Genomic DNA, 55,935 nt, shown 5'->3' with positions numbered 1-55,935 from the left:
GGGCGTTGGCCGGGTAAACAGTGCATCGACCCGTTCAAGGCGGATTTCGACATGTTGCAGACCCAGCCCGTGTCACGCTCGGTGCGGCTCAACGGCTTTTCCACCTGCCTGCGGCTGGAGGCCGTCTACTGGGGTATCCTGGAGCGCATCGCCGCGGCCAACCGCTGCTCGGTCAGTGCGGTCCTGTCCTACGTGGACCGTGAGGTGCACCTGCGACAAGGCGGGGTGCGCAACTTCAGCGGGCTGATCCGGGTGATCTGCGTTGCCTGGCTGCTGGACCCGCCAAGTGTGCGCTGATCGCCTGGCGGGCTGCGCAGTGCTTGTTAACCATATATAATCCCGCTTTTTGCTGCCCCGGCAGCCAGCGTTGTGGTTGACGAGAGACACCCATGCCCCTTTATGACTATCAATGTGCATCCTGCGAGCACCGCATGGAAGTGCTGCAGAAGATCAGCGCCGCGCCTCTGACCGATTGCCCGGCCTGCCAGGCGCCGGCGCTGAAGAAGCTGCTGTCGGTGCCAGGCTTCCGCCTGAGCGGTAACGGTTGGTACGAAACCGACTTCAAGACCGGGGCGAAAAAGAATCTGGCAGGCGGCGACAAGGCCGACTGAGTTGAATGCTGTGACCGGGTCTTGCAGTATTAGCCCTCTCCGGGCGGCCAAGGCCTCCACCGAATACACGAATCACGAGAAGCGAAACCACCATCATGATGCGCAGCCATTATTGCGGCCAACTGAACGAGAGCCTGGACGGCCAGGAAGTCACCCTTTGCGGCTGGGTCCATCGTCGCCGCGACCACGGCGGGGTGATCTTCCTCGACATCCGTGACCGCGAAGGCATGGCCCAGGTCGTGTTCGACCCGGATCGCGCCGAAACCTTCGCCGCTGCCGACCGCGTGCGCAGCGAATACGTCGTGCAGATCACCGGCAAGGTCCGCAAGCGCCCTGAAGGTGCGGTGAATGCCAACATGGCTTCCGGCGCCATCGAGATCCTCGGCTACCAGCTGAACGTGCTCAACGAAGCGGAAACCCCACCGTTCCCGCTGAACGAATACTCCGACGTCGGCGAAGAAACCCGCCTGCGCTACCGTTTCATCGACCTGCGTCGCCCGGAAATGGCCGACAAGCTGCGCCTGCGTTCGCGCATCACCAGCAGCATCCGTCGCTTCCTCGACGAGAACGGTTTCCTCGACGTCGAGACGCCGATCCTGACCCGTGCCACCCCGGAAGGCGCGCGTGACTACCTGGTGCCTAGCCGTACTCATGCCGGTAGCTTCTTTGCCCTGCCGCAGTCGCCGCAGCTGTTCAAGCAGTTGCTGATGGTTGCCGGCTTCGATCGCTACTACCAGATCGCCAAGTGCTTCCGTGACGAAGACCTGCGTGCCGACCGCCAGCCGGAATTCACCCAGATCGACATCGAGACCAGCTTCCTCGATGAAAGCGAGATCATGGGCCTGACCGAAAGCATGATCCGCAAGCTGTTCAAGGAAGTGCTGGACCTGGAATTCGGCGAATTCCCGCACATGACCTTCGAAGAAGCCATGCGCCGCTACGGCTCCGACAAACCGGACCTGCGTATCCCGCTGGAACTGGTCGACGTTGCCGACCAGCTCAAGGATGTCGACTTCAAGGTGTTCGCCGGCCCGGCCAACGATCCGAAGTGCCGCGTTACCGCCCTGCGTCTGCCTGGCGGCGCCAGCATGCCGCGCAGCAAGATCGACGAGTACACCAAGTTCGTCGGTATCTACGGTGCCAAGGGCCTGGCCTACATCAAGGTCAACGAGCGCGCCAAGGGTGTCGAGGGCCTGCAGTCGCCGATCGTCAAGAACATCCCCGAGGCCAACCTCAACACCATCCTCGACCGCGTTGGCGCCGTTGACGGCGACATCGTGTTCTTCGGTGCCGACAAGTTCAAGGTGGTCAGCGAAGCCCTGGGCGCGCTGCGTATCCGCCTGGGCCACGACTTCGAGCTGCTGACTTGCGAGTGGGCACCGATGTGGGTGGTCGACTTCCCGATGTTCGAAGAGAACGAGGACGGCAGCTTCACCGCGCTGCACCACCCGTTCACCGCGCCGAAGTGCACCCCGGAAGAGCTCGAGGCCAACCCGGCCGTGGCCCTGTCCCGTGCCTACGACATGGTCCTGAACGGTACCGAGCTGGGTGGCGGTTCGATCCGTATCCACCGTAAAGAGATGCAACAGGCTGTGTTCCGCCTGCTGGGCATCGAAGCGGCAGAACAGGAAGAGAAGTTCGGCTTCCTGCTCGACGCCCTGAAGTTCGGTGCACCGCCTCACGGTGGCCTGGCCTTCGGCCTGGACCGCCTGGTCATGCTGATGACCGGTGCCCAGTCGATTCGTGAAGTGATCGCCTTCCCGAAAACCCAGAGCGCCGCGTGCGTCATGACCCAGGCCCCTGGCCTGGTCGATGCCAAGGCCCTGCGCGAGCTGCACATCCGACTGCGCGAACAGACCAAGGTCGAGTAAGCAGTCCCCGGGCGCATCCACATGGATGCGCCTTTGCGTTCCGGCGCAGGCAATTTCCCGTCCCGCCCCCTACAGGGGCGGGGCTGTTTGTGATTCAAAGGATTCGGAGTCGTTATGGCTGGTCATTCCAAGTGGGCGAACATCAAGCACCGCAAAGAGCGCCAGGATGCCAAGAGAGGCAAGATCTTCACCAAGTGGATCCGCGAACTGACAGTCGCTGCCAAGCAGGGTGGTGCTGACCCGGCATCCAACCCGCGCCTGCGTTTGGCGCTGGACAAGGCCTTGGGTGCCAACATGAGCCGCGACATCATCGATCGTGCCGTGGCCCGTGGTGCCGGCACCAACGAAAGCGATAACGTCGAAGAGCTCAGCTACGAAGGTTACGGTCCGGGTGGCGTGGCGATCATGGTCGAGGCCATGACAGACAACCGCAACCGTACTGCCGCCGCCGTGCGTCATGCCTTCACCAAGTGTGGTGGCAACCTGGGCACCGACGGTTCGGTGGCCTACCTGTTCGAGCGCAAGGGGCAGATCAGCTTTGCTCCGGGCGTGGAAGAAGACGCGCTGATGGAAGCGGCGATGGAAGCCGATGCCGACGACGTGGTGGCCAACGACGACGGCTCGTTCGACGTGTTCACCTCGTTCAACAGCTTCTACGCCGTGCGCAATGCCCTGGAAGAGGCGGGCTTCAAGGCCGCTGACGCTGAAATCGTCATGCAGCCGACCACCAGCGCCGAACTCGACCAGGACGGTGCCGAGAAAGTACTCAAGCTGATCGACATGCTCGAAGACCTGGATGACGTGCAGAACGTCTACTCCAATGCCCAGATTTCCGATGAGATCATGGAAAACCTCGGCTAAGGTGTCCTGGCGATCCATGCCAGTTCTTCAAGTTTGTCAGCGCCTGTACCGGCCCTTTCGCGGGTAAACCCGCTCCCACAGGTACTGCACCACATTCAGAGTCGGTGCAGTACCTGTGGGAGCGGGTTTACCCGCGAAAGGGCCGGTACAGTTTGCAGAGATGCATCAATTTTTCGACAGGCACTATGACTCTGATTCTTGGTATCGACCCCGGCTCGCGCATCACCGGCTATGGCGTGGTACGCCAGACCGCCCGTGGTTGCGAGTACGTGGCGTCGGGCTGCATTCGCACCGGCAGCGGCGAGCTGCACGAGCGATTGCAGATCGTTTTTCGTGGCGTGGGTGAAATCATCGCCCAGCACGGCCCGGTAACCATGGGCATCGAACGGGTGTTCATGGCCCGTAACGCCGACTCGGCGCTCAAGCTCGGCCAGGCCCGTGGCGCGGCCATCGTCGCCGCCGCCGAAGCTGGCCTGGAAATCGCCGAGTACAGCGCCACCCAGGTCAAGCAGGCGGTAGCCGGTACCGGTGGGGCGAACAAGGAGCAGGTGATGATGATGGTCATGCACCTGCTGAAACTGACGCAGAAGCCGCAGATCGACGCTTCCGACGCCCTGGCTATCGCCCTGTGCCACGCCCACACCCGTTCCAGCCTGGTGCCGCATGGCCTGGTCACGGCACGGCGGCGCGGCGGGCGCTTGCGTCTGTAGGCGCTTCATGCGCTGATACACATTTTGTTCGGGTGATGCGTTCACCCGCTGCATTTGCTGATAGGGTTGAGCGGTCTTTGACCGGCTCCCCGAGAGGAAGGATCGGAACGTGATTGGACGTTTGCGCGGCACCCTGGCGGAAAAACAGCCGCCGCACCTGATTATCGACGTCAACGGCGTAGGTTACGAACTGGAAGTTCCCATGACCACGCTGTACCGTCTGCCCAAGGTGGGCGAACCCGTAACCGTGCACACCCACCTGGTGGTGCGCGAGGATGCTCACCTGCTCTACGGTTTTGCCGAAAAGCGTGAGCGTGAGCTGTTCCGCGAGCTCATCCGCCTGAACGGCGTAGGGCCGAAGCTGGCCTTGGCGCTCATGTCCGGGCTGGAAGTGGACGAGCTGGTGCGCTGCGTGCAGGCCCAGGATACTTCGGCCCTGGTGCGCGTGCCCGGCGTCGGCAAGAAGACCGCCGAACGCCTGCTGGTCGAGCTCAAGGACCGCTTCAAGGCTTGGGAAACCTCCCCGGCCATGTTTACCCTGGTCTCCGACGGGCCGCTGCCGGTTGCCAGCGCATCCACAGCCGAAGCCGATGCCGTCAGCGCCCTGGTTTCGCTGGGCTACAAGCCGCAGGAAGCCAGCAAGGCAATCGCCGCGATCAAGGACAAGGCCGGCCTGAGCAGTGAGGAACTGATTCGTCGCAGCCTGAAAGGGATGATTACCAAGTGATCGAAGCCGACCGCCTGATCGCCGCCAGTGGCCGCGACCGTGAAGAAGTCCAGGACCGTGCGATTCGCCCGCTACGGCTGGACGAGTACATCGGCCAGCCGGTGGTACGCGAGCAGATGGCGCTGTTCATCCAGGCCGCCCGTGGCCGCAGCGAGTCGCTCGACCACACGCTGATCTTCGGCCCGCCCGGCTTGGGCAAGACCACCCTGGCCAACATCATCGCCCAGGAAATGGGCGTGTCGGTCAAGAGCACTTCGGGGCCCATTCTCGAGCGCCCGGGCGACCTCGCGGCCATGCTGACCAACCTCGAACCGCACGACGTGCTGTTCATCGACGAGATCCACCGGTTGTCACCGGTCGTCGAAGAGGTGCTGTACCCGGCGATGGAGGACTTCCAGCTCGACATCATGATCGGCGAAGGGCCTGCGGCCCGCTCGATCAAGCTGGACCTGCCGCCGTTCACCCTGGTCGGTGCCACCACCCGTGCCGGCATGCTCACCAACCCGCTGCGGGACCGCTTCGGTATCGTCCAGCGCCTGGAGTTCTACAGCGACAAGGACCTGGCCACCATCGTCAGCCGTTCGGCCGGCATCCTTGGCCTGGCCATCGAAGACCAAGGTGCCTACGAGATCGCCCGCCGGGCCCGTGGCACGCCACGTATCGCCAACCGCCTGCTGCGTCGCGTGCGCGACTACGCCGAAGTGCGCGGCAAGGGCCAGATCACCAAGGCCGTGGCCGACATGGCGCTCAACCTGCTGGACGTCGACGAGCGCGGTTTTGACCACTCCGACCGCCGCTTGCTGCTGACCATGATCGAGAAGTTCGACGGTGGCCCGGTCGGCGTGGACAACCTGGCGGCAGCCATCAGTGAAGAGCGCCACACCATCGAGGACGTGCTCGAGCCGTACCTGATCCAGCAAGGCTACATCATGCGCACGCCGCGCGGCCGCGTGGTCACCCGACATGCCTACCTGCACTTCGGCCTGAAGGTGCCCGGGCGCCTGGGGGAGGGTGGGGATTTTTCCGAAACGGGCGATGAGTGACAGATCGAAAACGGCTTTTCGTGGTCCTACCGCTGGCATGCCGAGGGTGCGCTGGCAATAAGACATTAATGAAGAAAAAACAGTTGCCACAGCGGATTGGCAAGCTGAGGAGTAAGCACTAGAGTATGCGCGCGCAAAATGGCCTGGAACCGTTCGCACACCGTTGTCGAGTCTATTACGAAGATACCGATGCCGGTGGCGTGGTGTATTACGTCAATTACCTGAAATTCATGGAGCGCGCGCGTACCGAGCGGCTGCGGCACCTGGGCTTTTCCCAGGCGCAGCTGGCCAAAGACAACCTGCTGTTCGTGGTCCACTCCAGCGAAGCGCGCTATCACGCGCCGGCGCGGCTGGACGACGAGCTGCGGGTGACCGCGCAAGTACTTGAACTCAATCGCGCCAGCCTGCGCTTCGTGCAGCAGGTCTGGCGGGAAAAGGATGAAACGCTGCTCTGCGAAGGGCAGTTCCTGGTGGCCGCCGTGCGCGCCGACACTTTCAAACCCCGAGCCATACCCCCGGAGCTGCGTGACGCCTTTGCGGCGGACGGCTCGGGTACTCAATCGAATGCAGGAGAATAAGCGTGGAAGCTAACGTCGTCGACCATACCTCCATGTGGAGTCTGGTCAGCAATGCCAGTGTGCTGGTACAGCTGGTAATGCTGACCCTGGTGGCCGCCTCGGTCACCTCATGGGTCATGATCTTCCAGCGCAGCACCATGCTGCGCGCCGGTCGTCGTGCGCTGGATGCCTTCGAGGAGCGCTTCTGGTCGGGCATCGACCTGTCCAAGCTGTACCGTCAGGCAGGCAGCAACCCAGACCCGGATTCCGGTGTCGAGCAGGTCTTCCGTGCCGGCTTCAAGGAATTCTCGCGCCTGCGCCAGCAGCCTGGCGTTGACCCGGACGCGGTCATGGAGGGCGTTGCCCGTGCCATGCGCGTAGCCATCTCGCGCGAGGAAGAAAAACTCGAGCAGAGCCTGCCGTTCCTGGCCACCGTCGGTTCGACCAGCCCGTACATCGGCCTGTTCGGTACCGTATGGGGCATCATGAACTCCTTCCGCGGCCTGGCCAGCGCCCAGCAGGCCACCCTGGCCACGGTCGCCCCGGGTATTGCCGAAGCGCTGATCGCCACCGCCATCGGCCTGTTCGCGGCAATTCCGGCGGTCATCGCCTACAACCGCTTCTCGGCGCGCAGCGAAGTGCTGATCGGCCGTTACTACACCTTCGCCGACGAGTTCCAGGCGATCCTGCACCGCAAAGTGCACACCAGCGAAGAGTAATCAGGTAGAAGCCCATGGCCCGAGTTCGCCACAAACGCAAGCCCGTCGCCGAGATGAACGTGGTGCCCTACATCGACGTGATGCTGGTACTGCTGGTCATCTTCATGGTGACGGCGCCCATGCTCAACCAGGGCGTCAAGGTAGACCTGCCCAAGGTTTCCAGTGAAGCCTTGCCGCAGGACAACAACGTCCAGATCCTCACCATCTCCATCAAGGCCGACAAGACCTACTACTGGAACCTCGGCAGCGAAGTCGATACCGACAAGCAGATGGACAAGGCCATGACCTTGCCAGCCATGACCGACGCGGTGACCAAGATCATTGCCGCCGGCCGTGACCAGGGCAAGCAGACCCAGGTGTTCATTCGTGGCGACAAGGCTGTCGACTATGGCGCGGTCATGGGTGCCATGGGCGGGTTGCAGAAGGCCGGTGTCGGTAACGTTGGCCTGATTACCGAGGCGCCCTGATGCAACAGCGAGAGCCATCCGCCTCGGAAAGCTACTTCTGGCCCAGTATCTGGGCCATCGGCCTGCATGTGCTGGTGTTCGCCCTGCTGTTCGTCAGTTTTGCCATGACGCCTGAGCTGCCGCCATCCAAGCCGATCGTCCAGGCTACCCTGTACCAGCTCAAGTCCAAGAGCCAGGCGACCACCCAGACCAATCAGAAGATTGCCGGGGAAGCGAAGAAAACCGCTTCGCGCCAGACCGAAGTCGAGCAGCTGGAACAGAAGAAGGTCGAGCAGGAGGCCGTGAAGGCCGCGGAACAAAAGAAAGCCGACGCTGCTCAAAAGGCCGAGGAGGCCCGCGAGGCCGCCGAAGCCAAGAAAGCCGAGGCAGCTGCCGAGGCCGCCAAGGCCGCCGAGGCCAAGAAAGCCGCCGAAGCCAAGAAGGCCGAAGAGGCGAAGAAGGCTGCCGAGAAGCAGCAGGCCGACATCGCCAAGAAGAAGGCCGAGGAAGAAAAGAAAAAAGCCGAAGAAGAGGCCAAGAAAGAGGCCGCTGAAGAGGCGAAGAAACAAGCCGCCGAGGACGCCAAGAAAAAGGCGGCCGAAGAGGCCAAGAAGAAAGCAGCCGAGGACGCCAAGAAGAAAGCGGTAGCCGAGGAAGCGAAGAAGAAGGCAGCTGAAGAGGCCAAGAAAAAGGCCGCTGCAGATGCCCAGAAGAAAAAGGCACAGGAAGCGGCCCGCAAGGCGGCGGAAGACAAGAAAGCCCAGGCCCTGGCCGAGCTGTTGTCCGACACCACCGAACGGCAGCAGGCGCTGGCCGACGAGCAGGGTGACCAGGTGGCCGGCGACTTCGACGACCTGATCCGCATGCGCGCGGCCGAGGGCTGGGCTCGTCCGCCTTCCGCGCGCAAGGGCATGACGGTGGTCCTGCAGATCAACATGTTGCCGGACGGTACCATCACCAGCGTCAGCGTGGCCCGGTCCAGTGGTGACGGCCCGTACGACAGCTCGGCGGTGGCAGCAGTGAAGAACATCGGTCGTCTGACCGAGATGCAGGGTATGAAGCCGAGCGATTTCAACCAATATCGTTCGTTCAAGATGACATTTACACCTGAGGATCTAGCGTTGTGATTAAACGTCTGAGAGGACTGCTGGTCATGCTGTGCTGCGTGGCAGGCATGGCCGTGGCAGAGGAAAAGAACATCCTGGTCACCAGCGGCAGCGACCGGGCCACGCCCATCGCGGTAGTGCCGTTCGGTCTGCAAGGCGGCAGCGTGCTGCCGGAAGACATGGCCGACATCATCGGCAACGACCTGCGCAACTCCGGCTACTACTCGCCGATTCCGCGGCAGAACATGATCAGCCAGCCGTCGCAGGCCAGCGAAGTGATCTTCCGTGACTGGAAAGCGCTGGGTGCGCAGTACGTGATGGTTGGCAGCATCGTGCCGTCGGGCGGTCGCCTGCAGGTGCAGTACGCGCTGTTCAACGTCGCCACCGAGCAGCAAGTGCTGACCGGTAGCGTGGCGGGCAGCGTCGACCAGCTGCGTGACATGGCGCACTACATTGCCGACCAGTCGTTCGAGAAGCTCACCGGCATCAAGGGTGCTTTCTCCACCCGCATGCTGTACGTGACGGCCGAGCGCTTCTCCACCAACAACACCCGCTATACCCTGCAGCGTTCGGACTATGACGGTGCACGCGCGGTCACCCTGCTGCAATCGCGCGAGCCGATCCTGTCGCCACGCTTTGCACCGGATGGCAAGCGCATCGCCTATGTCTCGTTCGAGCAGAAGCGTCCGCGCATCTTCGTCCAGCACATCGATACCGGTCGCCGCGAGCAGGTCACCAATTTCGAAGGCCTGAACGGTGCGCCAGCCTGGTCGCCGGATGGCACGCGCCTGGCGTTCGTGCTGTCGAAGGACGGCAACCCGGACATCTACGTGATGAACGTGGCTTCGCGCCAGATCAGCCGTGTCACCGCTGGCCCGGGCATCAACACCGAGCCGTTCTGGGGCAAGGATGGCAACACCCTGTACTTCACCTCCGACCGTGGCGGCAAGCCGCAGATCTACAAGCAGTCGGTCGGTGGCGGTGGTGCCGAGCGTGTAACTTTCGTGGGTAACTACAACGCCAACCCGAAACTGTCGGCGGACGAAAAGACCCTGGTGATGATCCATCGCCAGCAGGGCTTCACCAACTTCAAAGTTGCGGCCCAGGATTTGCAACGCGGAAGTGTAAAGATTCTCTCTGAAACGAGTCTTGATGAGTCTCCCACTGTTGCGCCAAACGGCACCATGCTAATCTACGCCACCCGCCAGCAGGGCCGGGGAGTCTTGATGCTCGTGTCGCTTAATGGCCGCGTGAGGCTCCCACTTCCTACCGCTCAAGGCGAAGTCAGAGAACCGTCCTGGTCCCCTTACCTGAACTGATTGCGGCGTAATACTTTTGCTTAACACACTGGGGTTTCATTAGGAGTTTCACGATGGAAATGCTGAAGTTTGGTAAATTTGCTGCGCTGGCTCTGGCCATGGCCGTAGCTGTAGGTTGCTCCTCGAAGGGCGGTGACAACGCAGGCGAAGGCGCTGCTGTAGATCCGAACGCTGGCTACGGTGCCAACACTGGCGCTGTTGACGGCTCCCTGAGCGAAGAAGCTGCCCTGCGCGCAATCACCACCTTCTACTTCGAATACGACAGCTCGGACCTGAAGCCAGAAGCCATGCGCGCCCTGGACGTTCACGCCAAGGACCTGAAAGCCAACGGCAACCGCGTTGTCCTGGAAGGCAACACCGACGAGCGCGGCACCCGCGAGTACAACATGGCTCTGGGTGAGCGTCGTGCCAAGGCCGTTCAGCGTTACCTGGTTCTGCAGGGCGTTTCCCCTGCTCAGCTGGAACTGGTCTCCTACGGTGAAGAGCGTCCGGTTGCCACTGGCAACGACGAGCAGTCCTGGGCTCAGAACCGTCGCGTAGAACTGCGTAAGTAAGTTCTTATGCGTATGTGCCGCCGTGTAGTAACCGTCCTCGCACTCAGCCTGCCGCTCGCGGCCTGGGCTGAGGTCCCTGTAGTTGATGACAACGCAGGCAGCTATCCGCCTGCGGGTTATGGCACGAGCGGCGCCTATGCCGGGTCAGGGGCTTCGGCCCCTGCCTCTGCACAGGGCCAGCTGTTCATGCAGCTGCAACAGATGCAGGATCAGCTTTCCCGCCAGCAAGGCATCATCGAAGAGCTGCAGAACGATGTGTCGCGCATGAAGCAGGAAAACCTGGAGCGTTACCAGGACCTGGACCGTCGCATCAACAGTGGCGCCGCGCCTGCCGCGACCCCTGACAATTCCTCCGGTGGTGGTGCATCCAATGCCGCCCCCGATGCAGCAGCAGGTGCTGCTGCGCAACAACCGGCCGCCAGTAGCGAGCCCGGTGATCCGGCGAAAGAAAAGCTCTACTACGATGCCGCTTTCGACCTGATCAAGCAGAAAGACTTCGACAAGGCCAGCCAGGCGTTCAACGCCTTCCTGCGCAAGTACCCCAACAGCCAGTACGCCGGCAATGCCCAGTACTGGCTGGGTGAAGTGAACCTGGCCAAGGGCGACCTGCCGGCTGCCAGCCAGGCCTTCGCCCAGGTCAGCCAGAAGTATCCGAAGCACAGCAAGGTGCCGGATTCGCTGTACAAGCTGGCCGACGTCGAGCGCCGCATGGGCCACACCGACAAGGTCAAGGGTATCCTGCAGCAGGTCATCACCCAGTACCCCGGCACCTCCGCCGCGCAACTGGCCCAGCGTGACCTGCAGAAGCTCTAAGCAGTACCGCTTGAAAGAAACCCGCGCTTGTCGCGGGTTTTTTCGTTAGAATCAATGCCCTTTTTTCGTAAACACGCTGCTGCGGATAACGCTATGTCGAGTCCGCGACAGTGCCTGACGGAGGCGGGCAGCCTGTTTAGCTGTCACGCCCGTGGCGAGCATGCAAGACACATTACGCATCACCGAAGTCTTTTACTCTTTGCAGGGTGAAACGCGAACGGCTGGGTTGCCCACGGTATTCGTGCGCCTCACCGGTTGCCCCCTGCGCTGCCAGTACTGTGACAGTGCCTATGCCTTCAGTGGCGGCACCGTTCGCACCCTCGATTCGATCCTTGAGCAGGTCGCCGGCTTCAAGCCGCGCTACGTTTGCGTCACCGGCGGCGAGCCATTGGCCCAGCCCAACGCCTTGCCGCTGTTGCAGCGCCTGTGTGACGCCGGTTACGAAGTGTCGCTGGAAACCAGCGGCGCGCTGGATATTGCCGGCACCGACACCCGCGTCAGCCGCGTGGTCGACCTGAAGACCCCAGGCTCCGAAGAGTCGCACCGTAACCGCTACGAGAACATCGAGCAGCTGACCCGCAACGACCAGGTCAAGTTCGTCATCTGTTCCCGTGAGGACTATGACTGGGCGGTCTCCAAGCTGATCCAGTACAACCTGGCCGAGCGTGCCGGTGAGGTGTTGTTCTCGCCCAGCCACCACCAGGTGAACGCCAGCGAGCTGGCGGACTGGATCGTCGCCGACAACCTGCCCGTACGCTTCCAGCTGCAGCTGCACAAGCTGCTGTGGAACGACGAACCCGGACGTTGATTGAGGAGCAAGTACACATGACCGACAAACGCGCAGTAATCCTGCTGTCCGGCGGCCTGGACTCGGCCACCGTGGTCGCCATGGCCAAGGCCGAAGGCTACAGCTGCTACACCATGAGTTTCGACTACGGCCAGCGCCACCGCGCCGAACTGAACGCCGCCGCCCGCGTTGCCCGTGACCTGGGTGTGGTCGAGCACAAGGTGATTGGCCTGAACCTGGACGGCATCGGTGGCTCGGCATTGACCGACAGCAGCATCGACGTACCGGAAACCCCGGGTGAAGGAATCCCGGTCACCTACGTGCCGGCGCGCAACACTGTGTTCCTGTCCCTGGCCCTGGGCTGGGCAGAGGTGCTGGAAGCCCGTGACATCTTCATTGGTGTGAATGCCGTGGATTACTCCGGCTACCCCGATTGCCGCCCCGAGTTCGTCGAAGCCTTCGAGCGCATGGCCAACCTGGCGACCAAGGCCGGCGTCCAAGGGCAGGGCTTCCGTATCCAGGCGCCCCTGCAGAACCTGAGCAAGGCGCAGATCGTGCAGGCCGGCATGGCTCGCGGTGTGGATTACAGCCTGACCGTTTCCTGCTACCAGGCTGATGATGACGGCCGTGCCTGCGGCAAATGCGACAGCTGCCGCCTGCGTGCCGACGGCTTCAAGGCAGCTGGTGTCGAAGACCCGACGCGGTACTTTTGAAAAAAGTTTGATGGGGTGTTGATTTCCCGTTAGAAATCAGTATTATACGCGCCATCCAACGGGTCGTTAGCTCAGTTGGTAGAGCAGTTGGCTTTTAACCAATTGGTCGTAGGTTCGAATCCTACACGACCCACCATATGCAGTACGTCAAAGCCCGCTACCGGCAACGGTGGCGGGCTTTTTCGTTTTCCGTTGGCCGAGTTTTATTGCTCGGTTTGCGCGATCGCTTGTAGGAGCGGCCTTGCGTCGCGATCGGGCTGCGTAGCAGCCCCAGCAATTTGTGCGTTTTTGCTGAAACCCTGGGGCTGCTGCGCAGCCCGATCGCGACGCAAGGCCGCTCCTACAGGGGGCTGTGCAGACTCCAGATGTCTTACTCAGCCCACTCCGGATCCCCGGTAAACACCACCGTCAGCCAGCGGTCCGGCCCTTCACCACCCACGTCATCACCGATCTCGTTGCGCCACGCATCCCATTCATCGATGGTTTTCGCGGCCATGGCCTTCGGCACGATGAAATACAGTTCGATCTCCCGCGAGCGCCCGACCTTGGCTACATAGGCGCGGTACGACTGCAACCCATGGCGTGCGACGAAGGCCTTGGCGACTTCATCCACGTGCAGCTTGAGGTCGCCAGGGTTCACCAGGAAAATTTCCGACAGGGCCTGGCGCACCACCGACATCGGCAACGGCACGATCACCAGGCAGACCAGCGCCAGCACCGCCGGGTCGATATACGGCGACACCCACTCCAGCGATGTGCCTTGCACCGCATAGCCAAAGCAGAAGGCGATCAGCAGCGCGGCGGTGATGCTGGCCGACATCACCCAGCCCTTGACGTCCATGCGCACGAAGTCCGAGCCCAGCTTGCGGTTGGCGCGGGCCTCGACAACAGCGATGGTCACGCAGGCGATCACGGTCAGCACCGCGTAGACCATGGCGATGCCGAACTCCAGGTGGCGCCCGCCTTGCAGCAGGCTGCTGACGGCGTTGATCAGCGCATAGATGGCCACGCCGCTGAGCAGGATGCCGTTGAGCGCCAGCACCATCGGCTCCAGGTGCCAGAAGCCCATGGTGAAGCGCTCACGCAACTTGCGTGACATCTGCACGCTGGTGGTGTGCGCGGTAATCAGCCTGACCACCACCAGCGACAGCCCGCTCATGCTGGCATCGACCAGCGAATAGACGCCGTCGAATACGATGGAGAACGAGCCGGAGGCCAGGCCGAAGGCGATGCCGATGACGGCGATGAACAGGGTGACGGCGATCGAGGTGCGTAACAGGCCCTGTTCGCTGGTGATGTCGAAGAAGGAAGATCTGGTTGGGGTTTGCATGATTGTGCTCGGTAAATAGCCCTGCTGCTATGTTGTATGTGCTGGCCTCTTCGCGGGTAAACCCGCTCCCACAGGGTTATGCTCTGACCTTGAAGGCAGCGCCGGGCCTTGTGGGAGCGGGTTTACCCGCGAAGAGGCCCTGACAGGTTAGACGCGGAACTGCTCCATCAGCGCCTGCTGCTGGTTGGCCAGCCGGTTCAGGGCCTGGCTGATCCGCGCCGACTCATCAGCCTGGCCTGCCAGCGATTCGGTCACATCGCGAATGCCGGCCACATTGCGGTTCACCTCTTCGGCTACGGCGCTCTGCTCTTCAGCCGCCGAGGCAATCTGCAGGTTCATGTCGCTGATCACTGCCACTGCCTCGCCAATACGTTGTAGCGCCGGCAGCGCCTGTTCCATCCGTGCGGCGCTGTCCTGGGCCTGACGCTGGCCTTGCTGCATCGCGCCCACCACATCCTGGGTGCCTTGCTGCAAGCCTTCGATGACCTGGCGAATTTCCTCCACCGACAACTGGGTACGCTGGGCCAGACCACGCACTTCATCTGCCACCACGGCAAAACCACGCCCGGCTTCGCCTGCACGGGCGGCTTCTATGGCGGCGTTGAGCGCCAGCAGGTTGGTTTGCTCGGCAATGGTGCGGATCACTTCCAGCACCGATCCGATCTGCCCGCTGCGGCCTTCCAGCGCGCGCGCCTCGTCCATGGCGGTGTTCATGCCAGCGGCCAGGCGGTCGATGCCCTGCCGGGTGCTGTCGATCAGCTGCAGGCCCTCGCGGCTGGCTTGGTCGGCAGCGCGTGCGGCCTGGGCCGCCTGCGAGGCGTTATGGGCGACATCCAGGGCGGTGGCGCTCATTTCATTGGCGGCGGTGGCCACCTGTTCGATTTCGCGGTGCTGTTGCTGCATGCCGCTGCTGGTCTGGCTGGCGATTGCTGCCGACTGGTCAGCGGTTCCGCGGGCTTCCTGCAGTGAGCCTTTGACCTGGGCTATGACTGGCTGCAGCTTGTCGAGAAAGCGGTTGAACCAACCGGTAAGCTGGCCCAGTTCGTCCTGGCGGGCATACTCCAGGCGGCGGGTAAGGTCGCCTTCGCCGCTGGCGATGTCTTCCAGGCGCGCGGCCACGGCCAGGATTGGCCGGGTCACCCCGCGTGCAGTCAGCCACACCAGCAGCAAACCGACTACCGCAGCGCCCAGGCCAACCAGCAAGCTGGTGAAGTTGGCGCTGTGGTTGTGCGCATCCAGGCGCTGGTTGAGGGCGACGGCAGGCGCCTGCAGCACGCTTTCCGGCAGTTCCAGCAATACCTGCCAGGGGGCGGCATCAGGGATTGGCGTGAACGGGTGGGCAACACGCAGCAGGCCGTCGGCTACCACCTTGTCCATGGGCTCGCCGAGCTTGCTGTCGTCGCGGCTGTTGCCGGCCAGCAGGCCGGCCGCGCTGGCGATACTGACCTGGCCCTGGCCGTCGAACAGCTCCCGGCGGCCGTCCACGCTCAACTGCTGCAGGTTGGCCAGGCCGATGTCCAGACCGACCACGCCGACCACCTTGCCGTGTTCCAGCAGTGGCAGGGCGATGCTGGTCATCAGTACCTGGCGGCCATTCACCTCGTCGAGATATGGCTCGAGCATGCAGGTTCTGGCGGTGTCCTGCGGGCAGGTCAGCCAGCGGTTCTTCGCCACGCCGTTGCTGCCGATGCTGGCATCACCGAGCATCGATTCCGGCATGGCTTCAAGCTCCAGGGTGCCGGGGCGGGGTTGTGACCAGTACAGCGAGAAGCGCCCGCTCTCATTGCTGCCCATTGCATCCTGGCCGAGGTACTGGCTGTCCGGGTCCAGGGCGTTGGGCTGGAACACCAGGTACAGACCGATCACATCCGGGTTGCCCGCCAGGCTGGCGCGGGCCTGGCGCGTCAGTTCGGCGCGCAGGTCGTTGCCGCCACGGGCCTTGAGCACCTGCACCAGGCGGGCAAAGCCATTGCCGTACTGGTAGGCGTCCATGAAATAGCGCTGGATGCGCAGAGCCTGGGTTTCAGCATGGGCCTGCAGGCGCAGGCGTGCGCTGCTGTCGAGCATTTCGGTATTGGCCTGGTTGACCAATGCCGCGCTGCGCCGCGCCTGGGCCAGCGATGTGGTTACCAGCAGGGCGACAATGGCCAGCAGGCACAGGCCGGCGAGCAGGGTTATCTTCCACTGGATGGAGAGGCGACGCAGCGGCATGAGGGCTTTCCTTTTCGATCAAATGCAACGCCCGCGATCAGGCGCGGGCGTTGTCGGCAGCATGGTTCATTCAGCGATGTAGTTGGGCGGCGAGTCCCTGAAGGCTTTGGTCAGCCAGGCCAGGTACAGCAGGCCGAGCAGTGCCCAGACGCCACCGAACAGCAGCGAGTGTGCGTTCAGGTCCAGCCACAGCGAGACGATGATGCAGAAGCCGATGGTGGGTGCCACCAGGTATGTCAGCTGGTTGGCCAGGCCCTGGCGCCTGCCTTCACGCAGATAGCAGTGGTTGATCACCGACAGGTTGACGAAGCTGAACGCGACCAGTGCACCGAAGTTGATGATCGAGGTGGCGGTAACCAGGTCGAAGAAGATCGCCGACAGCGAAATCAGCCCCACCACCGCAATATTCAGCACTGGCGTCTTGTAACGCGAGTGCAGGCGGGCGAACAGGCTGGCCGGGATCACATTGTCGCGGCCCATCACGTACAGCAGGCGCGACACGCTGGTCTGCGAGGCCAGGCCCGAGGCGATGGTGTTGATCACGGTGCAGGCGATGAAGATCGACTGGAACAGCTTGCCGCCGACGTACAGGGCGATTTCCGGCAGTGCTGCTTCCTGGTCGTGGAAACGGGACATGGTCGGGAAGTAGGCCTGGATGAAGTACGACACGGTGATGAACACCAGGCCGCCAATCAGGGCGGTGAGGAAGATCGCGCGAGGGATGGTCTTGCCCGGGTCGCGGGTTTCTTCGGACAGGCAGGTCACCGCGTCGAAGCCGAGGAACGAGAAGCACAGGATGGTCGCACCGGCGGCCAGGGCGCTGAGCTGGGTCTGATTGTCGGCGAACGGCAGCAGGCTCCAGGCGGTACCTAGCCCTTCACCCTGGTCCAGGCCGCGCACGCACAGGTAGATGAACACGGCGATGATCGCCACCTGCACGGCCACGAACAGCAGGTTGAAGTGCGCCACCAGGTTCACGCTGCGCATGTTGATCAGGCTGATCAGGGTGACGAAGCCGGCCACCCACATCCACTCCGGTACTTCCGGGAACATGGCCGAAAGGTACAGCTTGGCCAGCAAGGCGTTGACCATTGGCAGCAGCAGGTAGTCCAGCAACGACGACCAGCCGACCAGGAAGCCGACGTGCGGGTTGATCGCGCGCTGGGTGTAGGTGTAGGCCGAGCCCGCCTGCGGGAAGCGCCTTACCAAGGTGCCGTAGCTCACGGCGGTGAACAGGATCCCGGCCAGTGCCAGGATGTAGGCGCTGGGTACGTGGCCGGCAGTAATCCCGGAAACGATACCGAAGGTGTCGAACACGGTCATCGGGGTCAGGTAGGCCAGACCAATGATGATCACGTGCCAGAGACGCAGGGTTTTACGGAGTTGGCCGTTGCCGGAAGCGCTGTGGTCAGGCTGCATGCTGGCATGGCTCCTGCGGCTGGGCGTAAACGGCGGGCACGGTGTACTGCGCATGCGGCAAGGGCGAGCGGGTGGGCTCCATGTTGTTCACCTTTATTGTTGGAGCAGCGGGGCGCGGGGGAGCGCGCAAAGTGGTGAAAATAAAAAACGATGGGTAGCTTGGTGTCAAGTTAAACATGACAAGATGTTGCTGGATTGAAATATTTATCGATTAAAGTGGGGTTTTGTTCGGTTTTTGCGCGTTTTTTTGCGGTTATGATCAATTTTGGTGTTCGCAAAAATTAACGAATGCCGGTCTCCCTTGGCAGGTCTGTCAGGCGTTTCCCAAAAACCGGATTTATCGAGCCTGGCCAGCGCCAGGGCTGGGCGGCAGTGGTACTCTTGGCGTCCTGTGTGGCCCTTGGCCGCCTACGAAGCCCATATGGACAGCAATCGGTTCTATTCATGAAGAAATCAGTTGGCATCCTTTCCGGCTTGGCTATCGCCATCGCCGTCGCAACCACCGCTGGCGCCTGGTACACCGGCAAGCAGCTGCCTGCGGAGCTGGACAACGCGCTGGTCCGCAGCAACGCGGAACTCAAGAAGGCCCTGGTGAGTACCGGTGGCAGCATGAGCATCGAACGGGTATCGCTGGAGCAGCATTTCTTCAGCAGTACCGCCCAGTACCGGCTCAAGGCCCGCGATATCAACCTGGGCGAAGGCGAAGTGGTGAATTTCGACGTTGGCGTGACCGACCAGATCGAGCACGGCCCGTTCCCCTGGTCGCGAGTAAAGGCACTGAAGCTGATGCCGGTGCTGGCAGTCAGCAACAGCACGCTGCAGAAGGACGACGCCACCGCGCCGTGGTTCGCCGCAGCGGGCGAGCAGGCCCCGGTCAGCGCACAGACCAGTCTGGGCTACGACGGCAATGTGGTCAGCCAGGTGCAGCTGGCCCCGGTCAAGCTCGACGAAGCGGATGGCAACAGCCTCGACTTCTCGGGCATGCAACTGCAAGTCAGTGGTGACCAGGAAGGCAAGGCCTCGAGCTTCCACGGCCAGGCCGATCGGTTCGTGATGAAACTGGTACGCGATGACCAGCCGCCTGCCACCTTCGAGCTCAATGGGCTGAAGGTCGGCGGCCAACTGGCGGCCACCGCGCACGAGGCCATCTACGTTGGCAACGTCGACCTGGCACTGGCCGAAACCAAGGTCACCCTGGGGCCGAAACAGCAGGTGCTGGTGGTCAAGGGGCTGGAGCAGAACGCCCTGCAAACCCTTGAGGGCCCGGATACCGTGGGTGGCCGCGTGGAGTACAAGGTCGGGGATATCACCTGGGATGGCCGTGCGGTGGGCAAGGCGCAGATGGCGGTGAGCATCACGTCGGTCAACGCGCCGGCGCTACAGGCGTTGTCGACGTGGTACCAGGCGCACCTGCCGGAATTCGAGGCCGCAGCTGCCGCTGGCCAGCCGGTGCCGGAAATCCAGATGGACGATGAGGAGAAGGCCAGGTTCCAGGGCGAGCTGCAGAAACTGCTGGCTGCCAAGCCCCGGGTGGCGGTGGAAAACCTGTCGTTCAGGACTGCCAATGGTGAAAGCCGCTTCGACCTGTCGATGGGCTTCGCCGCCCCGGCCAGCTTCGACCTGCCGCCTGACCAGTTGAGCAAGCAACTGATCACCGAGGTGAAGAGCAAGCTGTCGTTGTCCAAGCCGATGATCGGTGACCTGGCAACCTTGCAGGCACTGCTGGATGGCCAGACCGACGCCCAGGCCATTGCCATGCAATCGAGCCAGGCCGGGGAAATGGTCGGCATGATGGCGCTGCAGAGCGGCATGGCCACGGTGCAGGGCAATGATGTGGTGAGCAGCCTGCACTATGCCGACGGCATGGTCGACTTCAACGGCAAGAAGATGACCGTGGAAGAGTTCGCGATGCTCATGGCCTCGCACCTGGCGGCCCTGTCGCCGCAGGGCTGATTGAAAGCCTGTACCGGCCTCTTCGCGGGTAAACCCGCTCCCACAGGAGTTTGGCAGACGCTGTAGGAGCGGGTTCACCCGCGAAAGGGCCAGTGCAGGCAACACAAAAACCACTTTAGAATTCGCTGGATTGTCTGTAGCCTTCGGCCTCCGATAATAATCCGCGCCCGCAGAGGGCCGTGGCGGCCTTTGTGCCGTCCGGCACCCTTAGCCGATCTGTCAGGGCCGGGTGATACACTCGATTTGACGCGCGCACGCGCCTGCAGGTCCAGCGATCATGACCCAGATTTCCGAACGCCTGTTGGTTCAGGCCCACCTCGACGCCAAGCAGCCAAACCCGCTGACAGCCGAGCAGGAGGCCGAATACCGTGCGGCCATCGCTGCCGAGCTCAAGGCCCAGAACGCCGTGCTGGTCGCCCACTATTACTGCGACCCGGTCATCCAGGCGCTGGCCGAAGAAACCGGCGGCTGCGTGTCCGACTCGCTGGAAATGGCCCGCTTCGGCAAGAACCACCCGGCCGAAACCGTGATCGTTGCCGGCGTGCGCTTCATGGGCGAGACGGCGAAAATCCTCACTCCTGAAAAACGCGTGCTGATGCCTACCCTGGAGGCCACCTGCTCGCTCGACCTGGGCTGCCCGGTAGAAGAGTTCTCAGCCTTCTGCGACCAGCACCCCGAGCGCACCGTGGTGGTCTACGCCAACACTTCTGCAGCCGTGAAGGCCCGTGCCGACTGGGTGGTGACCTCGAGCTGCGCGCTGGAAATCGTCGAAAGCCTGATGGACAACGGCGAAACCATCATCTGGGGCCCGGACCAGCACCTGGGGCGCTACATCCAGAAGCAAACCGGTGCCGACATGCTGCTGTGGGACGGTGCCTGCATCGTTCACGAAGAGTTCAAGTCGCGCCAGTTGGCCGACATGAAGGCGCTGTACCCGGATGCGGCGATTCTGGTGCACCCCGAGTCGCCTGAAGCGGTGATCGAGCTGGCCGATGCGGTGGGCTCCACCAGCCAGCTGATCAAGGCTGCCCAGACCCTGCCGAACAAGACCTTCATCGTCGCCACCGACCGCGGCATCTTCTACAAGATGCAGCAGCTGTGCCCGGACAAGGAGTTCGTCGAAGCCCCCACCGCCGGTAACGGCGCGGCGTGCCGCAGCTGCGCGCACTGCCCGTGGATGGCGATGAACACCCTGGAGCGTGTGCTGGATTGCCTGCGTAATGGCACGAACGAGATCTTTGTCGACCCGGCGCTGGTGCCGAAGGCGATCAAGCCGTTGAACCGGATGCTGGACTTTACCCAGGCAGCGCGCCTGAAGTTGTCCGGTAACGCCTGAGATTACTGGGGCCGCTCTGCGGCCCATTCGCAGCACAAGGCTGCTCCTACAAGAGATCACATTCCCTTGTAGGAGCTGCCTTGTGCTGCGAATGGAGCGCGAAGCGCTCCCTCAATATTCAGCGCCCCATCATTTCCTGAACCATGCGCTTCTGCTCCATGATCTCGCGCTGGCGCTGATCAATCTGTGCTGCCAGCGGGAAGTTCCCGCCCGACCGGCGCTTGGCGTAATCCAGCTGCTGGATGGCCTGGTCGAAATCGCCCACCAGGGTGAAGTACTCGGCCCGCGCCCGGTGCAAGCCAATGGTATTGCCCGAAAGGCCCCGCACTTCGGCCATGTCGTACCACACGTCCGGGTCATCCGGCCGGCTCTTCACCAGTTCGTTCAGCACCTTTTCCGCCTCGGCGGGCTTGTTCAGTTTCACCAGCAGATCGGCACGCACCTGCTTCAGCGGGTAGTTGCCCGGGTACAGCCCCTGCATGCGTTCAGCACGCTGCTGCGCATCCGCCAGGCGGTTGTTGGTGATGTCCAGGTCGATCTGCGCCAGGTTGTAGGTAATGTCGTTGGGGGCCTTGGCCAGCAGCGGCTTGAGCAGTTCACGCGCCTCGTTCAGCTGGCCGCCCTTGATCTGCGCCAGGGCCAGGCCGTAACGCGCGGCGTCCAGCTTGGGGTCTTCGTCCAGCTGGGCGCGGAAGCGTTTGGCCGCCAGCCCCGGGGTGCCTTCGTAGGTAAGCGCCACCCGGGCACGGATCAGCTGGTAGCGCATGCTGTCCTCGACGCCGCCCTTGGGGGCCTGCTCGGCACGGTTGCGGGTGTCGGCGATACGCGACTCGGTTACCGGGTGGGTCAGCAGGAATTCCGGCGGCTTGGCGTCGTAGCGGTACTGCCGGGCCAGGCGCTCGAACATGGTCGGCATGTTGCGCGGGTCGTAGCCGGCCTTTTCCAGGTTCTGGATGCCGATGCGGTCGGCTTCCTGTTCGTTCTGCCGCGAGAAGCGCCGCTGTTCCTGGATCGCCGCCGCCTGGGTGCCGGCGATCACACCGATACCGGCATCACCGCCGCCACCGGCCGCCAGCACGATACCGGCCAGCAGCGCCGCCATCATCGGCAGTTGCATGCGCTGCTGGGCCTCGACGCCGCGGGCGAAGTGGCGTTGCGACAAGTGCGCCAGTTCGTGGGCCAGTACCGAGGCGTACTCGCCTTCGGTCTGGGCGTTGAGGAACAGCCCGCCGTTGACCCCGACGATGCCGCCGGGGGCGGCAAAGGCGTTGAGCTCGCGGCTATCGATGAGGATGAATTCCAGGCGGCGGTCCTGCAGCTGGCTGGTTTCGGCCAGGCGGTACACACTGGTCTCGACGTAGTCCTTCAGCTGCGGGTCGTTGAGCTGGTTGACCTGGCCGCGCAGCAGGCTCAGCCAGGCACGGCCAAGCTGGTGCTCCTGTTGCGGCGAGACGATCGCGGAACTGGCATCACCCAGTGATGGCAGGTCGTCAGCATGGCCGGGAAGGGCCAACAGGCAGGCCAGCGTCAGCAGGGTAGGGCGCAGTAGATTCATGCATGAAGCTCGCGTCGGTCAAAGATACCTACTGTAGCGGGCTCACACGTTGGCGACCAGTGGCGCTATCCTAGCCGGCCAAATCCAGATACAGCCTGGTAATGCCTTTGGAGAGTTCCGCAATGAGTGAAACCCTGACCTGTGACGCCGAACTGGACGCCAGCGGGCTGAATTGCCCTTTGCCGCTGCTGAAGGCCAAGATGGAGCTCAACCGCCTGGCCAGCGGCGCGGTGCTCAAGGTAATCGCCACCGACGCCGGCTCCCAGCGCGACTTCCGCACTTTCGCCCAGTTGGCCGGTCATACCCTGCTGCGGGAAACGGCCGAGGCCGGTACCTACACTTACTGGCTGCGCAAGGCCTGAGTCTTTCCAAGGATCGTCAATGTTCAAAGTGCTTCGCGACTGGATGCAGCGCTACTTCTCCGATGAGGAAGCGGTGGTGCTGGCGGTCCTGTTGTTCCTGGCTTTTACTGCGGTACTCACCCTGGGTGGCATGCTTGCGCCGGTGCTGGCGGGCATGGTGCTGGCGTTTCTGATGCAGGGGCTGGTCAATGCCCTGGAGCGCTTGCGGGTACCCACCCGGTTGGCGGTGATGCTGGTGTTCGCCCTGTTCATGGGCGCGCTGGCGGTGTTCATGCTGGTGCTGGTGCCACTGCTTTGGCACCAGTTGATCACCCTGTTCAACGAGCTGCCGGGCATGCTCGGCAAGTGGCAGTCGCTGCTGTTGCTGTTGCCCGAGCGCTATCCGCACCTGGTGTCGGACGAGCAGGTGCTGCATGCCATCGAGTCGGTGCGCGGAGAAATCGGCAAATTCGGCCAGTGGGCACTGACCTTCTCGTTATCGAGCCTGCCGCTGCTGGTCAACGCCATGATCTATCTGGTGCTGGTGCCGATCCTGGTGTTTTTCTTTCTCAAGGACCGCGAACTGATCGGCCGTTGGGTCAGCGGCTACCTGCCACGTCAGCGCAGCCTGCTGAACCGGGTGGGCAGCGAGATGAACCGGCAGATCGCAAACTACATCCGCGGCAAGGGCATCGAGATCCTGATCTGCGGCATTGCCACCTACATCGCCTTCATCAGCCTGGGGCTCAACTACGCCGCGTTGCTGGCGCTGCTGGTGGGGCTGTCGGTGGTGGTGCCTTACGTGGGCGCGGTTGTGGTGACCGTGCCGGTGACGTTGATCGCACTGTTCCAGTGGGGCTGGGGTGACCAGTTCATCTACCTGATGACGGTGTACGCGATCATCCAGGCGCTGGACGGCAACGTGCTGGTGCCGCTGCTGTTCTCCGAGGCGGTGAGCCTGCACCCGGTGGCGATCATTTGCGCGGTGTTGCTGTTTGGCGGGTTGTGGGGGTTCTGGGGGATCTTCTTTGCCATCCCGCTGGCGACCTTGATCAAGGCCGTGCTGGATGCCTGGCCGCGGCAGGAGCCTAGTGTGTCACCGATGCTGTAATTTTGGGGCTGCTTTGCAGCCCATCGCGACACAAGGCCGCTCCTACAGGGATACGCGATTTCCTGTAGGAGCGGCCTTGTGTCGCGAAAGGGGCGCAAAGCGCCCCCAACGATCTCAAGCCTTGTTCAGGGCCTGGGCAGCAGCCAGTACTGCATCCACATGCCCTGGCACCTTCACCCCGCGCCATTCGTGGCGCAGCACACCGTCCTTGTCGATCAGGAAGGTGCTGCGGTCAACGCCCATATATTCCTTGCCATACAGCTTCTTCAGCTTGATCACATCGAACAGCTGGCACAGGGCTTCGTCCTTGTCGCTGATCAGCTCGAACGGGAAGCCTTGCTTGGCCTTGAAGTTCTCGTGCGACTTGATGCCATCGCGCGACACGCCGAACACCACGGTGTTGGCTGCGGCAAAGGCATCGTGCTGGTCACGGAAACCCTGGCCCTCGGTGGTGCAGCCCGGGGTGCTGTCCTTCGGGTAGAAGTACACCACCACCTGTCGGCCCTTGAGCTCGGCCAGGCTGACGGTTTGCCCGCTGGTGGCCTGGGCCTGGAAGTCGGCAACGGGTTGGTCGAGTGCTACGGCCATGGTCGGTTTCCTTACATTGGGTTCTGTGGACGCCATGGCTCGATCAGCGCATCGAGGTTCAGGGCATCGGCAAAGTCCAGGAACTGGTCACGCAGCCAACTGATCTGGGTGCCGGCCGGCAGAATCACGGTGAACTGGGCGTTGAGCATGCTGCTGCCGGTCTGCGGTGCCAGGTAGGTATCGCAGGTCATGGCTTCCAGCTCGACGCGGTGGTCGAGGAAGAACTGGCACAGCTCGTTGATGATGTCCGGCCGGTAGGCGGCGCTGACGTAGGCGACGTAGGGCAGGGCCTGCGGGCGCACTTCCTGGTCGGCGCTGCGCACCACGTCCAGGGTCAGGCCGTGCTTCTTGCCCAGGCCCGGCAGCATGGCTTCGAGGCGTGCCAGGGCGTCCCAGCTGCCACCAACCTGCAGTACCAGGGCGCTGGTCTCGCCGTGGCGGCTCAGGCGCGAGGTGACCACCGCGCAGCGGTTCTCGAACGCAGCGCGGCTGAGGACGTTGGCCAGTTCCATGGGGTTCGGGCCCAGGGCACTGATGACAAGGAATTGTTCGCGGACGGTGGGGGTGGACATGCAGCATTCCTAAAGCGATGAGCGGTCGGCACAGGACGGGCGAAAGCCTCCTGTCGGCAGGGCCCGGGGCTCGCATGCGAGGTCGTGGACGCTGGCGGGGAGCAAGGTCGACGGCCCGGCGGGCCGCGCTGCACCGATCAAAGCATCAAGGGTAGCGAAATAAGGCGCCGAGGGGAATGCTCCGCCCGCCTGCTTCGCTTGTGCAAGGCCGATGCCCCCAGTACCATTACCGCTCTCTTTTTCCGGCAGGAGCAGTTACATGATTGCGGGCAGTATGGTGGCATTGGTCACACCCATGGATGCACAAGGGCGTGTGGACTGGGGCAGCCTCGACAAACTTGTAGACTTCCACCTGGAAAACGGCACCCACGCGATTGTCGCTGTCGGCACAACCGGTGAGTCCGCCACGCTGGATGTCGAAGAACACATCCTGGTCATCAAGCACGTGGTCGAGCGCGTCAAGCGCAGCAACAAACCGATCCCGGTCATCGCCGGCACCGGTGCCAACGCCACTGCCGAAGCCGTGCACCTGACCCAGAACGCCAAGAATGCCGGCGCCGACGCCTGCCTGCTGGTGGTACCGTACTACAACAAGCCGACGCAAGAAGGCCTGTACCAGCACTTCAAGCACATCGCCGAAGCCGTCGACATCCCGCAGATTCTCTACAACGTACCCGGCCGCACCTCCTGCGACATGCAGGCCGATACCGTGATCCGCCTGTCGAAGGTCAAGAACATCATCGGCATCAAGGAAGCCACCGGCGACCTGGCCCGTGCCAAGGCCATCCTGGATGGCGTCGACAAGGACTTCCTCGTCCTGTCCGGCGATGACCCGACCGCCGTCGAGCTGATCCTGATGGGCGGCAAAGGCAACATCTCCGTCACCGCCAACGTCGCCCCGCGCGAAATGGCCGACCTGTGCGAGGCCGCCCTTGCGGGCAATGCCGAGAAGGCCCGCGCAATCAACGAAAAACTCATGCCGCTGCACAAGGACCTGTTCTGCGAAGCCAACCCGATCCCGGTGAAATGGGCGCTCGTCGAGATGGGCCTGATGCAAAAAGGCATTCGCCTGCCGCTGACCTGGCTGAGCGAAGGCTGCCACGAAAAAGTCCGTACTGCCTTGCGCCAGTCCGGCGTACTGGTTTAAGAGGAAGTACACCGCATGAAGCGACTGGCTGGTCTTTCCGCCCTTGCCCTGATCATTTCCAGCACCAGTGGGTGTGGCTGGCTGTGGGGCGAGGATGGCTATTTCCGCGACCGCGGCAGCGATTACCTGCAGGCGCGCCCGACTGCGCCGATGCAGCTGCCGCCGGACGCCAGCAACGTCAAGCGCCTTGACCCGCTGCTGCCGATCCCGCGCAACGTCGCCGACGACAGCGCCACCGGTGAGTTCGAGGTGCCGCGCCCGCAACCGATGACCGGTGGCGCCGCCCAGATTACCGACTACAGCCTGCAGCGCAGCGGCAGCAGCCGTTGGGTGCTGGCCCAGCATTCGCCGGCCGAGGTATGGCCGGTGGCTCGCCAGTTCTTCGAGGACAATGGCTTCCGCATCGCCGAAGAGCGCCCGCAGACCGGTGAATTCAACACCACCTGGCAGCGTTTCGACGAACTGTCGGCTTCGCTCGGCCAGCGCCTGGCCAGCACTGCCAGCAGCGCTGACAGCGAAGTGCGCGTGCGTGTACGCATGGAACCTGGCGTGCAGCGCAACACCTCCGAGGTGTATGTGGTCAGCGTCGAGCGGCCGGCTGGCAGCACTGCCGAGCCCGATTTCCCGTCCACCTCCAGCAACACCGGTGCCGATGCCCTGCTGGTCGACGAAATGCTTGCCAGCATGAACCGCAGCGCCGAGAAGGGCGGTTCGGTATCGCTGCTGGCCGCGCGCGATTTCGACGCGCCAAGCCGCGTCAGCCTGAGCGAAGACGGCAGCGGCAACCCGGTGCTGTACCTGGGCGCCGACCTGGACCGCGCCTGGTCCAGCGTGGGTCGTGCCCTGGAGCAGGGTGGCGAGTGGCGTGTCGAGGACATCAACCGCAGCCTTGGCCTGTACTACATAAACCTGTCTGAAAAGCCTGAAGACAAGCAGAACCAGCCTGGCTTCTTCGGCCGCATGTTCGGCAGCGAACCGACCAAGGAAGAGCGTGAAGCCCGTGCCGAGCGCTACCAGGTTCGCCTGAGCAAGGTGGGTGAGAGCGTGCAGGTCACGGTCGAGAAGAACATCAACACCGTGGCCCCGGCCGATGTCGCCCGCCGCGTGCTGAGCGCCATTCAGGACCACCTGGGCTAAGTGCGCTTCGCGGTACTCGGAAGCGGCAGCCAGGGAAACGGCACGCTGATCGCCAGTGGTGACACGTTCATCCTGGTCGATTGCGGGTTCTCCCTGCGCGAGACCGAGCGGCGCCTGGCGCTGCTCGGCGTGTCGGCAGCCCAGCTCAGTGCGGTACTGGTCACCCACGAACATGCCGACCACGTGCATGGGGTCGGCTTGCTGTCACGGCGCTACAATGTACCGGTCTACCTCAGCCAGGGGACCTTGCGCGGCATGCGCAAGCCGGTGGAGGTGGCCGGTTTTCTCGCTTGTGGCCAAAGCCTGCGTATCGGCAGCCTGGAAGTGACCGCGGCGCGGGTCGAGCACGACGCCTACGAGCCGCTGCAGTATGTGGTCAGTGACGGCCAGCGGCGCTTCGGCATGCTGACCGACCTGGGCTCATACGACGCGCTGCTGCTGGAGCGTTACCAGCGCCTCGATGCGCTGCTGATCGAGGCCAACCACTGCCGCGACCTGCTGGCACGCGGTCACTACCCGGCCTTCCTGAAGCAGCGGGTGGGTGGCATGCAAGGACATTTGAACAATCACCAGGCCGCGCGCCTGGTGCACGAGTTGGGCTGGAGCAACCTGCAACACCTGGTGCTGGCCCACCTCAGCAGCAAGAACAACCTGCCACACTTGGCTCGCCAGTGCTTCGTCGACACCCTTGGGTGCGACCCGGACTGGCTCCAGGTGGCGAATCAGGAACACGGGCTCGACTGGCGCGAAATCGCCTAGCCCAACACCTCAAGCAAGCGGAGCCCAATCATGGAAAAACGCGACGAACTCTACCGCGGCAAGGCCAAATCGGTTTACAAGACCGACGACGCCGACCGCTTGATCCTGCTGTTCCGTAACGACACTTCGGCGTTCGACGGCAAGCGCATCGAACAGCTCGACCGCAAAGGCATGGTGAACAACAAGTTCAACGCCTTCATCATGCAGAAACTGGAAGAAGCCGGTGTGCCGACCCAGTTCGACAAGCTGCTGGGCGACAACGAGTGCCTGGTGAAGAAGCTGGACATGATCCCGGTCGAATGCGTGGTGCGCAACTACGCCGCCGGCAGCCTGGTCAAGCGCCTGGGCGTGGAGGAGGGCATCAAGCTGGAGCCGTCCACCTTCGAACTGTTCCTGAAGAACGACGAGAAGGGCGACCCCTTCATCAACGAATCCCACGTTGTCGCGTTTGGCTGGGGCACTGCCGAGCAGCTGGCCGAAATGAAAAAGCTGTCGCTGAAAGTCAACGAAGTGCTGAGCAAGCTGTTCGATGACGCCGGCCTGCTGCTGGTCGACTTCAAGCTGGAATTCGGCGTATTCCATGGCCAGATCGTGCTGGGCGACGAGTTCAGCCCGGACGGCTGCCGCCTGTGGGACAAAGAGACCCGCAAGAAGATGGACAAGGACCGCTTCCGTCAGGGCCTGGGCGACGTTATCGAAGCCTACGAAGAAGTTGCCAAGCGCCTGGGCGTGCCGCTGTAAGCGGTGCGTTCACGCAAGCGCCTGATAGCACGCGATTTTTTTTAAAAAAAGGTTTGCGTTTTAAAAGAACGCTGGTATGATGCGCGGCATTGGAGAGATGCCGGAGTGGTCGAACGGGACGGATTCGAAATCCGTTGTACTGGCAACAGTACCTAGGGTTCAAATCCCTATCTCTCCGCCATTATACGTGAAGCCCCGCAGATTAAGGTCTGCGGGGCTTTTTCGTTTTTGGATTGTACGTAGCAATTGTACGTAGGTTCGGCCCACGGAACCTGCCCGAAGGGGGGGCGATGCCCGGATCGCTCACCCCCGAAAATCAGGCGGTGTTGTGGGGCGGTCAGGTGTGTACACGGTCATTCTTCTTCGCAGATTGATGCACGTAATGGCATCGCGCAGTCCCCATCTGTAACCCTTCGCCAAGCGGCAAATTCGACAAGCCTTTCTCCTTTACAAACCTCATGAAATGCCTGCCATTGGTGTCATTCATCTGGATCATTTTATTTGTAAAATTGTCGCCCTTGTCCCTGGCATAAATGAGTGACATGTTTGCAGGCAAGAAATGCTCTCGGTAATAAGGCTTAGTTCTTGAGTTGATGTCAATGTGCTCGCCCAGTTCGCTATCAGTCACAATACCAATACGCTTACCTTTGAGATATGGCGTATTCAAGTGCACAGTGGCTACTAAGTGCCAGCCAATTCGTTCAGCATTACCTTCGTCCTCCTGGTCAAGGATGAGATATGCCGCCAAGTGCTGATACCTTATTGGGTCTTTGAGTTGCGAAAGTGGCTCAACTATGCAGCAGATGAGGCACGTGCTTACCTTAAGTCCGTTAATACGTTCCTGGTTGGTGTTCGTGTCAACTGCTATTATGTAGTCAAACTGGCGCTGCATCCTTGCGAGGAAGTCTTCGCCCAAAGAATCAAATCCGTCAACTGGCATTGACGAAATTACTTTGTCTTTGCCATTGTCACGGGGGTGAGATATCTGGCTCCGCAGTGAAGCTGGATTGAGCTCCTTGATACTTGGTGTTCCAGTAACAGGGTCGTAAGTTACAGTAAGCTCCGATACGAGTTCTGATGAGTGTCCGATAATCCAATGATCCCTTGGGGCTTTCTTTTCCTGATCGGGCTTTTTCCTTGGCATCTTAACTCTCCTTGGTTAGGCGATTATGTGTAATTTTCCTGGTGCACATTAGCAGGGGGATTCGTACGAAAACTTATATCCTAGTTTTCATCTTTCGCCTTCGCAGCCAGTACGAAGACGTTCAATTGCGTAGGCAATGCCGCTGGCATTGATATCGAGTGCTTGTAGACAGGTCATTGCGTTGTCGTGGACGTTCACGGAACCACGCTGGCGGACCCAGGTACTCAGCTCCTCGATTGCAGCTCGCAAAGCGTTTTGATTTATCATCAGCAGCTCAAGGGCATCAGCGGTGGCAGCGGCCTTGTCGTCCATGTCGATGACTCCCTTGTGGCGGTGGTTGTGCAGGATTAAGGGAGTTAGTGACGTGCTGAGGCTGTTCGCCCGAGGTACACTCCCGATCAAGCTGTATGGGTTATAGTCGTCTACCAGATAACGAAGCTAGTCGATAATTCATTTGCACGCAAGGAGCGGCGGAGATTATGAACAGAGTTAATACCTATTCCTTGTTGGCTCAGGAGGGTTATTTAATTAGCTCCTGTCTCGCTACAGGTTTAACTGAACTCCGAAAAGCCGACGTGCACCGTAAGGGAGCTTTCTATACGGCGCTTTTTAATTTATCAATCGGTCTGGAACGACTGATGAAAGCAGTTGTGATAATTGATCACATGCTTGAGCACAACATGAAAGCACCAACGACGAAGACTCTTAAGTCTTATGGGCATAACATCCTGGATCTGCACGTTACTTGCGTTGGCATTTCGGCTAAGCGGGAGATTCACATAAAGCCATATGCGGAGTTTGATGCGATCGACCAAGATGTGCTGCGCTCGCTTAACGACTTTGCCCTAATGAGTCGATATCATAACCTTGATTCGTTGAGTGCTCCGACAGGCAATCGTGATCCTCTGGAGTTCTGGGGTGACATTCTGTCGAGAATCGTCGAGGCTGATGTTTCAAATCGGTGCATAATCAAGATTTTACGCGAGGCTAATTTCGTTTCGGCGGCAATTTTTGATATGACCCACATAGATATGATCGGGCTGAGTAAGGAACCGCTAACTCTGGAGAAAGCTTTGGCTCTACCTGGGCTGCACGCGCAAGCGGCTCGTTTTGCAGTTCTCCGCCTAATCAAAATCCTTGTACCGATCCGTGATTTGCTGAGCGATATTAGCCAAGCAGCATTTTACCATAATGGTTTCTCCAGCCCGCCAGTGCCCTTGATGGGGGAGTTCGTAGATTGGATTTGGGATGACCGCAGCTCCGTACTCAGAAAGCGCCGCTGGCCATAAGGGTGAGCTTACGATACGAGGGATTCCGTAAGCCTAGCGTGATATTTTGCAAAGCCGGAAACTTGAAATCTATTTCTGGACACATTGCTCTGGCAAAAGTGGCACCCGAACAGGTGGGCCAAACTATCAAGGCGGGAGCGGGAAATCGGTAAAAATTGTGCAACAGGCTTGCGAGGCTTAATGCCAATTTTGTGCCAGTCCTACGACGTTAACCACAATTTTAAAGTATCTCCAGCCCATCAACGACAAAGCCCCGCACGAGGCGGGGCTTTGAAGTGAACCAGCTGAGTTACCAGCTCACTGGTTCCGGAGTCGAGGGGAACTCCTGGTTTAGCGGCCTGGGCATCTCGACTCCACGGCACAATGTAGGCCTTACCCCCTTGGTTGTCTACTGCTCCACCCCCGAGGTCGCTGAAATCGCTTCTTACGAGTTTGCAGGTGCGTTGGCGGCCTTGGTCAGCTCCAAGCCCAGCCGCTGCATCACACGCATCACTGCCGTTGGCGACCATTGGCCACCACGAGCGGTGGGTATGTTGCGTGCTATCAGGCAGTCGGCCACGGCCTGTAAACTACTTGCCCCCTTGAGCACACACAGTTCTATGGCGTCCTTGACCAGGGCTGCACGGTCGTTGGCCTGTTGGCGTTGCGTGGCGTGGCCCTTAACCCTGTTCAACATGCTACGGCCCTTGGCGAGTGCCTGTGTGCGGTTTTCAATCTTCCGCACTGCTTCGGCATCACCGCTGGCTGCTCGGGCTTCCAACGACCTCAACGCGGCCTTGGTGCGTTCGCTGATGAAAGTGCGTTCCTGCTCGGCTAGAACGGCATATATATGCAACTGGAACGTGTCGGCAGTAGGCATAGTGGCCACACGAAACTTGTGGCGCTTCATTAAGCCCGCTATGTGCTCTACGTCGCGGCTCAAGCGGTCAAGTTTGGCCACCACCACCGGGTGCCCAGTTGCGAACGCCTTGGCCCCTGCTGGGCGCTCTAGCGGGTGAATCGAACCAGACACGCCCACGTCTTCGAACTCAGCCACCACCACCCAGCCATGCTGTTCAGCAGCGAACTTGATGTATTCCCGTTGGGCGTCCAGACCCAAACCGGACTCGCCCTGGCCCTTGGTGCTAACGCGATAGTAGGCGACGACTTCCATGGTGGCGATTCCTTGCGGATGGCTGATGCAGTAACTTTACAACTGTTAGAACGACCGATCAATTATTGTAATGAGTTTTCCACGGGCGTAAAAATGCCCCGCCTTGAGCGGGGCAGTGTCACGGTAAGTTGGTATGTACCAGGCAGCAGGGGATTATGACGAAAATCCTACAAAATCAGTAGGATATTGCATCAAGGGCGCGATTTTCTTAACCCCACCGCCAGCAATCCCTTGGAAATAGGGGCCTGTAGGCGTGTAAGGGCTTGCAAGGGGCAGAACATACCCACGCAGGGGGCAAGTTATCGCCTGGTTATGCAGTAGTTATTCCGGGGTTTTATGCAGCCTGCGGTACTGGCAAATCAATTGCTTCTGGCAGCATCAAGTCGGAAAGCCAGGCCGGGTACTCAAGGTGCTCAGGGTAGCCTTTCCAGCCCCAGCGCTTGTAATACTTGCCTCTGTAAGTCCGCTTGAAACATTCCGAATTCCGGTATTCGTGGCGAGCCTTTTCAATTGCGCCCTGGAGGCTCCACATCAAGCCCGTGCGTGCTTCTTCGATTTGTTCGGGGGTGCACAGGTCCAGGGCCAGCAGCGACTGCCATACCGGCCCAGCGTCTGCGTATAGGCTTTCGGTGAACTTCTCCCAGGTGCCGAAGGCTTCGTAACGATACTTGCCCGGTGCTTGTACCGTGGGAACCAGATTGGTGGCGTCGATACGCTTTAACAGGCGCTGCCGCAACAAGCCTTTCGGGATATCTGCCCCAGCGAGTGCGTGATAGCAATGTTCGGTGATGCTTTCGATCAACATGCGGTGGTCTGCATCAATCCGCTGCTGGTTGGGCTTCCCCCAAGGCTGCTGCCAGTTCATGTAGGCCAGTGGCTTCCATTCAGCATCTCTCATCGGCAAGAAACTTTTATGTTCGATGCCCTGCTGAGTTTCCATTTGTGCGACGTAGATACCCAGCACTCGCACCAAGTCCAGCATAAAGCGGCAATTGTCCCTGTGGCGCTGTGAGGGCGATACCGCTGCCATCCGTTCCAACTCATCGGCATAAACGCATAGCGTGGCACGGGTGTACAGTTCTGGTTTGAATCTCGAAACGGAACTTTTACCCCGTTGGATTGCATCCATAATTTCCAGATTTTCAAGTGACTCTTGCTCCAGCTGGGCGAGCGTGTAACGTTGCTCCAGCTTCTTTACTGCCGTGTCTTTCTGCTGCCTGTTATATATCCGCTGGGCCAGGGTGTGTACCTGATCCATCTTGATCGCACTAGACTGGGAGAGGTATTCAATGAACTCGTTACCCAGCAGGGTGCGAACCTTCTTTGCTATCTGCTCGTTGGTATCACCAAGCGCCACTTGCCATTTCTTTACCAGCTTGTGAGCGGGGATGCTCAGCCCCGCATCTGCGGATATAAACTTGTTACCAGCTTGCTGGTTGGGCAGCCAGTGTGCGATGACCAGGTTCAACGGGTGTAGTGCTCCTACTGATCCATCTGCACCCTTACGAGCCTGAATGTGGCAGCGGTGATATACAGACTTCCGTTCATCTGCGTTGAAGCCGTAACACTTGTAATATCGGTTGTGGAACTGCTCAAGTTCAAATAGCGAATCGGTAGTGTGGCCCATCATGATGCAGACGGTATCTGCCTTGACACATTCCCTGATAATCCACTGCCCAAAACTGCCTTTATAGAATCGGGTGAACTGTTCTTCAATGCGAGACTGCCGCTTTACTTCTTTCGTGCTGGACTGCTTCGCCCGGTGGGTTTTCTGTTTGCAGGCTGCATTGCAGTACCGCTTGGTTGGCTCAACGTATTTCTTAGCATGGTACTCGCTGCCACATTGGCAGCAGATGTAGTTACGTTGCGTGGAGTGTTGCTGGCTTTCCATTACTTCCCTCTGACTTTGGGATTTCAATAAACTGTTTATATGCTTCTGTTACCAGAAGGTTGATGAAGTAGGTGGGGTTGTATTTCCCCCTAGCTTCCATCATCTCTACCAGCTCCCGCTGGGCTTGCTCGTTAATGGTCAATTTCATCGGTTATGCTCGATTTCTGTAAGGCTTGATTTGCTGAAAGCCACGTAATACGCGGCCTGGAGCAGATTAGCGTAACGAATGTCTATACTACCCCCGGCCTTCAACTACTTTCCCAAGGCCGCACGAAGCCCGATGGAATCAGCGGCCTAATTGGCTTGATTGACGAGGCGATTGGCTGGGTAGGTGAAGCTGATGGCTCAGGACGAGCCGGGGGAGTGAATATGCTACGACACTTTTCCAGGGCGTCAAGGGCGTCGGTTAGTCCGCCCGTACCGCGTTTACATAACACCGTGCCATATACTCTATGAACGCACGAAGGTGCATTTTGTGTTTGCGTGCCTGGCGATTCAGTTCGGCAAATTCGGCAGGGGTGAACGCGATTCGCAGCCCCTGGCGGTGTTCGTATTCGTTGTTCACGCTGCTGCACCTTGCTCGGTTGCCGCTGGGGTGGCGTAGGCACGCAGCAGGTCGGCTAGGGCGCTTGCTTCCTCGTCGGCTTGTTGTTCTGCTCTAGCTGCGGCGGCCTCTGCGGCGGCTGCGGCTTCTTCGCGGCGGCGCTTAGCGAAAATGGTAATTTCCATCTGGCGGGCTGTTTCAGCAACGTTTCGCTCGTAGCGATCTTTCTCGTAGTTTGCAGTTACGGTTTTGGTCAAGTTGGCAAGTTCCGCTTTGATGACTTTTTCCGGCTTCCGCAAGATAACTTTCAAGTACAGGGCTTGTGAAATAGCTTTTACAATCGTATACCCTTGCTTCCACTCATCTTGGAGTTCGATTAGAGCAAGTTCCAAAGGTTTGTGGCGCACCCAGTCTACGTGAGCGGCCATACCCTTGTGATGAAGCCCCTCGGAACGGCCATTGTAAAGGGAGATTTCTTTATCCAGTAGGCGTTGAAGTTCGGCGTCATCGCGTTTGAAGAACTCGACTACTTTTTCACCGTAAGTGTATGTGTCTTTCATTATTCGTATCCGTATTTCGGTTGGGTGCGGACTTTCTTAAAGCCCTTCATGAATTCGGTTTTGCTCGCCAGCTTGGTGCTTTTCTGCTGTTGGTCCTTAAGCTTGCTGGAAGCCCCGGAATCGCGTTGTGATGCGCTTTTGCTGGAAGCTGTGGATGTGGCTGTGCTCGCTTTCTGCGTTGCTGATACGCGCTCCCTGAATGCGAGAAGGTCGCTTAGCTGGGCAACTGTGCCTGCTGGGAAAATGTAATCCTCCAGGGATGATAGGTATGTGAGTTCAGTCATTGTGGCTTGCACATAATCAATGTGGCTTGATTGCTGTTTTGGTAGTTCGTTGAAGTAGGACAAAATTGCACCGTCCCCCTTGCGTACTTCTAGGTAAATCGTTTCCGACATTATGCGGCTTCCTGTTTGGTGGGTTGTTCTTTCCGTGCTTCCTGGGCTAGATACTCTTTCTCAAGCTCCGCTTGGGTCGCTTTGTTGTTCTGCTTCCAGATGCGTGACTGGCAGGTGCCACCACAGAATCGGGTAAGTGGGCTACGTGAGTAGTGCGTTCTACCGCAGCCTTCACATGTGTTGCGTCGTAGTGGGCGCTTGGCCATAACAATTTCCTGAATGAATTAATGAATGATGTTTTTTCGTAGGTAAAAGAAAACCCGTTGCTCGGCTAAGAGTTTCGGGTAAAAGGCATTTTAAGTTTGGTGTTGCTGCTGTGCTTGCGATTGCAAGAACGGGATCACCCGTGCGGGTGTATCAGGGGATTAGTGGCTAGTTGCGTTGCAGCCCTAGCCTGGCTTACCTTGAAGTTAAGAACATGAGACTCAACTAACCGGTACAACTTTCCCAATGAAGCATCAGTCTTTACCTGGACTGGTAACAGGCGGTAAACACGCACTGGCCATGCCAGAGACTACCAGTGCGTATATACAGTTCGGGGATTTTGCGAGGTGGCGAGAAAGTTTTCTCGAAAGAGCGTATAGATTAACATGGAACTTGATTTTGTCAAGCATAATTCAGTAAGTAATGCAAGCATTTTTTGTTGCGTTTATTGTTTGTAGGGCGTGTGCCCCGCAACAATAGAAAGTTGTGGGGCGGGGTAAGCGGTATTGGTTGGGCTACTGCACAGGCAGGGTAGGGATTTTTGAAATGGCCGTAAGTTTCTGTGCGGCGCTGGCGCCCTGGCTATAAATGTCGAAAGTTACTGTGCCCGTTTCGTGACCAACCAACTCGGCGATAAGCGGGCCAGAGACCTCCGCCCGTACCAGCTGAGTGATGGCGGTTTTCCGGATGCTGTGGAAGACGTGCTTAGCGCTGAACCCCAAGGCCTTTTTGAGCCTACCGAATGCTTTGCTATGCAAGTCAGACCGATTGCCGTACTTGTTGCGGGAGGTAGATGGCACAAGGTAATCACCTGACGATTCGGCCATCAGGCGCTGCACCAGGTCAGTCAGGGCGGGGTGAACTGGCACGACACGGATACCTGCAACGGTTTTACTATCAGTGATATCGAAGCTGAGGATGCCATCGACCTCAATGACATGCTCGGCACGTAGCTGGCAAAGTTCTTCGATCCGGGCGCCTGTGTACGTGCCCAGCAGAATTAGGTCAGCAAGCGTGTTGTGCCCACCGGCACTGGCGGCTGAATGCAGCTTGGTGAGGTCGGAAAGCGAGAAGTCCACACGTTGGGCATCCGCCTTCGCCTTACCCCTGGCCTGGGGCAGTTCGTGATGGTCAAACGGGTTAACGGCACCCTTGAAGTTTTCCCGCCACTGGGCATCGTACTTCATCGCCCACTTCCAGAAAGTGGTTCCGGCGTTGATGTACTGCGCCTTTGTCTTAGCAGCGACATTCAGCGAATCAAGCCAGGCCGTCACGCAGTCGAAGTCCAGGGGCTTACCCGTCTCCGCGAGAAATGCGGACAACTTTTGAAGCTTGGATTCCTGTTGATCGACATTTTTCGCGGAAATGTTCTTTTCTTCGCGTGCCGTGCGGAACGCGGCTAGCCGGGGCTTGGTAATTGGCGACTTGGGCTTGTAACTGGTTGGGGCCAGTACGATTGTATTGGCCTCGACAGTTTCGCTTGAGGACAGGCCGTACTTATATGCGGTTAGCTGAGCTTCGATTGATTGAACAAGCTCGGCAGACGCTTGCACTGCTTCCACCATATTGGACGGGAGCCGATCAAAGTGAGCAACAACTTGTGCAACAATGCCCTTCGGCCCATTTTCTTCCCACTTGCGGGCGGCCTTAATGAGTGCGTCCCGGCCTTGCAAGAACTGGTCGATATCGGCATCGGAAACGTTGCCTACAGACAATTTCTGCTGACCTTGCGGAAGTTTCACAGCCGCCAACAATTCCTCGTCAACCAGTTGGTGCAGTGCCATGCTGCGAGTCGCCAATTCGGGGCGCCAGTTTTCCTTGAGGGTCTTGGCCTGGGCACGGGCCTCCGAGATTTGAGCCTTCCACAACGCCAGATATGGTAAGCGGCGATTCATCGCCTCGGATCGCAGTCCGGTCTCCAGGGACTTCGACATAATCCTCCTGCCGCCGAACGCCTTGCGGGCATCTGCGGGTATGGAAAGGCGAACGTGCCAGGTGCTGCCTTGTAATTCGAGGTGGTCTGCCATGGCAGCGGTTCCGGTGGTGATTGTACGTAAAAATTGTACGTAAATTAGGCCTGGAAGCCAATGTTTTCAACGTTTTCAGGGGGTTGAGGTGATTAATGTCGAGTCCCTATCTCTCCGCCATACGCGAAGTAAGCGAGGCCCCCGAAAACGTTAAAGTTTTCGGGGGCTTCGTCGTTTCTGGCCATTGGGTTAGGGCAAATTCAGGGCAGAAATTGAACATGCGAGGCCGTGTCCGGCACAGCTTTCGGCAAAGAGCACCGGCGTTGCTCGAACGTGCGGCTTGGTTACTCAATGGCAAACACCATACCGGCCAGAGGCGCGTTTAAGGCCGCCGCAATGCCCGCTGCGCCCCCGGCAAGTATCGAACCCCACTTGCGTGATAGAAGTGGGTCGCCAGTCAGGTTTTCTAGGTCATCGAACTTGCTTTGGTCATGGCAGATGCTTTACGGATGCTGTATGCACCCCAGGCCAGGCCAAGCAATGCTGCAATCACCGATGCCGAAAGCACGCCAAGTTTCGCCGCCCCCAGCGCGCCAGGATCGACGAAGGCGAGATTGGCAATGAAGATCGACATGGTGAAACCGATGCCGGCCAGCAGCCCGACCAAGGTGATGCTGCGCCAGCTCACCTCGGCGGGAAGCGCGCACCAGCCCAAGCGGACCATCAGCCAACTGACGCTGACGATGCCCAAGGGTTTGCCAACTACCAGAGCGACAGCGACGGCGATCATCACCCACTGCGGGGCCTCGGCTGACAAATCGACACCCGAAAGATTTACCCCGGCATTGGCCAAGGCAAACACCGGCATGATGCCGAAGGCTACCCAAGGGTGCAGGGTGCCTTGCATGCGCACCACTGGCGGCACCAGTTCGCGCTGGGCCAGGCGCAGGCGCTTCAACGGGTCCATGAGGTCGCTGGCATCGCGCTCGGGCGCCCTGGCGCGCCCCAGCAGCTCTCCGGTGAATCGGCTGATTGCATCCAGTGGCCGCTCGCGCATCGGCATTGCGACCACTGGCGTCATCAGGCCCAGCACAACGCCTGCAAGGGTGGGGTGGGCTCCGGTCAACAGGATGCCCAGCCAGGTGACAAAGCCGGGAATGATATACGCGTAGGCCGAACCCACTCCGATCTTCTGCAGCCCGATCACCATCAGCAGGCCGATCAGCGCAACCCCGAAACCGCTGTAATCGAGGCCGCCCGAATAGAAGAACGCGATGATCAGCACCGCGATGATGTCATCGATGATGGCCAGGGCCAGCAGAAACACGCGGACATTGGACGGGATCGACTTGCCGAGCAGCGCCAGGACACCTACCGCAAAGGCGATATCCGTAGCCGTCGGTACGGCCCAGCCTTGTTGTTCCGCCGCAGCGTGACCAAAACCCAGGTAGAAGAGCGCGGGTACGGCTACACCGCCAATGGCGGCTGCCATGGGCAGCATGGCCTGCCGAAGGCTGGACAGTGCGCCCTCGTGGATCTCGCGGCGGATCTCCATGCCCACGACAAGGAAGAAGATGGTCATCAAGCCATCATTGATCCAGAAATGCAGCGACTGTGAATAGATCAGCGAACCCACGCCGATCGTCAACGGTGTATGCCAAAGGGCGTCGTAGCTTTCGGCAGCCGGGGAGTTGGCCCAAATAAGCGCAGCAATAGCTGCAACCAGTAGAACGATGCCGCTGACCGCTTCAATGTGCAGAAAGCGTTCAAGGTTGGCGAAGGCACGCTCGGCCAATTCCTGGGCGCGAGACAATTCCTTTTTTTGCATAGGCGCAAGTACTCCCGCATGGCGGCCCGACCTGCGCTGTTCTTTAACCTGCCCCACTGCACCGTGCAGCTGGCACCCGTGCGGTAGTCTACCGAACAACCGCTACTCAAGGCTATGACGTGACCGTGAATGAGCACGAAGATGGGCGGGTAACCTCTGGCCTAGAATCGCCAGAAAGCTGGAGAGACGAGTACCAGTACGGTCAGGATTTCGAGCCGTCCAAGCAGCATGCCGACAGTCAGCAGCCATTTGGCAGCGTCCGATAACGAGGCGAAATTACCTGCAGGACCGATAAGCGTTCCCAGCCCCGGGCCGACGTTGCACACGGCGGTAGCGGCCCCGCTCAATGCCGTTGTCCAGTCGAGCCCTAGCAGCGAGAGGCCAAGGGCGATGACCGCGATGGTGACTGAGAAGAAGAACGAAAACGTCAGCAGTGAGCGCACGATCTCTTCATCGATCGGGTGCCCATTGTATTTCTTCGAGATTGTTGCCCTTGGATGGATCAACTGTTTCAGGCTGCTGACAAGCAAGGCCGCGGCCACCTGGAAACGGAATATCTTCAGGCCTCCAGCGGTAGACCCCGAGCAGCCACCGACGAACGTCAGGTAAAAGAACAGCATGATGGCGAAGCTGCCCCAGAGCGTGTAGTCGCCCACGGCAATGCCCGTGGTGGTCACCACGGAGGTGACGTTGACCGCCACGATACGGAACGCATCCCACCATGACAGATCGCTGTGCAAGCAGAGCCAGGTTCCGACCGTGAGCCAGATGAAGACGAGAAAGCCAATGAAACCACGGACTTGATGGTCATCGAGCAGGATGCGCCGATGGCCACGTAGCGTGGCCACATACAGGGTGAAGGGGAGGCTGCCGAGGATCATGATGACAACGGCTACCCAATGCACCGCAGGCTGCCCCCAGTGGCCCAGCGAGGCATCGGAGGTAGAGAAACCACCGGTTGAAATCAGTGCCATCGAATGATTGATGGCTTCGAACGGGGTCATGCCGGCAGCCCACAACGCCCATGTTCCCAAGACTGTCAGGCCCACATAGATGATCAGGATCATCTTGGCCGCAACATGCGAGCGGGGTGTCACTTTGTCTGACCAATCCGAAGATTCGGTCTGGAACAGGCGCATGCCACCTACGCGCAGCAGGGGCAGGATCGCGACAGCCATGCCGATAAAGCCGATGCCGCCCAGCCAGTGCAGCAAAGACCGCCAGATAAGCAACCCAGGCGATGCATTGTCCAGCCCGGTCAGTACCGTCGAGCCGGTGGTGGTGATCCCTGACATGGTTTCGAAGAACGCGTCCGTGTAACTGATGTGCCGGATGAACACCATCGGCAAGGCCGCAAATGCGCAAACGATGACCCAGCTTGCCGTTGTGAGCAGGTACATGTCCCTGGCGCGCAGTTGCGGTACGCCGGGAGCGCCTCGGGCCACCATGACCAGGCCTGCGCAGAGCACGATAAGGCTTGACCAGACGAAAGCGCCGAGATCATCGCTGCGGTCGTACAGCAGCAGTGTCAGCATCGGGATTACCATGCTGACGGCCAAGGTGATCAGGAATACACCAATAATGAAGGCTATGAAGCGCAACGCTGGAAGCGGCATTAGTTGAGCTCGTGCGGACAATGCCGGCAGTATTGCCTGCCGTACAGCAATGTCGAGTAAAAAAGCCGTAATGTCTTAGGACAGTTCATACAGAGCCACTCGATTGTTGCACAGGTGCAACTAGCCAGTGCACCTTGCGGCTTGGATCCAATGCCAGGGTTCTGTATCATCCCGCCGCCATCAGACGATGGCCGAAGATGATTCATTTAAAGGACTTAGTATGAAAAAGCTGTTCAAGGCTACTGTAGCCGTTGCTGTCGTTTCGGGTGTTGCCCTGCTGTCGGGTTGCACTGGTCAGGTTTACAACCAGCCAAAAAACTGCACCTACGACTACCTGTTCCACCCTTCGGTTTCCATCTCCAAGATCATCGGTGGCTGCGGCCCGATCGATAAACTGCCTCAGCAGCAGTAATCTTGGCGGTTCCCTGATCGCGACGCTTGCGGCGTGATCCAAGGCCCCCGGTCATGTACATGGCCGGGGGTTTTTGTTTGTGGCCACTTCAGATGCAGGTCTTTCCAGAAGGTCCGGCTCGCGGATACCAGTGCATTGAACGCTGCCTGGGCTCAGGCCCAGATATCACCGATGGTAAAGCCTTCGGGGAACGGGTCGTCGTGGTCGAGCACGAAGGTGTTCAGGCCGTAGATCCAGCTTTTGCCGGTGATGGTTGGTACCACGGCCTCGTTGCCGCCGATGCTGGTTTCATCGATCAGGCGGCCGGTGTAGATGTTGCCGAGCAGGCCCTGATGGCGGAAGTCCTGGTGCAATGGCAGCTCACCCTTGGCGTGCAGGGTGGCCATCTTCGCCGAGGTGCCGGTACCGCACGGGGAGCGGTCCAGCGCCCCGGTCCAGGTGGCCGGGTCGTCCCACGAGAACTCGCCGCAGGTCATGGTCACCGCGTTCTTCCAGTCGGCGTTGGGGTCTTCGCTGGGGCCGGATAGCTGCGAGATGGTAATGCCGATGCCCGGGTAGTCGGGGTGTGCCACCGGCAGTTGCTCGATAGCCGCCTGGCGGATCATCGACGATACCCGGGCGATTTCGGCGCCGTGCTGCGGGATCAGTTGCAGGCCTTTGAACTGGCGCACGTCGGCGATCACATAGAACATGCCGCCCCAGCCCACGTCCACGCGCACCTTGCCCAGGTGCGGTACGTCGATTTCGGCATCCAAGTGTGCGGCGAACGCCGGTACGTTCTGGAAGGTGACGGCCTTGACCTTGCCGCCCTCGCATCGGGCCTTGATACGGATCAGCCCGGCCGGGGCCTCCAGCACCAGCTCGGTGAGCGGCTCCTGCATCGGCAGCATGCCCATCTCCAAAAGCACGGTGGCCACCGAGATGGTATTGCTGCCGGACATCACCGGGTACTCGATCTGCTCCATGATGATGTAGCCGGCGTCGGCCTCGGGGTGGCTTGGCGGGACGATGATGTTGCAGCAGTGCGCCGGATAGCCGCGCGGTTCACGCAGCATCAGCTTGCGCAACTGGTCGTCGTTGGTTTCGAGCCATTTCATCTTGGCGTGTACGCTGTCACCGGGGATGTGCGGTACGCCGCCTGTGATGACGCGCATGGGGATGCCGGCGTGGGTGTCGACGGCGTGGATGGTGCGTTTGAATGACATATGGGCGGCCCTGTTCAGGTCGGATTGAGGCGGGGGCTGGGGCGCAGGATAAAGCGGTAGGGCGGGGCTGTAAGTCGAATAAATCCGATCGGGTGACCGGTTTTTTGAATGGCATTTGCGCAGGCCTGTGCCGGCCCTTTCGCGGGCAAGCCCGCTCCCACACGGGCGCACAGGCCTGAGACAACCCGCCACCTTGACTCCCGGGCCGGCAATTTGTTTGTGCTGGCATTTAAGTTACAATCGGAAAAACGATTCAGCCTTGTCGGTCAATTCGACAAAAGGCCGAGTCGTTTTCTGGTTCTCTGGCTGCTGAACAATGATCAACAACAAGCCTGCGCTGCAGAACATGCTTTACCTGGGCCAGCCACAGGCCCGCCCTCTGTTCTCCTGACTGGAATCGATCAATGTTCAAAAAAGCTGGCAAGACCTTGCTGGGTCTGGCTGTCGCTGCAAGCGTCATGCAAGCGCACGCCGCAGAAACCAAGAAAGTAGATGTGCTGCTGGTCGGCGGCGGCATCATGAGCTCGACCCTGGCCGTGTGGCTGCACGAGCTGGAGCCAAGCTGGTCGATGGAAATGGTCGAACGCCTGGATGGCGTGGCCGAAGAAAGCTCCAACGGCTGGAACAACGCCGGTACCGGCCACTCCGCGCTGGCCGAGCTGAACTACACCCCGGAAGACAAGGACGGCAACGTCAACATCGCCAAGGCCATCGAAATCAACGAGGCCTTCCAGATCTCCCGCCAGTTCTGGTCGTGGCAGGTCCGCCAGGGCGTGCTGAAGAACCCGCACTCATTCATCAACACCACGCCGCACATGAGCTTCGTGTGGGGCGATGACAACATCAAGTTCCTGAAAAAGCGTTATGACGCGCTGCAGGCCAGCCCGCTGTTCCGCCCGATGCAGTACTCCGAGGACCACGCGCAGATCGCCAAGTGGGTCCCGCTGATGATGGAAGGCCGCGACCCGAACCAGAAGCTGGCCGTGACCTGGACGCCAATCGGCACCGACGTCAACTTCGGCGAGATCACCCGCCAGTTCGTCGGCCACCTGAAAACCCAGGAAAACTTCGACCTGAAGCTGTCCAGCGAAGTGCAGGACATCACCCGCAACAAGGACGGCTCGTGGCACGTCGAGTACAAGAACCTGAAGGACGGTAGCGAATCGGCTACCGACGCCAAGTTCCTGTTCATCGGTGCCGGTGGCGGCGCGCTGAAGCTGCTGCAGAAGTCGGGCATTCCTGAAGCCAAGGAATACGCAGGCTTCCCGGTAGGCGGCTCGTTCCTGGTGACCGAGAACCCGACCGTGGCCATGCAGCACATGGCCAAGGCCTACGGCATCGCCTCGACCGGTGCGCCACCCATGTCGGTTCCGCACCTGGACACCCGCGTGCTGGATGGCAAGCGCGTGATCCTGTTCGGCCCATTCGCCACCTTCTCGACCAAGTTCCTGAAGAACGGCTCGTACCTGGACCTGCTGAGCAGCACCACCACCCACAACGTGTGGCCGATGACCAAGGTCGGCATCGATCAGTACCCGCTGGTGGAATACCTCGCTGGCCAGTTGATGCTGTCTGACGACGACCGCTTCGAAGCCCTGCGTACCTACTTCCCGACCGCCAAGAAGGAAGACTGGCGCCTGTGGCAGGCCGGCCAGCGCGTGCAGATCATCAAGCGTGATGCCGAGAAGGGCGGCGTGCTGAAGCTGGGCACCGAAGTGGTCGCTTCCGAAGACCGCACCATCGCCGGCCTGCTGGGTGCATCGCCAGGTGCTTCGACTGCGGCCCCGATCATGCTGAACGTGCTGGAAACCGTGTTCAAGGAGAAGGTCGCTACCCCAGAGTGGCAGGCCAAGATCAAGCAGATCGTGCCAAGCTACGGCACCAAGCTGAACGACTCGGCGGCGGCGACCCAGAAAGAGTGGAACTACACCGCTGAAGTGCTGCAACTGGAGAAACCACCGGTGATCGACGAGAGCGTCGGCACCACGGTTGCACCTAGCCAGCCGGTTGAAAGCAAGCCTGAGAATGACATGGCGCTGTAATCGGCCATTGTTGTAACAGAAGCCACGGGGGGAGACCTCGTGGCTTTTTTGTTGCCTGTGTCCGGCCCCTTCGCAGCACAAGGCTGCTCCTACAGGTACGGCGCCGTATCTGTAGGAGCAGCCTTGTGCTGCGAAGGGGCCAGCTCAGGAAACCACTGATCGGAAACCCAGCTCAGCCCCAATAAAAACATATTTTGATGCTTAAATTAATCTTGTCAGTCGATCCCCTCCAGGAGGGTGCCGTCATGAACATCAAGATTGCCGCCTTACTGCTGCTCGCCCTGTGCGCCCAGCCGGCATGGAGCCAAAGCTACTCCTACTCCAGCGAACCCCCTGCCGCCAAACCTGCCGAATCTGCTGCAATGACCACGCGCATGGCCCTGCGCGACCTTTGGGTCGAGCACATCTTCTGGGTGCGCAACTATGCCGTGGCCAATCAAGCCGGCAACGCCAAGGAGGCTGAAGTCGCTGCCAAGGAAGTGGTCACCGACGCCACCAGGATCGCCAACAGTATTGCCCCGCTGTACGGCCAGCCTGCCGCCGATCAGTTGCTGAAGCTGCTGGCCGGCCACTGGGGCGCCATAAAGCACTACAGCGACGCCACCGTGGCCAAGGACAAAAAAGGCCAGCAAGCCGCGGTCAACGAGCTGACCAGCAATGCCAAGGCCATCGCCGCGTTTCTGGCCAAGGCCAACCCGAACCTGCCCGAGCCGACCCTGCTGACGCTGCTCAGCGCCCACGGCGGACACCACGTGGCCCAGATCGACCAGTTGGCGGCCGCTGACTACGTAGGCGAGGCGCGCACCTGGGCGATGATGCGCGAGCATATTCTGACCCTGTCCGATGCTCTGGCTGCGGCGTTGGTCAAACAGTTCCCGGACAAATTCTGATGCTCGAAGGCCTGGGCCGTACCCAACAGGACCTGCTCCATGCGTTGCTGCTGCAGCCGGCCGGCATGAGCATCGACGACCTGGCGCAGGCCCTGGCAATCACCCGCACGGCGGTGCGCCAGCACCTGGCAGCGCTGGAGCGCGACGGCCTGGTCAAGCGTGGCGCTACCCGGCCCACCGGGCGACGCCCGGAGCAGCTGCACGAGCTGACCGAACAGGCCCGCGAACTGTTCCCGCGGCAGTACCCGTTGCTGGCCAACCTGCTGATTGCGGAAGTGGCCGGCTTGCTGGGGCAGGAGGCGTTGCTGGCGCTGATGCGCCAGCTGGGGCGCAAGCTGGCGGCGGACCTGGAGCACCAAGTGGTGGATGAGGCACGCATCGTCGAGCACATGAACAATGCCGGGTACGAGGCACAGGTGTTCTTCCGCTCGGGGGGCGAGCCGCAGATCGTTGCGCACAATTGCGTGTTCCATCACCTGGCCAAGGCTCACCCGGTGGTGTGCGAGCTGGACCTGGCGCTGATCGGGGCCTTGGGTGGGGCCGAGGTGAGCCATGAGGAGTGCATGCTCAGGGGAGGGCAGGTATGCCGGTTTGCCCTGGGCAAGAAAGAAGATTGATTTTGCCTGTTCTGGCCCTTTCGCGGGTAAACCCGCTCCCACAGAGATCGCACAGGTCTTGAAGACAGTGATTACCCTGTAGGAGCGGGTTTACCCGCGAAGAGGCCGGCACAGGAAAATCACTGCTGCCGCAGAATGCAGTCCAGCAGCCCGGGAAACCGCTCCCCCAGCATCTCGCTACGCAACGAATTCATGTGGGTAGTCCCCACATTGCGGGTATGCACCAACCCCGCATCACGCAGCACGCGAAAATGGTGGGACATGCTCGACTTCGGCCGGCCGCCGTCCAGCTCGCCACAGCTGGCTTCGGCCACGCCCGCCAGGTGGCGCACGATACCCAGGCGCACCGGGTCGCTCAGGGCATAGAGCAGGCGTTCCAGGGTGAGGTCTTCAGAATTGGGATGTTGATAGGCTCGCATGGTCGTCATGATAACGGGGCTATCATTAATTGCCATAGTTCGATTATGATCGAACTATCGTAATCAGACAGCCCGGGAGCTTGCCCATGTCCGCCTTGTTCGAACCCTATACCCTCAAGGACGTCACCCTGCGCAACCGCATTGCCATTCCACCGATGTGCCAATACATGGCCGAGGACGGCATGATCAACGACTGGCACCACGTGCACCTGGCCGGCCTGGCCCGTGGCGGTGCCGGCCTGCTGGTGGTCGAGGCCACTGCCGTGGCACCGGAAGGGCGCATCACCCCCGGTTGCGCCGGTATCTGGAGCGATGCCCACGCCCAGGCTTTCGTGCCGGTGGTGCAGGCAATCAAGGCCGCCGGTTCCGTGCCGGGTATCCAGATTGCCCACGCCGGGCGCAAGGCCAGCGCCAACCGCCCGTGGGAGGGTGACGACCACATTGCCGCCGACGACGCTCGCGGCTGGGAAACCATTGCCCCGTCCGCCATCGCGTTCGGCGCGCACCTGCCACGAGTGCCGCGCGAGATGACCCTGGACGACATTGCCCGGGTCAAACAGGACTTCGTCGATGCCGCCCGCCGTGCACGCGATGCCGGTTTCGAGTGGATCGAGCTGCACTTTGCCCATGGTTACCTGGGCCAGAGCTTCTTCTCCGAGCACTCCAACAAGCGTACCGACGCTTACGGTGGCAGCTTCGACAACCGCAGCCGCTTCCTGCTGGAAACCCTGGCAGCGGTGCGTGAGGTATGGCCAGAGAATCTGCCACTGACCGCGCGTTTTGGTGTGCTGGAGTACGACGGCCGGGATGAGCAGACGCTGGAAGAGTCGATCGAACTGGCGCGCCGTTTCAAGGCTGGCGGCCTCGACCTGCTGAGCGTGAGTGTCGGCTTCACCATTCCCGACACCAATATTCCGTGGGGCCCGGCGTTCATGGGGCCGATTGCCGAGCGCGTGCGTCGTGAGGCGAAGCTGCCGGTAACCTCGGCGTGGGGTTTTGGTACGCCGAAACTGGCGGAAGCAGCGCTGCAAGCCAATCAGCTGGACCTGGTATCGGTAGGGCGTGCGCACCTGGCAGACCCGCACTGGGCTTACTTTGCGGCCAAGGAGTTGGGGGTGGAGAAAGCCTCCTGGACCTTGCCTGCACCGTATGCGCACTGGCTCGAGCGTTATCGCTGAGGCATGAAGGGGGCTGCTTTGCAGCCCATTCGCGGGTAAACCCGCTCACACAGGATCTCCACTGCCCTCAAGGCCAGCGCGATCCCTGTGGGAGCGGGTTCACGCGCGAAGAGGCCAGCACAGGCTAAAACCGGTCCAACCGGTAAGCCGCCATATCAGCCCCCCTCTCCCTGTCAGCCAACCGCCCCACCCATTCCGCTGTCACCGCCGCCTGGGTCAAACCCAGGTGCTGATGCCCGAATGCCAACAAAACCCGCCCATCACACTCCCGGTCGATCACCGGTAACGAATCTGGCAACGAAGGCCGGAAGCCCATCCAAGGCGTCGCTCCCTCAACACTCAGGTCCCTCCGGAACAACCCCTTGCTCAAGCGGTGCAACTGCCAAGCCCGCTGCATGCTCGGCGGCGCGTCCAGCCCGGCGAACTCCACCGTGCCGGCCAGGCGCAGGCCCTCGGCCATGGGCGTCATGATGAACTTGCGCTCCAGCGATGTGACTGCAAACGGCAAACGCTGATGCTCGCCAGGCAACATCAGGTGGTAGCCGCGCTCGGTGTCCAGTGGCACCTGCTTGCCGGTCAGTGTGGCGGTCAACTGCGCGGAATGCGCACCACAACTGATCAGCACCTGGCGGGCATCGAACGTGCCCTGATCGCTGGCCAGCCTGACCCCGCCGCTGTGCAGCCGCCCGCCATCGACCTGCGCCTGGACAAAGCGCACACCACTGGCCTTGGCCGCTTCGAACAGTTCGCACACCACCCGGTAGGGGTCGATGAAGTGCCCGGTACGTGGGAAGAACAGCCCACCCAGCAACGACGGGCTCAGTTGCGGCGCCGCCTCGCGCACGGTGTCGGCCGACCAGAAGTCCACCGCCACCGCCTGCTGTTGCATGCGTGCGCGCAAGGCCTCCAGGGCCTGGCGCGACTCTGGCCGCTCGAATACCAGCAACGAGCCATCTTCCTGAAACAGTTCGCCGCGCCCGATCGAGCCTAGCAGCCGCTGCCAGGCACCCAGGCTGCCTTCGTTCAACGAGCGGATGCCGGCCACGCTGCGCTGGAACGGGCCAGGGCGCAGGTTGAGCAGCAGGCGGGTGAACCACGGCATGGCCTTGGGCAGGTACTTCCAGTCCAGGCGCAACGGGCCCATCGGGTCCAGCAACATGCGCGGCAGGCGTTTGAGAATCGACAGGTCGGCAATCGGGAATACCTGCTCGGTGGCCAGGTGCCCGGCGTTGCCGTAGGACGCGCCTCGACCGGGTGCCTGGCGGTCGACCAGGGTTACCCGGCGGCCTTGGCGGGCCAGTTGCAGGGCACAGGCGACGCCGACTATGCCGGCGCCGACCACGGCGATATCGGTTTCAGCGGTTTCGACCATGCTCAGCCTTCCCGTTTGCCGTCGAGCAGGCGCCGAAGCTGCAGCGGGTTGCCGTGTTTCAGTGCCTGCGGCAGCAGGGCATCGGGGAAGTCCTGGTAGCACACCGGGCGCAGGAAGCGCAGGATCGCCGCCGTGCCCACCGAAGTGGTGCGGGCATCGGAGGTGGCCGGGAACGGCCCGCCGTGGACCATCGCGTCGCATACCTCTACACCGGTCGGCCAGCCATTGACCAGGATGCGGCCAGCCTTGCGCTCAAGGGTCGGCAGCAGAATGCGGGCGCTGTCGAGGTCGGCATCGTCCAGTTGCAGGGTGGCGGTCAGTTGGCCTTCCAGATGCTCGGCCACCTGGCGCACTTGCTCATCGTTGGCGCAGGCCACCACCAGCGACGCCGCGCCGAAGACTTCGGCCTGCAACGCCGGGTCGGCGAGGAACGCTTCGGCCTGGGTCACGAACAGCTGCGCCTGGCACTGGTTGGGGCCTTGCCCGGCCTGGCCACTGGCGGCGGCCTGGGCATTGGCGTTTGCGGTCAGGGCGCCGACCCCGGCCTGGTAGGCACTGAAAATGCCCGGGGTGAGCATGGTCTGCGCCGCAGCCTGGCGCACGTGTTCGCTGGCGGCGTCGATGAAGCGCTGCAACGCCGGCCCCTGGCGGGCAATCACCAGGCCGGGGTTGGTGCAGAACTGGCCGGCACCCTGGGTCAGCGAGGCGACGAAGCCTTGTGCCAGTGCCTCGGCGCGGGTCTGCAGGGCGGTGTCGAACAGGAACACCGGGTTGATCGAGCTCATTTCGGCGTACACCGGGATCGGCTCGGGGCGGGCCTGGGCCGCCTGGCACAGCGCAATGCCACCGCTGCGCGAGCCTGTAAAGCCAACGGCCTTGATGCGCGGGTCGCTGACCAGCGCAATGCCCACTTCACGACCGGAGCCGTACAACAGCGAAAACACACCGGCCGGCAAGCCGCATTGCTTCACGGCCTTTGCCACTGCCTGGCCGACCAGCTCGCTGGTGCCCGGGTGGGCGCCGTGGGCCTTGACCACCACCGGGCAACCGGCGGCCAGGGCCGAGGCGGTGTCGCCACCGGCCACCGAGAAGGCCAATGGGAAATTGCTGGCGCCGAATACCGCCACTGGCCCCAGGGCCACCTGGCGCTGGCGCAGGTCGGCACGCGGCAGGGGCTGGCGCTCAGGCAGGGCATTGTCGACCCGTACGTCCAGCCATTCGCCAGCCCGCACCACACGGGCGAAGGTGCGCAACTGGGTGCAGGTGCGACCACGTTCGCCCTGGATGCGCGCCTTTGGCAGGCCGCTTTCTGCCACGGCGCGATCGATCAGGGCATCACCCAGCGCTTCGATCTGCGTGGCGATGGTTTCGAGGAATTGTGCCCGTTGCTCGAGCGAGGTTTCGCGGTAGGCATCGAACGCCGCCCAGGCCAGGGCGCAGGCCTGGGCCACGTGTTCGCCGGTGCCACCGAGGTAGGCCGGTTCCAGCGCCTGGCCGGTGGCCGGGTCGATGCCACGGATGGCTTCGCGGCTGCCGGTTACCGGCGTCTGGCCGATCAGCAGGTTGCCTGTGAGGGTCATGGAGCCTCCTTTGGAATCAATATCAAGAGAGAGCGCGGCCTTTGTAGGAGCGGGTTTACCCGCGAAGCAGGCGACTCGGTGCCTGGCACCGGCTTCGCCGGTGTTCGCGGGTGAACCCGCTCCCACAGGGGCTGCGGCTCGGCCTGGAATCAGGTGATCAGGCCAGGTTCTGCTCAGCCGACCAGCTGGCGTACCAGCTGCGGAACAGCGCGTACTGCTGCTCGGCATAGTTGCGCTGGGCGTCGGTCAGCACGTCGGTCTCGTTGAAGTGCAGGCTGTATTCGCTGTCACCGTTCAGCACCATCAGGTGCTTGTAGTAGAGCACCAGGTCGCAGCCTTCATCGAACGACGACAGCACCGCCAGCGCCGCCTCCAGTTCACGCGCCAGTCGGCGGGCCTTGGCATCACCTTTGGCCGCCTGTTTGCTCAGGCTCACCAGGTGCAGCACCTCACGCGGCAGGGCGTTGCCGATGCCGGTGATGGCGCCGGTGGCGTTGCAGTTGACGAAGCCATGTACCACCTGGGTGTCGACGCCGACCATCAGGGTCACGTCGTCATCCTTCGAGGTGATGTGCTCGGCGGCGTAGCGCAGGTCGGCGCCACCGCCGAACTCCTTGAAGCCGATCAGGTTGGGGAACTCGCTGCGCAGTTCGAAGAACAGGTCGGCGCGGGTGGCAAAGCCGTAGTACGGGCTGTTGTAGATCACCGCCGGCAGCTTCGGCGCGGCTGCCAGGATGGCCGAGAAGTGGTGCTTCTGGGCAATCAGCGAGGCGCCGCGGCTGAGCACGCGGGGGATGACCATGAGGCCGGCGGCACCAACCTTGGCCGCGTGGGCGGCGTGAGATACTGCTTCACGGGTGTTCACCGCGCCGGTACCGACGATGGTCGGGATGCCGGCGGCCACCAGGCGCGCCACGCCTTCCTGGCGCTCTGCTTCGGTCAGCAGCGGCCAGTCGCCCATCGAGCCGCAGTACACCACGGCGCTCATACCGGCCTCGATCAGTTCGCGGCCCTTGCGTACCAAGGCGTCGAAGTCCGGCTTGCGCTCGGCGGTGCAGGGGGTCATCAGGGCGGGCATGGTGCCGGTGAAGATGTTGTTGGTCATTGTTGTCACTCCTCGCGATATTCGTTTTTTTGGAAATAGCCGGGGTCAGATGCCCCAGGCGAACGGGTCCTGTTCGTCGATCAGCAGGGTGCTGTCGGCGGTGATGTAGGCGCGGCCGGTGATGAACGGGCGAATGCGTTCGCCGTCGCGCTCGTAGCGGCCCTGGAACTGGCTGCCGGTGATACTGGCCTGTACCCAGGTCTGGCCTTCGTCGAGCTTGCCGTCGGCGGCCAGGCAGGCCAGCTTGGCGCTGGTGCCCGTGCCGCAGGGCGAGCGGTCGTAGGCCTTGCCGGGGCACATCACGAAGTTGCGGCTGTCGGCGTTGGCGTCGTCGGCGAACAGTTCGACGTGGTCGATGGGGGCACCGTTTTCACCGGTGATGCCCTGGGCTTCGAGGGCCTTGAGCATCGCCCAGGTGTATTCGGTCAGCGCCTCGCGGTTGCCCAGCTCGATGCGCTGGCCGTGTTCGGAGACGAGGAAAAACCAGTTGCCACCCCAGGCGATGTCGCCGCGCACCGGACCATGGCCGGGCACGTCCACCAGCACTTGCTGGCGGTAGCGGTAGGACGGCACGTTGCCGACGGTTATGGCGCCGTCTTCATGCAGGGTGGCGCTGACCTGGCCGACCGGGGTATCGATCTTGTGCACGCCCGGTGCGATCAGGCCCAGGTGCTGCAGCGAGGCGACCAGGCCGATGGTGCCGTGCCCGCACATGTTCAGGTAGCCAGCGTTGTTGAAGAAGATCACCCCGCACGTGGCGTCGGCCGATACCGGTGGGCAGTACAGTGCACCGACCAGCACATCGTTGCCGCGAGGCTCCAGCAGGCAGGCGCGGCGCCACTGGTCGTGCAGCTCTCGCAGTTCATCGCGCTGCTCGGCCATGCTGCGGCCATGCAGTTGCGGGAAGCCTTTCATCACCAGGCGGGTCGGTTCCCCGCCGGTGTGCGAGTCGATGACGTGAACGTGTTTCATGGGCATATCCATTCGAGAGTGGGTCAGGAGGCGACGGCGGCAGGGCGCTGGCCTGGGTAGCTTTCGGAGGAGGCTTCGCTTTCATCCTCACCTTCCAGGCGCACCAGGTGGGCAGGCACGCCGGTGGCCGCGCCCCAGTAGTAGATGCCCAGCGCACAAGCGGCCACGACCACGGTGTCGAACGGGTGGCCGAGTACTCCCAGGCCGCCGAAGCTGCCCAGCCACGACAGCAGGATGGTCACCGCGTAGAAGCCGATCAGCCACGCCGACGAGCGCACTTGCTGGGCCAGCGACAGGTGCTGGGTCGGCACGAAGCGGCCGCACAGCAGGTAAAGCACGAACATCACGATCTGCAGGGCCAGCAGCCACGACACGGTCTTCCAGCCCGACCAGTACACGATCAGCGCGGCGATGATGAATGACAGCGGGCCGAGCACGCCCATGCCCTTGACCCGGAACGGGCGCGGCATGTCAGGGGCGTTGCGGCGCAGGGCGGCGACGGTGACCGGGGCCACGGCGTAGCTCAGTACCAGGGCGGCGGAAACCACGTTGATCAGCGCTTCCCAGGACGGGAACGGCAGGGTCCAGAACACCGACAGGCCAAAGGTCAGCCAGAGCGCCGGGCGCGGGATGCCGGACTCGGCGTCGATACGGGTGAAGTACTTGAAGAATGTGCCGGTCTGCGCCCAGCCATAGACCACGCGCGGGGTGGCGTTCATGTAGATGTTGCCGCAGCCGCTGGGCGAGATCACCGCGTCGGCCACCACCAGATAGGCCAGCCAGCCCACACCCAGGGCCAGGGCGATGTCGCGATAGGGCAGGGCCAGTTCCTTGGTCACCGCGGCCCAGCCGTTGCTCAGCATTTCGGTCGGCACGCTGCCGAGGAAGGCCAGTTGCAGCAGGGCGTAGATCGCGGTGGACAGCAGTACCGAGAGGATCAGCGCGATGGGGATGGTGCGTTGCGGGTTCTTCACCTCGCTGGCCACCGAAATGATCGGCGTCAGGCCCAGGTAGGCGAAGATGATGCCACCGGCCGATACCGCCATTTCAACGCCGGACAGACCGAACGGGGCAAAGCCCTGGACCTCGAAGTTTTCCGGTTTGAAGAAGGTGAACAGCACGCCGATCACCAGCAACGGCACGATGAACTTGAACACACTGACCAGGTTGTTGGCCTTGGCGAAGGTTTTCACGCTGCGGTAGTTGAGGAAGAAGAACAGCCCCAGCAGGGCGAACTGCACCAGCCAGCCGAGCACGGTCGGGTCGCTGGAGCCGGCCTTGGTCAGCCCGGGGAACCAGGCGGCGGCGTATTGACGCGAAGCGACCACTTCGATGGCGATCAGGCTGGAAAAGGCGATCAGGGTGATAAAACCCATCAAGTAGCCCAGCAGCGGGCCGTGGGAGTACACCGGGTAGCGCACCACGCCCCCGGCACGCGGCAGGGCAGCGCCCAGTTCGCAATAGACGATGCCCAGCAACAGTACGGCGAAGCCGCCAAGGAACCAGGACAGGATGCCGGCCGGGCCGGCGATGGCCGAGACGTGGCTGGCGGCGAACAGCCAGCCGGAGCCGAAGATGGCGCCTAGGCCGATGAAGGTGAGGTCCAGCAATGACAACTGTTTTTTGAATTTGCCTGACATGGGTTCGCCTTTTTGTTGGTTATTGGATAGGCAGGTCTGATGTCACGAGATGCGGCTTTTTGGGCCGCGCTCTTGTAGGACTTGGGGCGGCTTGCGTGGGGCATAGAGTGGACCGATCGGGGCGGCGGTTCTTGATGGTTTTCTGCAGGGGGGATGACGAAATCGGCACAGTTGCAAAAAAGCAGTAGCTAGGTGCTGGGGGGAGGAATACGCTCTAGGCCATACTGGGCAAGGGTTTGAGAGATGCAGTGCTGGTGCCTGCCTCTTCGCAGCACAAGGCTGCTCCTACAGAGTCCGCATAAGTCTCGAAGGCAGTGCGCCCCTTGTAGGAGCAGCCTTGCGCTGCGAAGAGGCCGGCACAGCCAACAGAGAACCGACAGATGACCGACACTCCCCTGGCAACCCTGTACCAGTCCCTCGACCAGCACCGCCCCGCCAACCTCGAGGCCCTGCTCGCCGGTGTGTCCCTGCTGCTGCCGATCCTCGACGCCATCCCCAACGCCGCGATCTTCATCAAGGACCCGGCCGCCCGCTATGTGCTGGCCAACAACACCCTGGTCCAGCGCTGTGGCCTCAAGCGCCTGCAACCGCTGCTGGGCAAGACCAGCGCCGAAGTGTTCCCGGCACAGCTGGGCCCCGGCTACACCGAGCAGGACCGTCGCGTTCTCAAGGAGGGTTTGGTGCTGGAAGACCAGCTGGAGCTGCATCTTTACGGCAGCCGCGAGCCTGGCTGGTGCTTGACCCACAAGCGCCCGCTGTACAACCGTGCCGGCGATATCATTGGCCTGGTCGGCATCTCGGTCGACTTGCAGTCAGCCGCCGACAGCCATCCTGCCTACCAGCGCCTGGCGGCGGTGGACGAGCATATCCGGCGG

54 protein-coding genes, 2 tRNA genes and 1 pseudogene (2 of these 57 cut by a window edge) are annotated in these 55,935 nt (G+C 61.3%); 33 read left to right on the top strand and 24 right to left on the bottom strand.

What is annotated here, in order from left to right:
• The 17 genes from M1D87_RS20225 to M1D87_RS20145 all read left to right on the top strand — a co-directional run.
• On the top strand, nt 1-297 hold the 3' portion of the coding sequence (locus M1D87_RS20225) for a ribbon-helix-helix domain-containing protein (RefSeq protein ID WP_024087590.1). The gene continues 33 nt to the left of window position 1, outside the view; 297 of the gene's 330 nt are visible here — the last part of the coding sequence; its start codon lies off the left edge, out of view; the stop codon is at nt 295-297.
• A gap of 92 nt (nt 298-389) precedes the next feature.
• Nucleotides 390-611 carry an FmdB family zinc ribbon protein gene (locus M1D87_RS20220; RefSeq protein ID WP_003254776.1) on the top strand — a complete coding sequence of 74 codons (222 nt, stop codon included), beginning with the start codon at nt 390-392 and terminating at the stop codon, nt 609-611.
• A gap of 95 nt (nt 612-706) precedes the next feature.
• Entirely contained in the window at nt 707-2,482 is a 1,776-nt protein-coding gene (gene aspS, locus M1D87_RS20215) for an aspartate--tRNA ligase (RefSeq protein WP_023661313.1), read from the top strand.
• A 114-nt stretch (nt 2,483-2,596) separates the two neighbouring features.
• Nucleotides 2,597-3,343: a YebC/PmpR family DNA-binding transcriptional regulator gene (locus M1D87_RS20210; RefSeq protein ID WP_013973810.1), complete on the top strand. Its 747-nt coding sequence runs from the start codon at nt 2,597-2,599 to the stop codon at nt 3,341-3,343.
• Between the two features lie 185 nt (nt 3,344-3,528).
• Complete coding sequence (gene ruvC / locus M1D87_RS20205; RefSeq protein WP_123085785.1) at nt 3,529-4,053, top strand: crossover junction endodeoxyribonuclease RuvC; 525 nt, start codon at nt 3,529-3,531, stop codon at nt 4,051-4,053.
• A gap of 109 nt (nt 4,054-4,162) precedes the next feature.
• Nucleotides 4,163-4,780, top strand: coding sequence for a Holliday junction branch migration protein RuvA (ruvA, locus tag M1D87_RS20200; RefSeq protein ID WP_015271473.1), 618 nt, complete (start codon nt 4,163-4,165; stop codon nt 4,778-4,780).
• Nucleotides 4,777-5,823: a Holliday junction branch migration DNA helicase RuvB gene (gene ruvB, locus M1D87_RS20195; protein ID WP_123085786.1), complete on the top strand. Its 1,047-nt coding sequence runs from the start codon at nt 4,777-4,779 to the stop codon at nt 5,821-5,823. Before ruvA ends, ruvB begins: the two co-directional genes overlap by 4 nt.
• A 125-nt stretch (nt 5,824-5,948) precedes the next feature.
• Nucleotides 5,949-6,401, top strand: coding sequence for a tol-pal system-associated acyl-CoA thioesterase (gene ybgC, locus M1D87_RS20190; protein WP_123085787.1), 453 nt, complete (start codon nt 5,949-5,951; stop codon nt 6,399-6,401).
• A gap of 2 nt (nt 6,402-6,403) precedes the next feature.
• Complete coding sequence (gene tolQ, locus M1D87_RS20185; protein WP_015271471.1) at nt 6,404-7,099, top strand: protein TolQ; 696 nt, start codon at nt 6,404-6,406, stop codon at nt 7,097-7,099.
• Between the two features lie 14 nt (nt 7,100-7,113).
• Entirely contained in the window at nt 7,114-7,566 is a 453-nt protein-coding gene (tolR, locus tag M1D87_RS20180) for a protein TolR (protein WP_003254760.1), read from the top strand.
• Nucleotides 7,566-8,672 carry a cell envelope integrity protein TolA gene (gene tolA / locus M1D87_RS20175; RefSeq protein WP_013973804.1) on the top strand — a complete coding sequence of 369 codons (1,107 nt, stop codon included), beginning with the start codon at nt 7,566-7,568 and terminating at the stop codon, nt 8,670-8,672. Before tolR ends, tolA begins: the two co-directional genes overlap by 1 nt.
• Nucleotides 8,673-8,698: 26 nt before the next feature.
• A complete protein-coding gene (tolB, locus tag M1D87_RS20170; RefSeq protein WP_038408273.1) occupies nt 8,699-9,970 on the top strand; it encodes a Tol-Pal system beta propeller repeat protein TolB in 1,272 nt (423 codons plus the stop codon).
• A 53-nt stretch (nt 9,971-10,023) separates the two neighbouring features.
• A complete protein-coding gene (pal, locus tag M1D87_RS20165; RefSeq protein WP_003254755.1) occupies nt 10,024-10,524 on the top strand; it encodes a peptidoglycan-associated lipoprotein Pal in 501 nt (166 codons plus the stop codon).
• Between the two features lie 6 nt (nt 10,525-10,530).
• The gene (ybgF, locus tag M1D87_RS20160) at nt 10,531-11,337 is read left to right on the top strand and encodes a tol-pal system protein YbgF (RefSeq protein ID WP_004375252.1); all 807 of its coding nucleotides are present in this window, start codon (nt 10,531-10,533) and stop codon (nt 11,335-11,337) included.
• Between the two features lie 160 nt (nt 11,338-11,497).
• Nucleotides 11,498-12,145, top strand: coding sequence for a 7-carboxy-7-deazaguanine synthase QueE (gene queE, locus M1D87_RS20155; protein ID WP_015271468.1), 648 nt, complete (start codon nt 11,498-11,500; stop codon nt 12,143-12,145).
• A 17-nt stretch (nt 12,146-12,162) separates the two neighbouring features.
• A complete protein-coding gene (queC, locus tag M1D87_RS20150; RefSeq protein ID WP_259677136.1) occupies nt 12,163-12,837 on the top strand; it encodes a 7-cyano-7-deazaguanine synthase QueC in 675 nt (224 codons plus the stop codon).
• Between the two features lie 60 nt (nt 12,838-12,897).
• A tRNA-Lys gene (locus M1D87_RS20145) sits at nt 12,898-12,973 on the top strand.
• A gap of 234 nt (nt 12,974-13,207) precedes the next feature.
• Here the strand turns inward: M1D87_RS20145 and M1D87_RS20140 are convergent.
• The 3 genes from M1D87_RS20140 to M1D87_RS20130 form a co-directional block, all read right to left on the bottom strand.
• A complete protein-coding gene (locus tag M1D87_RS20140; RefSeq protein ID WP_421091761.1) occupies nt 13,208-14,167 on the bottom strand; it encodes a cation diffusion facilitator family transporter in 960 nt (319 codons plus the stop codon).
• 147 nt (nt 14,168-14,314) lie between these two features.
• Nucleotides 14,315-16,378 (bottom strand): methyl-accepting chemotaxis protein McpU, encoded by a 2,064-nt coding sequence (mcpU, locus tag M1D87_RS20135; RefSeq protein WP_123083851.1) that lies wholly within the window; start codon nt 16,376-16,378, stop codon nt 14,315-14,317.
• 66 nt (nt 16,379-16,444) lie between these two features.
• The gene (locus tag M1D87_RS20130) at nt 16,445-17,797 is read right to left on the bottom strand and encodes an APC family permease (protein WP_123083850.1); all 1,353 of its coding nucleotides are present in this window, start codon (nt 17,795-17,797) and stop codon (nt 16,445-16,447) included.
• Nucleotides 17,798-18,241: 444 nt separating this feature from the next.
• On the opposite strand from M1D87_RS20130, the gene M1D87_RS20125 reads away from it, so the two are divergent.
• Together M1D87_RS20125 and nadA are read left to right on the top strand one after the other, a co-directional pair.
• Nucleotides 18,242-19,750, top strand: a complete 1,509-nt coding sequence (locus tag M1D87_RS20125) for a YdgA family protein (protein ID WP_123083849.1) — start codon at nt 18,242-18,244, stop codon at nt 19,748-19,750.
• Nucleotides 19,751-20,027: 277 nt separating this feature from the next.
• Nucleotides 20,028-21,086: a quinolinate synthase NadA gene (gene nadA / locus M1D87_RS20120; protein ID WP_003254747.1), complete on the top strand. Its 1,059-nt coding sequence runs from the start codon at nt 20,028-20,030 to the stop codon at nt 21,084-21,086.
• A gap of 118 nt (nt 21,087-21,204) precedes the next feature.
• Here nadA and M1D87_RS20115 read toward each other — a convergent pair whose 3' ends face one another.
• Nucleotides 21,205-22,641: a M48 family metalloprotease gene (locus M1D87_RS20115; protein WP_013973796.1), complete on the bottom strand. Its 1,437-nt coding sequence runs from the start codon at nt 22,639-22,641 to the stop codon at nt 21,205-21,207.
• Nucleotides 22,642-22,763: 122 nt separating this feature from the next.
• On the opposite strand from M1D87_RS20115, the gene M1D87_RS20110 reads away from it, so the two are divergent.
• A complete protein-coding gene (locus tag M1D87_RS20110; protein WP_004375233.1) occupies nt 22,764-23,003 on the top strand; it encodes a sulfurtransferase TusA family protein in 240 nt (79 codons plus the stop codon).
• Between the two features lie 19 nt (nt 23,004-23,022).
• The gene (locus M1D87_RS20105; RefSeq protein WP_015271461.1) at nt 23,023-24,093 is read left to right on the top strand and encodes an AI-2E family transporter; all 1,071 of its coding nucleotides are present in this window, start codon (nt 23,023-23,025) and stop codon (nt 24,091-24,093) included.
• A 114-nt stretch (nt 24,094-24,207) separates the two neighbouring features.
• Here M1D87_RS20105 and M1D87_RS20100 read toward each other — a convergent pair whose 3' ends face one another.
• Both M1D87_RS20100 and M1D87_RS20095 read right to left on the bottom strand, forming a co-directional pair.
• Complete coding sequence (locus M1D87_RS20100) at nt 24,208-24,681, bottom strand: peroxiredoxin (protein WP_004375231.1); 474 nt, start codon at nt 24,679-24,681, stop codon at nt 24,208-24,210.
• Between the two features lie 11 nt (nt 24,682-24,692).
• Nucleotides 24,693-25,253 carry a glycine cleavage system transcriptional repressor gene (locus M1D87_RS20095; RefSeq protein ID WP_013973793.1) on the bottom strand — a complete coding sequence of 187 codons (561 nt, stop codon included), beginning with the start codon at nt 25,251-25,253 and terminating at the stop codon, nt 24,693-24,695.
• 259 nt (nt 25,254-25,512) lie between these two features.
• Here M1D87_RS20095 and dapA point away from each other — a divergent pair, with 259 nt between their 5' ends.
• The 5 genes from dapA to M1D87_RS20070 all read left to right on the top strand — a co-directional run bounded on the left by dapA (nt 25,513) and on the right by M1D87_RS20070 (nt 29,218).
• Nucleotides 25,513-26,400, top strand: a complete 888-nt coding sequence (dapA, locus tag M1D87_RS20090) for a 4-hydroxy-tetrahydrodipicolinate synthase (RefSeq protein ID WP_123083848.1) — start codon at nt 25,513-25,515, stop codon at nt 26,398-26,400.
• Between the two features lie 15 nt (nt 26,401-26,415).
• Nucleotides 26,416-27,537: an outer membrane protein assembly factor BamC gene (gene bamC, locus M1D87_RS20085; RefSeq protein ID WP_123083847.1), complete on the top strand. Its 1,122-nt coding sequence runs from the start codon at nt 26,416-26,418 to the stop codon at nt 27,535-27,537.
• Complete coding sequence (locus tag M1D87_RS20080) at nt 27,538-28,296, top strand: MBL fold metallo-hydrolase (RefSeq protein ID WP_039613970.1); 759 nt, start codon at nt 27,538-27,540, stop codon at nt 28,294-28,296.
• 30 nt (nt 28,297-28,326) lie between these two features.
• Complete coding sequence (gene purC / locus M1D87_RS20075; protein ID WP_004375217.1) at nt 28,327-29,037, top strand: phosphoribosylaminoimidazolesuccinocarboxamide synthase; 711 nt, start codon at nt 28,327-28,329, stop codon at nt 29,035-29,037.
• A 91-nt stretch (nt 29,038-29,128) separates the two neighbouring features.
• Nucleotides 29,129-29,218 (top strand) — tRNA-Ser (locus M1D87_RS20070).
• Between the two features lie 156 nt (nt 29,219-29,374).
• Here M1D87_RS20070 and M1D87_RS20065 read toward each other — a convergent pair.
• Together M1D87_RS20065 and M1D87_RS20060 are read right to left on the bottom strand one after the other, a co-directional pair.
• Nucleotides 29,375-30,181: a hypothetical protein gene (locus M1D87_RS20065; protein ID WP_421091762.1), complete on the bottom strand. Its 807-nt coding sequence runs from the start codon at nt 30,179-30,181 to the stop codon at nt 29,375-29,377.
• Nucleotides 30,182-30,268: 87 nt separating this feature from the next.
• Nucleotides 30,269-30,493 carry a hypothetical protein gene (locus M1D87_RS20060; RefSeq protein WP_421091763.1) on the bottom strand — a complete coding sequence of 75 codons (225 nt, stop codon included), beginning with the start codon at nt 30,491-30,493 and terminating at the stop codon, nt 30,269-30,271.
• A gap of 167 nt (nt 30,494-30,660) precedes the next feature.
• On the opposite strand from M1D87_RS20060, the gene M1D87_RS20055 reads away from it, so the two are divergent.
• Nucleotides 30,661-31,470, top strand: a complete 810-nt coding sequence (locus M1D87_RS20055; protein WP_421091764.1) for a hypothetical protein — start codon at nt 30,661-30,663, stop codon at nt 31,468-31,470.
• A 424-nt stretch (nt 31,471-31,894) separates the two neighbouring features.
• Here M1D87_RS20055 and M1D87_RS20050 read toward each other — a convergent pair whose 3' ends face one another.
• From M1D87_RS20050 to M1D87_RS20010, 9 genes and pseudogenes are all read right to left on the bottom strand, one after another.
• Nucleotides 31,895-32,623 (bottom strand): recombinase family protein, encoded by a 729-nt coding sequence (locus M1D87_RS20050; RefSeq protein WP_421091765.1) that lies wholly within the window; start codon nt 32,621-32,623, stop codon nt 31,895-31,897.
• 334 nt (nt 32,624-32,957) lie between these two features.
• A complete protein-coding gene (locus M1D87_RS20045) occupies nt 32,958-34,514 on the bottom strand; it encodes a hypothetical protein (protein ID WP_421091766.1) in 1,557 nt (518 codons plus the stop codon).
• On the bottom strand, nt 34,483-34,662 hold the full coding sequence (locus tag M1D87_RS20040) for a hypothetical protein (RefSeq protein ID WP_421091767.1): 180 nt from the start codon (nt 34,660-34,662) through the stop codon (nt 34,483-34,485). The genes M1D87_RS20045 and M1D87_RS20040 overlap by 32 nt, the downstream gene beginning before the upstream one ends.
• A gap of 413 nt (nt 34,663-35,075) precedes the next feature.
• Entirely contained in the window at nt 35,076-35,618 is a 543-nt protein-coding gene (locus tag M1D87_RS20035; RefSeq protein ID WP_421091768.1) for a hypothetical protein, read from the bottom strand.
• Complete coding sequence (locus M1D87_RS20030; protein WP_421091769.1) at nt 35,618-36,013, bottom strand: hypothetical protein; 396 nt, start codon at nt 36,011-36,013, stop codon at nt 35,618-35,620. The genes M1D87_RS20035 and M1D87_RS20030 overlap by 1 nt, the downstream gene beginning before the upstream one ends.
• A gap of 719 nt (nt 36,014-36,732) precedes the next feature.
• Entirely contained in the window at nt 36,733-38,244 is a 1,512-nt protein-coding gene (locus tag M1D87_RS20025) for a tyrosine-type recombinase/integrase (RefSeq protein WP_421091770.1), read from the bottom strand.
• A 287-nt stretch (nt 38,245-38,531) separates the two neighbouring features.
• A pseudogene (locus tag M1D87_RS20020) lies at nt 38,532-38,612 on the bottom strand (chloride channel protein); the annotation flags it as partial.
• A gap of 38 nt (nt 38,613-38,650) precedes the next feature.
• Entirely contained in the window at nt 38,651-40,012 is a 1,362-nt protein-coding gene (gene nhaA / locus M1D87_RS20015; protein ID WP_038410099.1) for a Na+/H+ antiporter NhaA, read from the bottom strand.
• 161 nt (nt 40,013-40,173) lie between these two features.
• Nucleotides 40,174-41,628, bottom strand: coding sequence for a TrkH family potassium uptake protein (locus M1D87_RS20010; protein ID WP_123083805.1), 1,455 nt, complete (start codon nt 41,626-41,628; stop codon nt 40,174-40,176).
• A gap of 220 nt (nt 41,629-41,848) precedes the next feature.
• Between M1D87_RS20010 and M1D87_RS20005 the strand changes: the two genes are divergently transcribed.
• Complete coding sequence (locus M1D87_RS20005; RefSeq protein WP_003254720.1) at nt 41,849-42,040, top strand: YhfL family protein; 192 nt, start codon at nt 41,849-41,851, stop codon at nt 42,038-42,040.
• 152 nt (nt 42,041-42,192) lie between these two features.
• Here M1D87_RS20005 and M1D87_RS20000 read toward each other — a convergent pair whose 3' ends face one another.
• Nucleotides 42,193-43,245, bottom strand: coding sequence for a proline racemase family protein (locus M1D87_RS20000; RefSeq protein WP_123083804.1), 1,053 nt, complete (start codon nt 43,243-43,245; stop codon nt 42,193-42,195).
• 404 nt (nt 43,246-43,649) lie between these two features.
• On the opposite strand from M1D87_RS20000, the gene mqo reads away from it, so the two are divergent.
• From mqo to M1D87_RS19985, 3 genes are all read left to right on the top strand, one after another.
• Nucleotides 43,650-45,287, top strand: a complete 1,638-nt coding sequence (gene mqo, locus M1D87_RS19995; protein WP_123083803.1) for a malate dehydrogenase (quinone) — start codon at nt 43,650-43,652, stop codon at nt 45,285-45,287.
• A gap of 245 nt (nt 45,288-45,532) precedes the next feature.
• Entirely contained in the window at nt 45,533-46,177 is a 645-nt protein-coding gene (locus tag M1D87_RS19990; RefSeq protein WP_039613975.1) for a hypothetical protein, read from the top strand.
• Nucleotides 46,177-46,794 (top strand): helix-turn-helix transcriptional regulator, encoded by a 618-nt coding sequence (locus M1D87_RS19985; protein ID WP_013973785.1) that lies wholly within the window; start codon nt 46,177-46,179, stop codon nt 46,792-46,794. The genes M1D87_RS19990 and M1D87_RS19985 overlap by 1 nt, the downstream gene beginning before the upstream one ends.
• A 119-nt stretch (nt 46,795-46,913) precedes the next feature.
• On the opposite strand, the gene M1D87_RS19980 is transcribed toward M1D87_RS19985, so the two are convergent.
• The gene (locus M1D87_RS19980; RefSeq protein WP_003259528.1) at nt 46,914-47,249 is read right to left on the bottom strand and encodes an ArsR/SmtB family transcription factor; all 336 of its coding nucleotides are present in this window, start codon (nt 47,247-47,249) and stop codon (nt 46,914-46,916) included.
• Between the two features lie 50 nt (nt 47,250-47,299).
• Here M1D87_RS19980 and xenA point away from each other — a divergent pair, with 50 nt between their 5' ends.
• Complete coding sequence (gene xenA / locus M1D87_RS19975; RefSeq protein ID WP_024087583.1) at nt 47,300-48,391, top strand: xenobiotic reductase XenA; 1,092 nt, start codon at nt 47,300-47,302, stop codon at nt 48,389-48,391.
• Nucleotides 48,392-48,515: 124 nt separating this feature from the next.
• On the opposite strand, the gene M1D87_RS19970 is transcribed toward xenA, so the two are convergent.
• The 5 genes from M1D87_RS19970 to M1D87_RS19950 all read right to left on the bottom strand — a co-directional run bounded on the left by M1D87_RS19970 (nt 48,516) and on the right by M1D87_RS19950 (nt 55,060).
• Nucleotides 48,516-49,763, bottom strand: a complete 1,248-nt coding sequence (locus M1D87_RS19970) for an NAD(P)/FAD-dependent oxidoreductase (RefSeq protein WP_123083802.1) — start codon at nt 49,761-49,763, stop codon at nt 48,516-48,518.
• Between the two features lie 2 nt (nt 49,764-49,765).
• On the bottom strand, nt 49,766-51,343 hold the full coding sequence (locus tag M1D87_RS19965; protein WP_123083801.1) for an aldehyde dehydrogenase (NADP(+)): 1,578 nt from the start codon (nt 51,341-51,343) through the stop codon (nt 49,766-49,768).
• Nucleotides 51,344-51,500: 157 nt separating this feature from the next.
• Nucleotides 51,501-52,448, bottom strand: coding sequence for a dihydrodipicolinate synthase family protein (locus tag M1D87_RS19960; protein ID WP_013973780.1), 948 nt, complete (start codon nt 52,446-52,448; stop codon nt 51,501-51,503).
• A 45-nt stretch (nt 52,449-52,493) separates the two neighbouring features.
• Nucleotides 52,494-53,420, bottom strand: a complete 927-nt coding sequence (locus tag M1D87_RS19955; protein WP_031325247.1) for a 4-hydroxyproline epimerase — start codon at nt 53,418-53,420, stop codon at nt 52,494-52,496.
• 23 nt (nt 53,421-53,443) lie between these two features.
• Entirely contained in the window at nt 53,444-55,060 is a 1,617-nt protein-coding gene (locus tag M1D87_RS19950; RefSeq protein ID WP_013973778.1) for an APC family permease, read from the bottom strand.
• Between the two features lie 380 nt (nt 55,061-55,440).
• On the opposite strand from M1D87_RS19950, the gene M1D87_RS19945 reads away from it, so the two are divergent.
• Nucleotides 55,441-55,935, top strand: partial view of an AraC family transcriptional regulator gene (locus M1D87_RS19945; RefSeq protein WP_123083800.1) — the 5' portion only. 288 nt of this gene lie beyond the right edge of the window; only the first 495 of its 783 coding nucleotides appear in the window; the start codon lies at nt 55,441-55,443; the stop codon falls past the right edge of the window.

The sequence above is a fragment of the Pseudomonas sp. SA233 genome (assembly GCF_054792385.1).
The sequence above is the reverse complement of the archived record's forward strand: the minus strand, read 5'-3'. Positions and strand labels throughout refer to the sequence as shown.

Excerpts from the sequence above, each read along its gene's own strand:
- M1D87_RS20220 (WP_003254776.1), top strand. The coding sequence starts at position 390 with ATGCCCCTTTATGACTATCAATGTGCATCCTGCGAGCACCGCATGGAA.
- aspS (WP_023661313.1), top strand. The coding sequence starts at position 707 with ATGATGCGCAGCCATTATTGCGGCCAACTGAACGAGAGCCTGGACGGC.
- M1D87_RS20210 (WP_013973810.1), top strand. The coding sequence starts at position 2,597 with ATGGCTGGTCATTCCAAGTGGGCGAACATCAAGCACCGCAAAGAGCGC.
- ruvC (WP_123085785.1), top strand. The coding sequence starts at position 3,529 with ATGACTCTGATTCTTGGTATCGACCCCGGCTCGCGCATCACCGGCTAT.
- ybgC (WP_123085787.1), top strand. The coding sequence starts at position 5,949 with ATGCGCGCGCAAAATGGCCTGGAACCGTTCGCACACCGTTGTCGAGTC.
- tolR (WP_003254760.1), top strand. The coding sequence starts at position 7,114 with ATGGCCCGAGTTCGCCACAAACGCAAGCCCGTCGCCGAGATGAACGTG.
- tolA (WP_013973804.1), top strand. The coding sequence starts at position 7,566 with ATGCAACAGCGAGAGCCATCCGCCTCGGAAAGCTACTTCTGGCCCAGT.
- tolB (WP_038408273.1), top strand. The coding sequence starts at position 8,699 with ATGCTGTGCTGCGTGGCAGGCATGGCCGTGGCAGAGGAAAAGAACATC.
- pal (WP_003254755.1), top strand. The coding sequence starts at position 10,024 with ATGGAAATGCTGAAGTTTGGTAAATTTGCTGCGCTGGCTCTGGCCATG.
- ybgF (WP_004375252.1), top strand. The coding sequence starts at position 10,531 with ATGCGTATGTGCCGCCGTGTAGTAACCGTCCTCGCACTCAGCCTGCCG.
- queE (WP_015271468.1), top strand. The coding sequence starts at position 11,498 with ATGCAAGACACATTACGCATCACCGAAGTCTTTTACTCTTTGCAGGGT.
- queC (WP_259677136.1), top strand. The coding sequence starts at position 12,163 with ATGACCGACAAACGCGCAGTAATCCTGCTGTCCGGCGGCCTGGACTCG.
- M1D87_RS20140 (WP_421091761.1), bottom strand. The coding sequence starts at position 14,167 with ATGCAAACCCCAACCAGATCTTCCTTCTTCGACATCACCAGCGAACAG.
- mcpU (WP_123083851.1), bottom strand. The coding sequence starts at position 16,378 with ATGCCGCTGCGTCGCCTCTCCATCCAGTGGAAGATAACCCTGCTCGCC.
- M1D87_RS20130 (WP_123083850.1), bottom strand. The coding sequence starts at position 17,797 with ATGCAGCCTGACCACAGCGCTTCCGGCAACGGCCAACTCCGTAAAACC.
- M1D87_RS20125 (WP_123083849.1), top strand. The coding sequence starts at position 18,242 with ATGAAGAAATCAGTTGGCATCCTTTCCGGCTTGGCTATCGCCATCGCC.
- nadA (WP_003254747.1), top strand. The coding sequence starts at position 20,028 with ATGACCCAGATTTCCGAACGCCTGTTGGTTCAGGCCCACCTCGACGCC.
- M1D87_RS20115 (WP_013973796.1), bottom strand. The coding sequence starts at position 22,641 with ATGAATCTACTGCGCCCTACCCTGCTGACGCTGGCCTGCCTGTTGGCC.
- M1D87_RS20110 (WP_004375233.1), top strand. The coding sequence starts at position 22,764 with ATGAGTGAAACCCTGACCTGTGACGCCGAACTGGACGCCAGCGGGCTG.
- M1D87_RS20105 (WP_015271461.1), top strand. The coding sequence starts at position 23,023 with ATGTTCAAAGTGCTTCGCGACTGGATGCAGCGCTACTTCTCCGATGAG.
- M1D87_RS20100 (WP_004375231.1), bottom strand. The coding sequence starts at position 24,681 with ATGGCCGTAGCACTCGACCAACCCGTTGCCGACTTCCAGGCCCAGGCC.
- M1D87_RS20095 (WP_013973793.1), bottom strand. The coding sequence starts at position 25,253 with ATGTCCACCCCCACCGTCCGCGAACAATTCCTTGTCATCAGTGCCCTG.
- dapA (WP_123083848.1), top strand. The coding sequence starts at position 25,513 with ATGATTGCGGGCAGTATGGTGGCATTGGTCACACCCATGGATGCACAA.
- bamC (WP_123083847.1), top strand. The coding sequence starts at position 26,416 with ATGAAGCGACTGGCTGGTCTTTCCGCCCTTGCCCTGATCATTTCCAGC.
- purC (WP_004375217.1), top strand. The coding sequence starts at position 28,327 with ATGGAAAAACGCGACGAACTCTACCGCGGCAAGGCCAAATCGGTTTAC.
- M1D87_RS20065 (WP_421091762.1), bottom strand. The coding sequence starts at position 30,181 with ATGCCAAGGAAAAAGCCCGATCAGGAAAAGAAAGCCCCAAGGGATCAT.
- M1D87_RS20060 (WP_421091763.1), bottom strand. The coding sequence starts at position 30,493 with ATGGACGACAAGGCCGCTGCCACCGCTGATGCCCTTGAGCTGCTGATG.
- M1D87_RS20055 (WP_421091764.1), top strand. The coding sequence starts at position 30,661 with ATGAACAGAGTTAATACCTATTCCTTGTTGGCTCAGGAGGGTTATTTA.
- M1D87_RS20050 (WP_421091765.1), bottom strand. The coding sequence starts at position 32,623 with ATGGAAGTCGTCGCCTACTATCGCGTTAGCACCAAGGGCCAGGGCGAG.
- M1D87_RS20045 (WP_421091766.1), bottom strand. The coding sequence starts at position 34,514 with ATGGAAAGCCAGCAACACTCCACGCAACGTAACTACATCTGCTGCCAA.
- M1D87_RS20040 (WP_421091767.1), bottom strand. The coding sequence starts at position 34,662 with ATGAAATTGACCATTAACGAGCAAGCCCAGCGGGAGCTGGTAGAGATG.
- M1D87_RS20035 (WP_421091768.1), bottom strand. The coding sequence starts at position 35,618 with ATGAAAGACACATACACTTACGGTGAAAAAGTAGTCGAGTTCTTCAAA.
- M1D87_RS20030 (WP_421091769.1), bottom strand. The coding sequence starts at position 36,013 with ATGTCGGAAACGATTTACCTAGAAGTACGCAAGGGGGACGGTGCAATT.
- M1D87_RS20025 (WP_421091770.1), bottom strand. The coding sequence starts at position 38,244 with ATGGCAGACCACCTCGAATTACAAGGCAGCACCTGGCACGTTCGCCTT.
- nhaA (WP_038410099.1), bottom strand. The coding sequence starts at position 40,012 with ATGCAAAAAAAGGAATTGTCTCGCGCCCAGGAATTGGCCGAGCGTGCC.
- M1D87_RS20010 (WP_123083805.1), bottom strand. The coding sequence starts at position 41,628 with ATGCCGCTTCCAGCGTTGCGCTTCATAGCCTTCATTATTGGTGTATTC.
- M1D87_RS20005 (WP_003254720.1), top strand. The coding sequence starts at position 41,849 with ATGAAAAAGCTGTTCAAGGCTACTGTAGCCGTTGCTGTCGTTTCGGGT.
- M1D87_RS20000 (WP_123083804.1), bottom strand. The coding sequence starts at position 43,245 with ATGTCATTCAAACGCACCATCCACGCCGTCGACACCCACGCCGGCATC.
- mqo (WP_123083803.1), top strand. The coding sequence starts at position 43,650 with ATGTTCAAAAAAGCTGGCAAGACCTTGCTGGGTCTGGCTGTCGCTGCA.
- M1D87_RS19990 (WP_039613975.1), top strand. The coding sequence starts at position 45,533 with ATGAACATCAAGATTGCCGCCTTACTGCTGCTCGCCCTGTGCGCCCAG.
- M1D87_RS19985 (WP_013973785.1), top strand. The coding sequence starts at position 46,177 with ATGCTCGAAGGCCTGGGCCGTACCCAACAGGACCTGCTCCATGCGTTG.
- M1D87_RS19980 (WP_003259528.1), bottom strand. The coding sequence starts at position 47,249 with ATGGCAATTAATGATAGCCCCGTTATCATGACGACCATGCGAGCCTAT.
- xenA (WP_024087583.1), top strand. The coding sequence starts at position 47,300 with ATGTCCGCCTTGTTCGAACCCTATACCCTCAAGGACGTCACCCTGCGC.
- M1D87_RS19970 (WP_123083802.1), bottom strand. The coding sequence starts at position 49,763 with ATGGTCGAAACCGCTGAAACCGATATCGCCGTGGTCGGCGCCGGCATA.
- M1D87_RS19965 (WP_123083801.1), bottom strand. The coding sequence starts at position 51,343 with ATGACCCTCACAGGCAACCTGCTGATCGGCCAGACGCCGGTAACCGGC.
- M1D87_RS19960 (WP_013973780.1), bottom strand. The coding sequence starts at position 52,448 with ATGACCAACAACATCTTCACCGGCACCATGCCCGCCCTGATGACCCCC.
- M1D87_RS19955 (WP_031325247.1), bottom strand. The coding sequence starts at position 53,420 with ATGAAACACGTTCACGTCATCGACTCGCACACCGGCGGGGAACCGACC.
- M1D87_RS19950 (WP_013973778.1), bottom strand. The coding sequence starts at position 55,060 with ATGTCAGGCAAATTCAAAAAACAGTTGTCATTGCTGGACCTCACCTTC.